The organism is Microcoleus sp. w2-18bC1, from assembly GCF_036700365.1.
Lineage (GTDB): Bacteria > Cyanobacteriota > Cyanobacteriia > Cyanobacteriales > Microcoleaceae > Microcoleus.
Map to the genome: position 1 here is coordinate 390341 of NZ_JAUBOS010000001.1, position 57671 is coordinate 448011.

A 57671-nucleotide genomic window follows, 5' to 3' on the forward strand; every position below is an offset into this window, starting at 1 on the left:
TCCGACACCAATTCCGACGCCAATTCCGACACCGACACCAATTCCAACACCAATTCCGACACCTGCGGAAACTCCAACTCCGACACCAATTCCGACACCAATTCCGACGCCAATTCCTGCGGAAACTCCGACACCAATTCCGACGCCAATTCCGACACCGACACCAATTCCAACACCAATTCCGACACCTGCGGAAACTCCAATTCCGACACCAATTCCGACGCCAATTCCGATATCTACGGAAACTCCGACACCAATTCCAACGCCAATTCCGACTGCGACACCAATTCCGACGGCTATACCTGGGGAAACGCCGATCGCCAATCAGAATTCGATCGCCCCAACCACATCTCCAACAAGCGAAACCCCCACACCTGCGCTAATTCCTGCTGCTTCGGAAGACTGTATGTGCGATCGAATCACTTTACCCGATCGCACTTCCATTCCCGGCCCGAATATCCCTGAAAATATCCTCAACGGTACAGACGGTAAAGATACTCTAACCGGCAGCGATATTAATGACATCATCAACGGTTTTAATAGCAGCGACTTGCTAAATGGCTTTCTCGGCAACGACAATATTTACGGTGGCCTTGCTAGCCCAGTTACTGTAGGCGCGGATGCAGACAGCGACACCATATTTGGCAACGAAAATAACGACTATATCGTCGGCCACGCTGGGAATGACATTATTTATGCGGGTAAAGATCATGATGTGGCGATCGCAGGCAAAGATAATGACGTAGTTTGGGGCGACAAAGGCAACGATACCCTACTTGGCGATGAAGGTAATGACAGTTTATTTGGTGGCACTTCTGATGCGTCTGACGGTGACTTGACAGGAAAAGATTTGCTTTTTGGCAATAACGGCAACGACGTTTTATACGGACAAGAAAGCGAAGATACTCTTGCTGGGGGCGAAGACAATGATACCTTACACGGTGGCAAAGATAACGATATAATTTGCGGCGATTCTGGCAATGATTTGCTGTTTGGAGATTTGGGAAATGACAGCATCTGCGGTGGCGATGGCGAGGATACAATTTTCGGAGATATTGACAATATCGCGACAGATGCTAGCAATCAAAAAGATTATTTGTGCGGTGGCAGCGGGAATGATTTAATTTGTGGTAATCAAGATGTCGATCAATTGTGTGGTGGTGACGGTAACGATACTCTGTACGGCGGCAAGGGTGATGATACTTTGATTGGGGGAATGGGCGACGACTGGTTGATGCGAGACTTCGGAAACGATACGCTGGAAGGGGGAAGCGGGCGCGATTACTTTTTCTTGACTGCGGGAGAAGGCCACGATGTAATTGCTGATTTTACGCAAGGTGAAGATTTATTAATTTTGACGGGAGGGTTAACGGTCGATCGACTCAGCATAGTTCAAGAAAACACTACAACTTTTATCAAAATTGCCAACACAGATCAAATCTTAGCTAGCCTCAAAGGCGTGCCAGCTAATCTCATCACTCAACAGGATTTTACAGTAATTGGGCTACCTGGTTTGTAGATAATATCAAATCCGGTTGTATCAGAATGATCCCTAATATCATGTCCGATCGATTAACGATAATATCCGGGTCGGGGCGGGTTTTTGAGATTGTCAATTATTTGCAGGTATTGTTGGTGAAGCCGCCCCTACAAAAATCGCGATCGCTCGACCGGACATGATATGAGACACTAATTAAATCTTTCGTATAGCGTCAGCAAATAGTCATATCGCATTGATTTATCCTCTCTAAAATTAATCCACCCTGCCTTCAGAAGGCAGGCTAGGGCGATCGCGAGGAGTATGGAGTCAAACACAATATTGGTAATAGACTTAGGGTTAAGTTGAAACTGTAGGGTGCGAAGTACGCACCCTACAGTCTCTCGTTTCCAGGCTCGGCTTTGTATTTAAACCGGAACCAGATTCGGTTCCAAAGTTGCCACTAATTTGAGATTGTACTCATATTCAAAACACGGCTTTTTATAATCCAAACTCCACATTTCTAGAGCGCAATTGTCTTCGCGATTGAGCGGTTGTAGGCGCAAGTGAAACTCTCTCACTTCTGGGCGATATTCGCACTTAAAATCAGAAATTGCGCCAATCTGTCGCCTGTCTAAAGCCACAGCTAACCGCATAAAAGGATGCAATTTACTGACGAGTTCCCGGTATTTTTTTGAAAGAACAATAAAATTTTCGTGCTTCTTTTTAGGAGGATTTTTCCGGTGATAGCGAGCTAAATTGGCAATGACTTCAATCTCTGTTTCAGTGTAGCCCAATAACTCACCATTGCGAATTAAATAGTAAGAATGCTTGTGGTGCGCTGAATGGCTGACGTATAAACCGCAGTTGTGTAGAATTGCCGCAGCCCACAGCAACTCGCGTTCTTCGCTTCCCCAGTGGTGTAGAATTCCTTGAGTTTGGTCGAAGAAATTGAGAGTAAATGCTGCGGTTCTTTCGCTTTGTTCTAAATTGACTTGATATTTGTTAGCCATGTGGAGAATGCTACGCTGGCGGATTGAACCTTGATAGCGTAAGCGGTTTTCAATTAAACCGTGCGCCAGCATCCAGTCAACAATTACGCCTTCTCTCAGAGACCGATCGCAAACAGTAAGAAATTCCATTCCTAATAATGTCATCGCTTCCTGCAAAATCAAAGCGCCTGCCAGAATAATTTCGGCCCGCTTGTCCGACATTCCCGGAATTGCCAACCTTTCGGCATAAGAAAGTTTGCGAAAGCGATTGACTAAATCGCGCAAATCTTTTAAACTTAACTGATATCCGGCTAGGGGACTCGGCACTGTTCCCAACTTTTCGCGAGCGTTAATTGTGGCCAGAGTTTCGATGGTTCCAGCAGTGCCAATCAAGCGCAAAGGTTCGCCAGCATGGAATTGGGAGCGCAATTCGTCGATCGGTCTTTCTAGCGAAATCCGAATATAAGCTTGCAAATAAGCAAACTCCTCCTTGCTAATTGGGTCAGTTTTGACAAATTGTCCTGTTAGGCGAACAGCACCAATTTTTGTACTGGTGAGACAGCGAGGTTCTGAACTATCTCCTAAAATCAACTCAGTAGAACCGCCTCCAATATCAATAATTACCTGGGACTGATTGTTAAACTCCATTCCCGAAAGTACGCCGAGATAAATTCTCCGCGCTTCTTCCTGACCGGAAATTAAACTTACATTCAGGTCTAATTCTTCAGCGACTTGTTGGAGAAAATCCCGCCCGTTAGGGGCTTCCCGAACCGCACTCGTAGCCACAGCAATAATTTGTTCGACATTGAAAGTTTTAGCAATATCTTGAAAACGGCGCAGAGTGGCAAGAGCCCTTTCCATAACCTCGGATTTCAAGCGCCCTGTCTTAACCTCACAATCGCCCAACCGAACCGTATCTTTTTCTCTAGCAATAATCGTAAACGCGGGAAATTTCGGATCGATCCGCGCCACCACCATGTGAAACGAGTTAGTACCCATATCAATAGCAGCAATAATGCGATTTGACTCCGCAGAAGCAAGTGAATTAACCATTGGAGTGTATCGGGGTTGACAGATATTTTTAATTATTCCATGAATTTACTGAGTCATCGGCTTAAAATATTAAAAATCTCCAATCTAAAATTAAAATGCTTACAGAGCCCGATCGCCAACCCGAATCCACATTGCTAACCGTCGTAAGGCTTTTGAGATGGGACAAACCAGCAGGAAGGCTCATTTTAATGATTCCAGCCCTCTGGGCCGTCTTTTTAGCAGCAGACGGGAGGCCGCCCGTAGCATTGGTGGGCGTGATTGTGTTGGGTACCTTAGCCACGAGTGCGGCTGGATGTGTCATCAACGACTTGTGGGATCGCGATATCGATCCCGAAGTAGAAAGGACGCGATCGCGCCCCCTAGCATCCCGCGCCCTCACCGTGCAAACTGGGATAGGAGTTGCATTAATTTCCTTTGCTTGCGCGGCGATTCTCGCTTTTTATCTCAATCCTTTAAGCTTCTGGCTGTGCGTGGCCGCCGTACCAGTAATTATCTGCTATCCCCTAGCAAAAAGATTCTTCCCAGTGCCACAATTAGTGTTATCAATTGCCTGGGGTTTTGCAGTTTTAATTAGTTGGAGCGCCGCCGTGGGAGAACTAGAATTAGCGACTTGGTTGCTGTGGGGTGCAGTCGTACTGTGGACGTTAGGATTTGATACAGTTTATGCGATGAGCGATCGGGAAGACGATTTGCGTTTGGGTGTGAATTCCAGCGCGATATTTTTCGGGAATAATGCTGCTAATGCTGTGGGTTTTTTCTTTGTTGGTACTGTCGGTTTGTTAGCAGCAATGGGAATTAATCTGCACTTGCACATTGGTTTTTGGATGGCAATTAGTGCGGCGGCAATTTTATGGTTTTTGCAGTACAGTCAACTGCAGAATGCGGATATTCCTAAGCTTGTTTACGGTCAAATTTTTCGCCAAAATGTTTGGGTGGGTTTTGTCATATTGGCGGGGATGATTGTTGGGGAGATTTTTTGATAAGTTCGCCAATATCAAGTGTAGGTTAGGTTGAACGCTCGCGAAACCAAATTTACACTTGATATGAATCGTGAAGCAGAGAGATAAAAAGCGCGAGGCAGAAACACCCAAGTGAATGCAAAGAAACAGTAGCAGTGAAGATTAAAGCGCTCAACGATCGCCACCAACTCAGTTTATTTACTTGACAAAATAACACTTACAAGCTATTGTGAAAGCACCTCTACATTTAAATTCTAATATAAAAATTTATTCATAATGTAGACCCTAGACTTTATGATTCAAAAAATCCGTGAAGCTATTGGATTGTTCGCCTCAAACTTTGTGCTGTTTAGTTTGATAGTGCTAACAGTATGGTTGCCGGGGTCAATTCTGTTGATATATTTGCGCCTGTACGTTTTTCCAGAAATGACTGGCGGAGACGAGTTGCGTATAACCATGCAAGAATTGCGAGTGTCGCAATTCATTGAAGGCTCTTTTGGTACGCTCTATGTGGGTGCATTACTTCATGCACTTGCTAAGTTGAAGCGGGGACTTAATCCAACTTATCGTGAGTCCATGACCCACGCAGGACGAAAGTGTTTCAAGATGTTCGGAACTCGTTTTGTCACTGGATTGATTGTGCTAGGTGGTTTAATTCTTTTCATCGTTCCAGGTGTCATTTTGGCATTGCGCTATGCACTAATTGATGCCGCTGTGGTGCTGGAAGGTGTAGAAGGATCGAAGGCTCAAAAAGTTAGTGCGAATTTGACTCAAGGGAAAAGAGATAAGATATTTTGGACGATAATTCTGACCTATCTTGGATTGTTTATTGCTTCGACGATCGTGTCTTTTATTTTGTATCTACCGCTATCATTGATTGGACAAGAAGAGAACTTTGGAGTCGCATTAATCTATGAGTGCGTTGCGAATATTCTTGCTGCATTGCCCATCATAGTTTTGTTTTTGTTCTACTGGGATGCAAAAAATCAGCAGCCAGTTGTCTAGGATGAAATAACTGCTTGCATCTGGCAATTTCCATGACCAACCCCATCCAGCAAGAAGCCCGCCAAATTCTCGACACTCTCGCCTTTACCGCCTTCGATCGGTGCCATCCCCTGGGCCACGACTTCGACACAATTCCTCCTAGAGTTGGTTTGTACGCCTTTCAACATCGCATTCAAGGATTACTCTACATCGGCAAAGCCAAGAACCTCCGCGATCGACTGCGAGGTAATCACAAAGCCTTCCTCTGGGGCTGGCTCTATCGCTACGATCCAGATGATGTAAGGATCGCTTTTGTTACCATCAACCTATGGCAAAAACCAGGGTTATTATAGGAATTATAAACCCTCATCCTTCAAGCTACAAATCCTCCCTACAACGTTAAAATCCCCAGAGAACAATGACTCAGATCCTCAATATCCAACACTTACCACCAGAAGCTATTCATTCGCTGATGACCCATTTGCCGGACTATGTGAAAGTCGCCCTGATGGAAAAAGCTACGCAGCTAGAATGTTCTCTGGAAGCTGCAATCGAAATGGCGATCGCTAGTTTTCTAGACTCAGAATCTTTCAGCTTTGAAGATTGCCTATTATCGCAACGTCTTAAGGAATCAGAATTGGTAGAATTTCCCCAAAAGAAATAGGGTGCGATCGCCCGTTTTACAATCAAAAGAGCGAGATCCCTTCTTGCATCCGCGTTAATCTGCGTCCATCTGCGGTTAAAAAAGAGCGAGATCCATTTTTCACCCATCTCCAGAGTAGATAGTGTGAAAACAAACTAGCAAGTATTAATAACACCATATTCACCCCAAAACTATGAAAAAAATTATCATTGGCATTATGGGCCCGGGCGATAGTGCCACATCAACCGACTTAGAAAACGCCTATCAACTGGGACAACTCATCGCGGAAGCAGGATGGATATTGCTAACTGGCGGCAGAAATGTCGGCGTCATGGATGCCGCCAACAAAGGAGCAAAATCAGCTAACGGTTTAACAGTCGGCATCCTTCCGGGAAATGACACTCGCGGCATTTCTGAAGCTGTAGATATTGCCATTGTCACCGATATGGGAAACGCCAGAAATAACATTAACGTTCTTTCTTCAGATGTAATAATTGCCTGCGGTATGGGCACGGGCACTGCTTCGGAAATTGCCCTCGCCCTCAAAGCTAACAAACAAGTTATATTGTTAAATTACAGCGCCGAAAGTCAACTTTTTTTTAAAGGTTTAGCACAATTTAACATCTTTGTGGTAAACAATGCTGTAGAGGCTATGAATCAAGCTCGCGAAATCCTAGTAAATCCAAGATGAAATCCAAGATGAGAGCAAGCAAATTCAACTTTTGTGCGATCGGCATTTTCCTGACTTTGGGGATTTTCGTCACTACCAAAGCAGACGGAAGAATTGCACAGTTCAGTTTCAGCAACAAATCTACTCAAAAATTAGCACAAACCCTCCCTCCTCCTCCCCCTGTCGCAAAGCCTGTTACTGAACAAGAAGCGCCACCTATTCGCAGTGAATCCGTGCCGGATCAAATCGCTTTAGCAACCCATTTGCAGACCATCAAAGCTAGAATGTACGGTGCTTACTGGTGTCCTCACTGTCACACCCAACAAGAACTTTTCGGCAAAGAAGCATTTACCGCAATTACTTACATTGAGTGCGATCCCAGAGGCAAAGATGCTCAACCGGATTTGTGCAAAGCTGCCAATATTAAAGCTTATCCCACTTGGGAAATTCGGGGAAAATATTACACGGGCAGGCAATCTTTGGAAAAACTGGCTATTTTATCCGGTTATAAAGGCAGCAGCAATTTTATGCCACCAGTTCCTTCTCCTTAAAAATATCTAAATTAGTTCGCACTCGCACTCGCCCACTAAGAAACCGGGTTTTTGAACCCAGATTAACGGTTTTCAGCAATTATTTTGGTTAAAAACCCGGTTTCTCGCCACCCCTGCGTCCAGGACTATAAATGTAAAGTGCTGATGGCGCACCTAAAATTATGATTTTTATGAATCCAACTTCTGAATAATATGAATTGACATGACAGTAAGCTGGTTATTTAATTGTAATTAGGCGGACAGATATATGTCAATTTCAGACTAGCAGTTATTCAGGAGACTGAAGCGATGCAGTTACAATTTAGCAATAAACAAATAATCTGGGCCAGTTTGCTATGCTTTTCGGCAATTGCATTTCCTCTAACAAGCCAAGCTATAACAGTACAAGAAGTACCGAATCCCCGTCAAGTAAATAACACTTGGGTAACGGACAAGGCAAACATTCTCAGCGACAGCACCGAAACTCAGCTAAATCAAATGATTTCGGATTTAGAGGCGAAAAACGGCTCAGAAATCGCTGTTGTGACAGTGCCTGATACTAAACCATCTGCGACACCAAAAGCATTTGCTACAGAATTATTTAACTTTTGGGGGATTGGCAAAAAAGGTAAAAATAACGGATTTTTATTGTTGATTTCGTCGGGGGAACGCCGCGTTCAAATTGAAACAGGTTCGGGCATTCAAAGCATTTTACCCGATGCGAAGGTAGTGGAAATTATTAAAACCGAAATTACGCCCCGATTTAAACAGCAGGACTTTGACGGGGGCACATTAGCGGGGACAAAGGCGTTAGTAAATGTTTTACAAACTCCGATGGTAAATGCTCAATATCAAACCACGCTGCCTTTGGTTCCAATCGTACCATCTCAAGGGGTGAAACCGTCACCAATACCTAGTCAACCGCCAGTTATTAGTAATAGTACATCCACAGGTGAAGATTCATCGAATTTAATTTATGGCTTACTTGGGTTGTTATTCACAGCGTTCATAGCATTTATACCTTGCTTCATTATCTTCAGGATATTTAGCAGCTTATTTTCTCGGATATCTCGTTACCGCCACCGCCGTTATCCGCGCAATTACAGCAGTAACAATCGCAATTACGGCAGTCACAGTCCCAATTACACCAGTAACAGTCCTAATTACAGCAATAACAATCGCAATTACAGCAGTAACAATCGCAATTACAGCAGTAACAGTCCTAATTACACCAGTAACAGCGTCGATTACAGTAGCACTAACAACAGTAGTAGCGATGATTGCGGTGGCTACTACAGCAGTAATAGCAGCGACTACAGTATTAGCAACAGCGACTGCGGAGGTAGCTTTGGCGGTGGAAACTCCAGCGGTGGCGGTGCGGGTGCCGATTACAGCAGCAGCATTAGCAGTAGCGACTACAGCATTAGCAGCAGTAGCGACTACAGCAGTAGCAGCAGTAGTGACTACAGCAGCAGTAGCAGTAGCGACTACAGCAGTAGCAGTAGCGACTATAGCAGTAGTGGGGGTGGCGGTGGGGATTGGTAATTTGGGAATGCAGGTAGAAACCGAGTTTTTTTAACAGGAATTAGTCCCCCTCTGCGGGGACTTCGTTTGTTTAGTTACGGTTTCCACCGTCCCACTCACGAGGGGTTAGCTAACTAAAATAGTCTTCAACAATTTTCAAAATTCGCGAAGCCGCCAAACCGTCACCAAAGGGATTAATTGCCATTGCCATTGCGTTGTATGCTTCGGAATTGCTGAGCAATTCTGCCGCTGCCGAGAAAATTGTATCAGAATTCGTACCTACAAGTTTAGCGGTTCCTGCGGAAATAGCTTCTGGTCTTTCTGTGGTTTCTCGTAATACTAAAACTGGCTTGCCCAAACTAGGTGCTTCTTCTTGCAAGCCCCCCGAATCTGTTAAAATTAAATGAGATCTTTGAATGGCTCCTACTAATTCTGCGTAATCTAAAGGTTCAGTTAAAAAGACTCTCGGATGGTCGCCCAAAAGAGCTTGCAAAGGTTCTCGAACAGTGGGGTTTCGGTGTAGTGGTAGCAGCAAGGCTGTGTCGGGAAATTTATCTAAGATTTGGAGAAATGCGTGAGCAATTCCTTGTAAGGGTTCTCCCCAATTTTCGCGGCGGTGAACTGTTGCTAAGATAGTGCGATATTTGCTCCAATCTAAGTTAGGAATGTTGCATTTTGGTTCGCGTTTGGCGACAGAAAGCAAAGCATCGATTACTGTGTTGCCTGTACGGTGAATTTCTCCCAAAACGCCCGATCGCACTAAATTCTCTTGGGCCAGCGCTGTCGGGGCAAAATGCAGCCTTGTGAGCTGAGATATCAACCGTCGGTTAGCCTCTTCGGGGTAAGGATTGAACACGTCGTCTGTCCGCAATCCGGCTTCTACGTGACCTACGGGTATTTTTTGGTAAAATGCAGCCAAAGCAGCGGCAAATGCTGTCGTTGTATCGCCCTGAACTAAGACGATGTGGGGCTGCAATTCTTTAAACAATGCTTCCAAACCCTGCAAACTCCGGGATGTAATATCTGTCAAGGTTTGCTGGTGCTGCATAATTGCTAAATCCCGATCGGCTTTTAGAGCGAACATTTGCATTACTTGTTCGACCATTTCTCGGTGCTGACCGGTTAAAATTACTTGGGTGTCAAAGGTTGGAGAACTTTTGAAGAGTTGAATGACTGGGGCTAGTTTAATCGCTTCCGGGCGAGTTCCTAAGACGATGCAAACGCGGTGTGTGGCTTCGGGCATGGTAAAATTGGGTAGTTGAGATTGGTGAGGGTTTTAAAGGCTCAATATTTATAGCAGGTTTGAATCGTTGGTTAATAAGATTTATTTTTTTGGGAACCGCAGAGGGCGCAGAGGAGGGAGAAAAGATAGAGAGGAAGGGGTTTATTGAGGGTGTTATATAGTTTTATCTCGCACTGTTGGTACATTTTTATTGTTTAATTGTCATGCCTTATCGCTACATTCTATTTTATAAACCCTACGATGTTTTAACTCAATTCACTGACAACTCCAGCGAAACTAAACGCAGCACTCTCAAAGACTATATTCCTATTCCTAACATTTATGCAGTAGGAAGGCTCGATCGCGATAGTGAAGGTTTGTTGCTGCTAACCGATGATGGACAAATGCAGCACCGCCTCAGTGACCCGAAATTCGCTCATCCCCGCACTTACTGGGTGCAAGTTGAACGAATTCCCGATGCAAGTGCGATCGCAGCTTTGCAGACAGGTGTCACAATTCAAGATTATCGGACTCGATCGGCAAAAGTGCAATTATTGTTAGAAGAACCACCTTTGCCACCCCGCGAACCGCCGATTAGATTTCGCAAAAACGTGCCGACAGCTTGGCTGGAAATGACTCTCACAGAAGGCCGCAACCGCCAAGTGCGCCGGATGACCGCAGCAGTAGGGTTTCCGACACTGCGGCTGGTCAGATGTGCGATCGGGCATTTGCGTCTGGAAGGCCTCAAACCCGGTGAATGGCGGGAACTAACTCAAGCCGATTTTAGATTTTAGATTTTGGATTTTGGATTGGAGAATTACAGTCAACCGTCTTGACATTTAGGACATTCTTGATAGCTGAAACTATTACTGCGGCTGCATTTCCCTTCTTCCTTCTTCCTGATATCCGTTACATCCGTTACACAATCCGTTGCCGAACTTCCTTCTGCCTTCTGCTTACTTTCGAGGGGGCAAAATAAAACTCTCCTTTCCATCCTGATCTTTTTGCACCTGAGCTCCCAACTTGACAAGAGCTTGTCTCGCCCTTTGACGCACCAACTTATCAGTTGTTTGAGCATAAACCGTGCTCCAAGCATTAAACCGCACCGGCACGCTATCGGGATCTCGGCGCAAATACTCAGCAGTGGCTCGAAACATCGGCGCCAATTTCGACCATTCCGGGCTTCCTTCCACCCAATCAGCGGCCATTTCGTGAGAGCGAATTGAGTCGGGAATATCCCCCAACAGCAGCAACTCATCAATACCTTTAGTTCGCCACACTATCCACGATTGGGAATGAAGTTGCGGCGAAACGGCAAGGGCTCTAGTACCACGCTCTATAAAGTTAACAGCGGTTTCAGGCTTTCCTTGATAAAAAGAAATAGCTGTGGAAAGAAACAGGTAGATGTCAGTCCACCGCGGGTCGCGCTGCGTAACTATGTCAAAATAATCTTGGCTGAGATTGTAGCCCGTCACCTCTCGCGCTTCGTCGTCGCCAAAATATTGCAAAAATTTGAGAAATGTCCAATCTGCAATTAAATTGTCAAACCCAAAACTAGGGATAGTTTTGAGCATTTTTAGCCGCAGGGCTTCTTGCTGCGCTTCTTGCTGTGCGGCTTGCTTGAAACTGGCAGCAGACATTGCAGACAGCGGCTTTTGCCCCTGAACGCCAACTGGGGACATTCCGCCTAACTCCCGGCTAGACTGCATGGCGACGACCCCCGCCAGCGCTGCTAGACCGATAGCTCCATTAACGAGCAGGCTCAACCACTTACGCGAAAATTGTTCGATTTTAGCTTCCACGGCACTTTATAAATCCAAGTTTTAAATTAAGTTTATTGAAAGAGAGTAATAATTGGTTGGCGATCGACTATGAATCTCGTTAAACTGTCCAAAGGGATGGTGGAGCCTCCGCACAATAGTTTAAGTAGTAGTGTGAGATTTTTTAGCAATATAAAATCTCAAATCAAAAATCTAAAATCGAATTGAGCCAAATTCAATGAATCAAGCCCGCAGACGCTTTTCTAAATTACAGGCAGCCCTGTTCAGTGGGGCAATGGCAACAACCGCTTCGATATCTTTGCTCGTTCCCGGCCTGAGTCAATCAGTCCGCGCTGAGCTTCAAGATAGCCCCAAAGCTGTCTTAGACGAAGCTTGGCAAATTGTGAACCGAGACTATGTTGATGGCAGCTTTAACAAGACTGACTGGCAAGTAACCCGCCAAGAACTGCTGAGCAAAAATTATACTTCTCGCGAAGCTGCCTACACCGCCCTCCGCAAAGCCCTAGAGAAATTAAACGACCCCTACACGCGCTTCATGGACCCGAAGCAGTACGAAGCGCTGACGAATCAAACGTCTGGGGAACTGACAGGGGTGGGGATGAGGCTGGAAGAAGACGAGAAAACAAAAGCGATTAGGGTAGTCGAGCCGATGGAAAATTCCCCGGCCCTGAAGGCAGGGATTCTAGCGGGCGATACGATTTTGGTGATTGACGGCAAAACTACCAAAGGCATGACTGTCTCGGATGCGGCTCAGGTAATTCGGGGCGACGAAGGTACGAAAGTAACGCTGCGGATTGCTCGTGAGGGCAAAAGCGAGTTTGATATCACTCTGACTCGGGCGAGAATAGAGGTAGCCGCGGTTCGCTACAGCCTCAAGAATGAAGGCGGTAAGAATGTGGGTTACATCCGTTTACAAGAGTTTAGCTCCCACGCGGGCGAACAAATGGAGGCGGCGATTAAAAAGCTCTCGGCTCAGAAAGCTGACGCTTTTGTGTTGGATTTGCGGGGGAATCCCGGCGGGTTGCTGCGAGTGAGCATTGATATCGCTCGGATGTGGATGGATACAGGGGCGATCGTCCGCACAGTCGATCGGGCGGGCGATTCTCAGGAAATGAAGGCAAATCGCACTGCGCTCACTGACAAGCCTTTGGTGGTGCTCGTGGACGACAACTCAGCCAGCGCCAGCGAGATTTTGGCCGGTGCTCTGAAGGACAACAAGCGCGCAACTGTGATGGGCGGCCAAACTTTTGGCAAAGCTTTGGTGCAGTCGGTGCATTCTTTGGCTGACGGTTCGGGATTGGCGGTGACGATCGCTCACTACTATACTCCTAACGGTACGGATATCAGCCACAAGGGGGTTACTCCTGATGTTAAGGTGGAAATCACCGACGAACAAAAGCTGAAATTAGCTAACAAACCGATGTTGGTTGCGACTAAGGATGATCCTTGCTACGCGCAGGCGATCGCACTTTTGAAAACTACTGCTTCCTCGGCGCGTCCCGTGGCCGCTAATGAGGTTCTTGTTCCTAAAAAGTAAGTAGTTGAAACAGTAATTTATTAACAATAAGCATGAATATAAAACCCGCTGGCGCGGGTTTTATTTTTATTGATTAGTTATTGGTAATTAAGTAAATCCCCTTAATCCAAACGAAAGATGCAGATGGCTAAAAAGTTGGCTATATGAGCATTCTTCCTGCTCCCTGTTTCCTTCTTTTTTCTATTTAGTTATTGGTTAATTGATATCCGGATTAAAGCAGATTAGTCGGATTGGAATTTTTTAACCGCAGATATCAACTTCGGAACACAGATGGAGGCTGATGGGATTTCTGAAGTGTTTCAACTCAGACTTAATTAGCTATTCATCCGTCGGATAAACTCTAAGGGCAAACCGTCTGTATCGGCAATAAAAGCTACTTCGTAAACATTTTGCCCGATCGCCTGTTGAGTCGGTTCTAACAAAACTTTCAAAGCTTGAAACTGATTGGGTTGCTCTTTAACTGCTTCCTCAAACCGTTCTTTCAGAGACTGCAACCAGCTAGGCAAGTCAGTTGTCGCCTCAGTTAAATCGAAAGATAAATGATAATATCCAACATAATGCTCGTCTCCGAAAGCATCCGGTGCGGGTTTTGGTTCCGGGATCTGAATTAGTTCGATGCGTCCGTTGAGACCTTCCATCCAACAGGCTAGGGTGTAACCTGTGGTAAAGCGATCGCTCACAGTAAATCCCAACTGTTCGTAAAAGGCGATCGCCCGGTGTATGTTAGCAGTGCGAATCGAGGCGTGGTGCATTCGATTTTAGATTTTAGATTTTAGATTTTAGATTGGGGAATTGGGAATTGGGAATTGGGAATTGGGAATTGGGAATTGGGCATTGGGAATTGGGCATTGGGCATTGGGCATTAGGCATTAGGAATAGGAACTAACTAATGACTAATAACTCATGACTAATAACTCATGACTAATGACTAATGACTAATGACTAATGACTAATGACTACTGACTACTGACTACTGACTAATAACTATTCAAACAACCGAAAATACGGATATCTAATCGGCTGTCCCGGCTCTTTTTCCAAATCAAAATTAATCACTTCCCAACAAGGGTCGTCTTGAGGATCGGGGCTAAAATCCACAGGCAAACCGTACAGTCTCGGTCGGGGCGATTCCGCTTGCCCGCGCCAAGGCGTGCTGCGTTCCAAATAAGCGCTGATTAAGTCGCGATAGCGTTGAGCAACGATCACGCGAGTTGCTCGGTAGCCTTGAGTATAAAGTCGATCGAGCGCTTCGTGAATTTCAAACCGAATCCCGTCGGGGTGTGTGTGCTGGCGATACCATTCATTCTCCCAGCGGCGCCAGTGCCGCCCAGACTGAAGGTGAACCAGTTCCCCCGTTTTTGGATCTGCCTCAAATGCCCCGTGACGCGGACACAAATAGGTATCCGTGAGCGTTAGAGCCGGAATTGTTTGGCGACAGTGGGGACACTGAATTTCCGGGCCAAACATCGGGTATTGCAAGGCAACTTCAATCATTTATTTGCGTCCCAGCATATTTTCTCTGCAAAAGTCCCAAATACTTTTATTATATCCCGTATCAACAACCAGCTAATCTGCTAGAAGTATAACGATCGACCTACAAATGAGCAATCTCAACGAATCTCTGTCTGCACTTCCTTCCTCTTGGCCCTTGCCCGATCTATCCCAAGCGGCTTTTATCGCTGAAGGCGCTATTGTCATCGGCAGGGTAGAGGTGGCAGCGGGCGCTAGTATCTGGTACGGGGCGGTGGTGCGGGCGGATATAGAGCGAATTGCGATCGGCTCAAGTACCAATATCCAAGATGGAGCAATTCTGCACGGCGATCCGGGAAAACCGACTGTTTTGGAAGATTTCGTGACCGTCGGACACCGAGCTGTGATTCACTCAGCTTACATTGAACGGGGCTGCCTGATCGGGATTGGGGCGATCGTCCTCGATGGAGTGAGGGTGGGCACAGGCTCTATCGTCGGTGCAGGGGCGGTTGTCACCAAAGATGTTCCCCCTCACACGCTAGTTGCGGGAGTGCCTGCCAAACGCCTGCGGGATGTCTCTGAGGAAGAAGCTGCGGAGTTGGTGGAACACGCTAAGCGTTACGAAAAGTTGGCTCTGGTTCACGCGGGGAAAGGTTCTGATTTGGGATTTGGTTAGTTGATAGAATAAGATTTTAAGCAAAAAACTATTAGTTTCCAATGGCTTACACCGCGCCAAAAATCTTAACTTTTGAAACATTCCTCGATCGATATTTTGACAACTTCCGCTACGAACTGGCTGACGGAGAATTAGTTGACAGGGAACCCACAGGCCCCCACGAAACCGTCAGCGGTAAACTAGCAACTCAAATCGGCATCGCCATCGCAGCCGAAAAACTACCTTGGTTCATTCCCCGCACTTGTTTGATCCGTCCATTTTCAGATGCAGCTACCGCCCGCCGTCCCGATATTGTCGTGTTAGATGAAACTGCTATTGTCAGCGAACCTCTTTGGGAAAGAGAACCTGTGATTACGCTGGGACGATCTATTAAATTGGTGGTAGAAGTCGTCAGCACTAACTGGGAAACAGATTACGCCCGAAAAGTTGAAGAATATGCTATTTTAGGGATTCCAGAGTATTGGATAGTTGATTATCGCGGATTGGGAGGCGTGGCTTTTATCGGTAAACCAAAACAACCTACTATCACCGTTTGCCAACTGATTGACCAAGATTACACGCAGCAACAATTTCGCCTCGGCGATCGGATTATTTCTCCTTTGTTAACCAGCTTGCAACTGCGGTTAGATGATGTTCTACCGCGTTAGGCGATCGACCAACAAATTTTAGATTTTAGATGTTAGATGGGAGAATTGATTAATCTGGCAGCCCTGAACCCAATTGCTTTAGGCCAAGAATCAACAGTCAACAGTCGTCGGAAATATCGGGATTTATTCGAGCGATAAAAGTTTAAAATTAAATAAAAAAATTGTCAAGCTCGATCGAGCGCTAAAATTGATGACATGAATAACGATCGCACCTCCAATCCAAACATCCCCCCGCACACATGGAAACGTCCCATCGGCCTCGGTTGGGAGAATCCCTATACAGTCCGCTACGCAAGCAATCTCGACGACGGGCCCTGGCACGGAATGCCTCTGGGCGGGTTCGGTGCCGGCTGCATCGGGCGATCGTCCCGCGGCGACTTCAACCTCTGGCACATTGACGGCGGCGAACACATTTTTCGCAGTTTGCCCGCTTGTCAGTTCAGCGTTTTTGAAGAAACTCAAGGCAAAAAACAAGCTTTTGCACTCTCCACTGAACCGCCTACAGATGGCAGTTTATCTAGTTGGAAATGGTATCCATCGGAAGGAAGTTCGGCAACGGATTCTGTAACGGATGTAACGGATGGAATTCTGAAGGCAGACGGAAGAAGGGAAGAGAAGGAAAAATTTCAATCTTCGGGGAGTTATCATGCTTTGTATCCGCGCAGTTGGTTTGTATACGAAAATGTGTTTCATGCTCAATTAAGCTGCGAGCAATTTTCGCCAATTTTGCCAAACAATTATCAGGAAAGCAGTTACCCAGTTGCCATGTTTGAATGGGTGGCGCACAATCCTACAGATGCGCCGATTACTCTCAGCATCATGCTGACTTGGGAGAATATTGTTGGTTGGTTTACTAATGCCAACAAGTCGCCGAAAGTGATGGTTCGAGATGATGGCAGTCCATTTTATGACTATCAACCCCGGTGGGGAGAAAGTGCCGGAAATTTGAATTTGTTGGTGGAAGATTTTCACCGGATCGGTTGCGTGATGACGCGGTTGACTGCTGAGGAGGAACCGCAAGAGGGGGATGGACAATGGGCGATCGCAACTATTACTAATCCGGCGGTAGAAGTATTCTATCAAACTCGCTGGAACCCGGCGGGTAATGGCGAGGATATTTGGCGCAACTTTTCTGCTGAAGGTTTCTTGTTGGATGACAGAGACGAGACAGCCGCAACAGCAGGAGAACAGTTGGCTTGTGCGATCGCAGTTCGCTTTACTATTCGACCGGGAAAAACTCGCAAAATCCCCTTTATTATAGCTTGGGATTTGCCCGTTACTGAGTTTGCATCGGGAGTTTGGTACTATCGCCGCTATACGGATTTTTTCGGCCGCAACGGCAAAAATGCTTGGCCGATTATTCGCACTGCAATGAAGCATTCGGATACTTGGCGCGAAAATATTGAAGCTTGGCAAAAACCCATTTTAGAACGGAAAGATTTGTCAGACAGTTTTAAAATGGCGCTGTTTAACGAGTTATACGCCCTGACAGATGGCGGTACTCTTTGGAGTGCGGCTGACGAACGCGATCCGAAGGGTCAATTTGCGGTTTTGGAGTGCATTGATTACCGCTGGTATGAAAGTTTAGACGTGCGGCTTTACGGTTCTTTTGCTTTGTTGATGCTGTGGCCGGATTTGGAAAAGTCGGTGGTTTTAGCCTTCGCTAGGGCAATTTCTGCAGGAGACGATACGCCGAGAATTATTGGCTGGAATCAAGCTTCGGCTATTAGAAAAGCTGTCGGTGCAACGCCCCACGATTTGGGTGCTCCTAACGAACATCCTTGGGAGAAAACGAATTATACTAGCTATCAAGATTGCAATTTATGGAAGGATTTGCCTTGCGATTTTGTGTTGCAGGTTTATCGGGATTTCCTGTTGACTAGCAGCACAGATTGTGATTTTCTGCAAGAGTGTTGGCCGGCAATTGTTGAGGCTTTGGCTTATCTGAAAACTTTTGATGAGGATGGGGACGGAATTCCTGAGAATTCGGGAGCACCGGATCAGACGTTTGATGACTGGCAAATGCGGGGGATAAGTGCGTATTGCGGGGGTTTGTGGTTGGCGGCGCTGGAGGCTGCGATCGCGATCGGTGAAATCTTGGAAGATGCAGCACCGGAGATAATTCCTAACCCTCAAGCAAAAATAGCATTATATCACAGTTGGCTGCTACAAGCAAGACCGAGCTATCAAGAAAAATTGTGGAACGGTCAATATTACCGTTTGGACAGCGAGAGTAATTCCGAAGTGGTGATGACAGACCAACTCTGCGGTCAATTTTACGCGAAACTGTTAGGATTGCCGGATATTGTACCGCCCGAATGTGCAGTCAGTGCTTTAGAAACTGTGTACGATTCTTGCTTTTTGAAGTTCAACGATGGGGAGTTCGGTGCGGCGAATGGGGTAATGCTGAATGGTTCGCCGGAAAATCCGAATGCGACTCATCCTTTGGAAGTTTGGACAGGGATTAATTTTGGGTTGGCTGCTTTTTTGGTACAGATGGGGATGGAGGAGAAAGCTTTTAAATTGACGGATGCTGTGGTGAAGCAGATTTATGAAAATGGGTTGCAGTTTCGGACGCCGGAAGCGATTACGGCGGGGGGAACTTTTCGGGCGAGTCACTATTTGCGGGCGATGGCGATTTGGGCGATTTACGGGGTGTTGACCAGTTTTAAAGAGGGGATTGGTATATTAGCTGGTGAATCTGACTAAAATTCAAGCCTTAAAATCGCTTTTTAGCAAGGAAAACGGTTAATTCAACTATCAATAAAATTGACCGTAAAAACTTTTTCTCTTCGAGGAAGACATTAATTTTTCATGCTCAAACTTCAGCTTGGCTAAAATTTGAGCATGAAAAAGCCCGGAGATGTGAGGGGATCGAACTCGGCTATAAACGAGAGAGAAAAAGGGTCTGAGGCAATTGTTGACACCAATGCAGTCCGCACCTTACTTGTATATAATTTGGAGCGATCGCCAATTTCAAGATAAAATAGAAAAATGTCAAATCCTTTGCTTTCCCTCAACTACGAACCAGCCCTCGAATCCCTCGGCGGCGACTATTTTGATGAAGTTCCCGCAGCCGACTTTCCGCAGCATATTCTCCGCTTCCGCAATGACCAATTATTGCTAACATTGGGTTTAGATCCCGCGCAAGTAACCGACCAACATTTCATCGAAGCGTTCGGCAAATTTCACTGCGTCCGTCCCTTTCTCGCACTCCGCTATCACGGCTATCAATTCAACGCATATAACCCCAATTTAGGTGACGGTAGAGGCTTCTTATACGGCCAAGTTCGCGGCACTGATGGCAGACTTTACGACTTCGGCACTAAAGGTTCCGGCCGCACTCCGTACTCGCGGGGCGGTGACGGTAGACTTACTCTCAAAGGGGGAATTCGCGAAGTTTTAGCCGCCGAAGCTTTGCACCGATTGGGAGTGCGGACATCTCGCTGTTTTAGTTTAGTTGAAACTGGGGATGCTTTGTGGCGGGGCGACGAACCATCTCCGACACGATCGTCCGTAATGGTGCGTTTCAGTCATTCTCACATTCGGTTTGGAACTTTTGAAAGGTTGCACTATATCCGCCGCCCGGATTTAACTAAAAAACTTTTAGATTTTGTTATTGAATATTACTATCCAGAACTGCATTTAGAAGCAAGCAAAGCTAGTTTTTCTGCCCCGGACAAATATGCGCTATTTTATGCAGATTTAGTCCAGCGAGTAGCTGAATTAGTTGCTCAGTGGATGGCAGCAGGATTTTGCCACGCCGTGCTAAATACTGATAATATGTCGATTACGGGAGAAAGTTTCGATTACGGGCCTTTCGCTTTTATTCCAACTTACAAGCCGCAATTTACAGCAGCTTATTTTGACTATTCGGGTCTTTATTGTTACGGCAATCAACCGTTGATTTGTAGGGACAATTTAGAGAAACTCCAGGAACCGCTAGCAGCGGCGATTCCTCAAGCTGATATGGATGCGGGTTTGGCAAAGTTTGGCGATTATTATAATGCAGCATATCGGCGGTTGATGCTCAATAGATTGGGATTTGAGGATTTGCCAGAAGCTGATGGAGATGAGTTGTTGAAGGTGACAATTAAAATGCTGGCGGAGTCTCAAGTTGAGTATCACGATTTCTTTTTTGAATTGCGAAGACAGTTCGATCGCACTTGGCGAGATGATGCTAGTCTAATTTTTGCTGAGGCGGAACCGGCGGACTTGATAGCACCTTGGCGGCAGTTTTATTATCACGTTTTGCAAAGTTTGTCTACGGATGATATGGATCAAATGGCGGACAGGTTGCGGAAGCACAATCCCGAACAATCGCTCTTGAGACCGACAATTGAGGCTGTTTGGGAGCCCATTGCTATTGAGGATAATTGGGAACCGTTTTATGAGTTGGTGAAGAGACTTCAAAACTCTTAAAGGGAATTGGGCAGGGGGCATTGTTGACTGTTAACTGTTGACTGTTAACTGTTAACTGTTGACTAACAACTAACAACTAACAACTGACTACTTGAGCTTTTCAATCTCAAATTGTGTATCTTTGTAACCCCCAGTAAGTCCTTGATCGAGAAACATTTTGCCGGCTTTTTCTAAATCGCTAATTGCTCCTGCTTTGTCTCCCAATGAGCGGCGAACCATGCCTCTACCGTAGTAAGCAGCAGCATAATTCGGACTGATCCGAATAGCTTGCACGTAATCTGCGATCGCACTATTGTAATTCTTTAACTCGTGATAAATCTTAGCCCGATTGGCGTAAGCTTCCGCATTGTTGGGATTGAAGCCGATTGCTGCTGTAAAATCTGCGATCGCCCCCTGGGCGTCACCCCCGGCACTGCGAGCTAAACCACGATTGTTAAAAGCATTAAAATCATTCGGATTTACTGTTAGCGCTTGAGTGCAATCGGCAATTGCTTTCGGATAATCCTTCAAATTTAAATAAGCAATGCAGCGATTGTTGTAAGGAACCCCATCCTCCTCACTCAGCGAAATTGCCTGAGTGCAATCGTCAATTGCCGCTTGATGTGCTCCCAAATTCAACTGCGTGCTGCAACGATTAGCGTAAGCATCTTCACTCTTGGGATCGATCGCAATTACCTGAGAATAATCCGCCAAAGCTCCCTGATAATCTCCTAGGTGAAAGCGAGCTCTCCCGCGACTGTAAAAAGCATCAACATTCTTAGGATCAAGTTTAATTGCCTCAGTATAATCTCCAATTCCCCCCTGCAAATCGCCACTCCCAGCACGAGCCAACCCCCGCGAATGATAAGCTTTAACAAGGTTCGGCTGCAGCCGAATTACTCCGGTAAAATCCTGAATAGCGGCCTTGTAATCTTGCAGTTCTAAATAAGCAACTCCTCTTTCGTAATATGTATCAACATCGTTTGGCTGGAGATTCAAAGCTTGAGTGTAATCCTCAATCGCTCCCCGTGTATCGTTAAAATCGTGACGGGCTAGGCCGCGGTTAAAATAAGCCTGAACATATTTAGGATTGAGAGCGATCGCCTGAGAATAATCCGCAATTGCTTCTTGATACTTTTTTAAATCATAATTAGCATTACCGCGCTGGTAAAAACTCTCAGCATTTTTAGGATTCAATTGAATTGACTTATTAAAAGCCTGCAAAGCTGCATCCGCATCTTGATTGCGAGACTTTTCCACTCCCTGTTCGTAATATTCCTTAGCTTTAATCGGATTCGGCCGGCTCCAATAACTAAACAGAAATATCAGAACTATCGCTGCCCCGACGCCCGCCAAAATCAGCAACCAAAATCGACTTCCCAAACGTGAATAAAAACTATCAGAAGACACTAAGCTGGGAGCAATACTTTTCTTGTTAGCCGTATTCACAGGCTCTTGGCGGTGTCTCAACTTGCTGAGAGCTACCAAAACTTCCTCCGCAGATTGATAGCGCTTGGCAAATTGGTGACAGACCATTTTGTCAATTATATTGGCTAATCCCACAGAACATTGAGATCGGTTTCGCCAAACAATTTCCCCCGTATGAGAAGGACTCGGATCTTGCAATTTGGGCAAATCCGTACCGGGTAAACCAGTGATAGCTTGGACTGCCATCATCCCGACTGCATAGAGGTCGCTGCTAAATTGCGGGTTGCCTTGAAATTGTTCGATCGGCATATAAGCCGGAGTTCCAGTAGCAATGGTGCGCGGAAACTCTGTATCGTGATCGCTGACGTGACTCGCAACTTCTTTAACCGAACCAAAGTCAATTAAAACTAATTTGCCGTCGGGTTTGCGGCGGATTAAGTTGGAGGGATTAACATCGCGGTGAATCACTCCTTGAGAGTGTACGAAGGCGAGAACTTGTAACACTTCTTGCAACAGATCCAGCACTCGTTCTTCTCGCCAAGGTTGACCGGCCACAATTTCCCTATTTAGGGCGTGTCCGGGCACAAACTCTTCGACGAGGTAGAATTGATTTGCTTCTTCAAAATAAGCTAGTAAAAATGGAATTTGATCGTGTTTTCCCAGCTTTTCTAATATTTCTGCTTCTTGTTTAAATAAGCGATAAGCTGTTTTGAGAACTGTGGAAGTGTTGCTGGGAGGGCGCAGTTGTTTGACTACACATTGAGGATGGCCCGGCCGGCGAGTATCGACAGCTAAATAAGTTTGTCCAAAAGCTCCTGAACTGAGGATTTGCACTACGCGATAACGCCTGTCTAAAAGTTGACCAACCATGTTCATATCTATAATTGAGAATTGGTAACGGGGAGTTGGTAATTGGGAATTTGTAAGGGGGAGTTGGTAAGGGGGAGTTGGTAAGGGGAAGTTGGTAATTTGAGCTTCTTCCTTTTTCCTTCTTCCTTCTTCCTTCTTCCTTTTTTCTGGTTTTTTTAACATCTGAATGGAAACTAAGAGTTTATTTAGGGTCGTTGATTTGTGATTGTGCGTTTTGGAAACCATCGGCTCTTCCTTGTTCTAGAAACAAGGTTGCAGCTTTCTGAAAATCTTCGATCGCCCCAGCACGGTCTTTGAGTTGGCGGCGGACGAGGCCTCGGCTATAAAAAGCGCTAGCATTGTTGGGGTTGAGCCGCAGCGAGTGAGCGAAATCCTCAACCGCTAAAGGGTAATTTTTTAGTTCTGAGTAAATAGTACCGCGATTGCTGTAAGCTACTGCATCGCTGGGATTGAGCCGAATTGCTTGAGTAAAATCTTCTAAAGCTCCCTGCTTGTCTCCCGAAGCCGATCGAGCTAATCCTCGATTGCTGTATGCTTTGGGATTGTTGCCGTTGAGTCCGATCGTCAAACTGCAATCTTCGCTGGCCTTTTGATATTGTTTTAAATTCAGATAAGCAATGCAGCGGTTGTTGTAAGCTGCTTCATCTTTTGGATCGAGGCGCATTCCTTCGGTGCAATCTGCAATCGCTTTATCGTAGGTGGCCAAATTCAAGTAAGCGCTGCACCGATTGGTATAAGCATCAGCGAGATCTGGTTGCAATTCGATCGCCTTAGTATAATCTTCCATCGCTCCTTGATAATCTGCCAGATTAAACCGCGATCGACCACGACTGTAGTATACGCCAGCTTGTTTGGGACTAATTTGAAGGGCTTGAGTAAAATCTGCCATTGCTCCTGTTTTGTCGCCTGCAGCCGATCGAGCTAAGCCCCGATTGCTGTAAGCTGTAGCATCGTTGGGACTGAGCCGAATTGCTTGAGTGTAGTCTTCAATTGCCTGGGCGTAGTCGCCCAACTCGTAGTAAGCTAAACCCCGCTGCGAGTATGCCTCACCGTCGCTGGGATTCAGTCGCACGACTTGGGTGAAATCTTCCACGGCCCCCCGCTTGTCCCCGATGTCGAGGCGGGCCATACCTCGATTGTAGAGAGCTTTGGTGTGGCTAGGATTGACTTTAATTGCTTGCGTGTAATCCTGTATTGCTTGCTCGGTTGCCCCCATGTCGTAGCGAGCGTTTGCCCGCTTGTAGTAAGTTTCCGCATCGGTGGCATTCATGGCGATCGCTTGAGTATAATCGGCGATCGCGCCTGTTGTGTCACCTTGCTGCGCCTTGGCCACGCCGCGGGCTAACAATTCTTTTGATCTCGCCGGACTTTGACTCTGCCAAAAGTAAGTTATCAGTGCCGTCAAGATTAAAGCTGCCGCTGTTGCAGCCAACAGCAGCAGTTTGGTTGGGCTTTGTCTTCGCGGTTGACTCATAGCGTGCGTGATGATTGTGGCTGGCGGCGGCTCAACCTCCAATTTTACGGCGATTTGTTTGAGGTCTGCTAAAACTTCGGCGGCCTCCTGATAGCGCTCCTCGCAGTCGGGGCGCACCATTTGCTCGATAATATCTGCTAGGGCTGCCGAACAAGTTGCTCGGTTTCGCCAGGGAATTTCGTTGTTGTTGTTTTTTAAGGCACTCAGTTCGTTGGGTGAGAGTCCCGTGACGGCAAGCTGGGCGATCGTACCTAGAGCGTAAATGTCGCTATTGTAACGGGGGTTGCCGCTCAATTGCTCGATCGGCACGTATAACTCCTGAGCCGCCAAATCCTGTTTTTTTGCCTCATGCCGTTTAACAGAGTTCGGGGAGGTTTGCGACAACAAATGACAGTTAGCAAGTTCCGGGTTAATTTCTTTGTCTAAGCTAAAGTCTACCAATACAAATTTGCCGTCAGACTCGCGCCGGATCGCTCTGTCTGGTTGAATTCTGCGGTGAATAAAACCCTTCTCGTGTATGAACACCAAAATTTCTAATATTTCTGATAGCAGACCAATTACTTGATCTTCATCCCAAGGTTGACCGGGTATTAGTTCTTGACTTAAAGGTGAACCGGCAATAAATTCTTCAATTAAGTATAAACTTTGATTTTCCTCAAAATACGCCAATAATTCCGGGATTTTGTCGTGTTTTCCCAACTTTTCAATTATTTCGGCGTTTCGTTGAAATATAACTTTGACTAATTCTGGAGTTTGTGAACTTGTGCCGGGGAGTCGCATTTCTCTAACCGTGCATTGCGGATACCCAGGACGGTGAGTATCTGCTGCTAGATAAGTTTTTCCCACTTCACTTGAGTCTGTGACTTTAATGATGCGGTAACGTCTGTCTAGAAGTTGACCAATCATACTTTGCCCTCTACCCTGTCAATCGATTTTAGATTTTAGATTTTAGATTGAAGCATTGACCCAGCCCAAAAACGGATACGCTGCCACGTACAGGAGTCGTGGAAAGATAAAAATTTTCGACCCTAGTTCAAGCTCCCAGATTTATCTGTGGGGTAAATCGAGAATCGAAAATCGAAAATCGAAAATCGACTGACCCCACAGATAAATTCGGGGGGCAAGTTTCATCGGATACAGGTTTTTTATTTCTGGACGGATGAATCACGTGGCGGGTATCCTGGATGCTTGATTGTCAATTTTCCATTATCGCATGAAATCAGAATAGCCAAAATATGTGGCTGAGTAATTTAAGTTCGATCGAGCCGTGACTCCTACCCAAAAACGGATAGTTGCTTTCCCACAGGAGTCGTTAGCCTCCCAAAATTTTAGACCCTAGTTGAAGCTACCCGATTCTTTTGTGGAGTCAATCTAAAATCTAAAATCTAAAATCGACTGACTGGACAAACGGGCGATCGGATTGGCTCGCCAAGTCCCTCGCTGTTGCCACGCTCTTCTAATATTTTAGAAAAAAGATGCTGAAATTGTTTATCCTGTCAATGAGATATGTATAATTTAACAACCAAGCCGGAGGTCAGTCAAATGAACGTACAACTGGTTGAATCCCTAATTCAAGTTATCTGGTCTCTCGCAGCCGACGAGCAATTAGCGACTCTAGGGAAAATATTACCAAATATCTCCTACGCTTCGACCCGGAAACTGGTGCATTTTGCCCTAAAGGGCGGCTATTTTAATTTTTTGAATGACAAACTAGAGATTTATACTCTCAAATATCGACAAGCAATTGCCTGATACTCAAAAACAGGATATTGAAAGAACTTTTGAATGTGTGAATAATAAAAATGTCTGAATCATTAACCAAAGGAGGAACGATCGCAGCGATCGCCACTGCCATAGTTCCCCAACAAGGCAGCGTCGGCATTGTGCGAGTTTCCGGTTCCGCAGCCTTAAAAATTGCCGAAACTCTGTTTCGCACCCCAGGACGGCAAATCTGGGAGTCTCACCGCATTCTTTACGGTCATATCCGTCGCCCCAAAACTCAAGAATTAGTCGATGAAGCTTTATTGTTAATCATGAAAGCGCCGCGTTCTTTTACTCGCGAAGATGTGGTGGAATTTCACTGTCACGGTGGCATTATGGCTGTGCAGCAAGTCTTGCAGTTATGTTTGGAAAATGGGGCGAGATTAGCGCAGCCAGGAGAGTTTTCGCTGCGGGCTTTTTTGAACGGGAGGCTGGATTTAACTCAAGCTGAAAGTATCTCAGATTTGGTGGGAGCAAAATCGCCCGCTGCTGCACAAAGTGCTTTGGCCGGTTTGCAAGGAAAATTAGCGCAGCCAATTCGCAAATTGAGAACAACTTGTTTGGACGTACTGGCAGAAATTGAGGCAAGAATTGATTTTGAGGAAGATTTGCCGCCTTTAGATGAAGCTAAAACTTCTTTGGAAATAAATCATGTTTTGGAGGAATTGTCAACAATTTTGGCGACTGCCGATCGCGGAGAATTGTTGAGAACAGGTTTAAAAGTAGCGATTGTTGGGCGGCCGAATGTGGGAAAATCGAGTTTGTTGAATGCGTGGAGTAAGAGCGATCGCGCGATCGTCACGGATTTGCCCGGTACGACGCGGGATGTCGTAGAATCGCAGCTAGTTGTGGGCGGCATTCCGGTGCAGGTGCTCGATACTGCGGGCATTCGAGAAACCGAAGACAAGGTAGAAAAAATTGGCGTTGAGCGATCGCGCGCAGCAGCAAAACAAGCCGATTTAGTGTTGTTGACAATTGACGCAGAATCTGGTTGGACAGAGGAAGATTCGGAAATTTACGAACAAGTAAAGCACCGCCAGCTAATTATAATTATCAACAAAATAGACTTAGTAAAAACAATCCCCCAATTACCTTTTTCCTCAGAAATTCACCCAATAGTTACCGCAGCAGCAGCCCTGGATCGAGGCATAGAAGACTTAGAAACAGCAATTTTAGATGCTGTCAGCGGGGGAAATTTGCAAGCAGCAAACTCAGATTTAGCAATCAACCAGCGACAAGCAGCGGCGTTAACCAGAGCTAAAATTTCTCTGGAACAGTGCACAGATACTATGAGCAATAAATTGCCTTTAGATTTCTGGACAATAGATTTGCGCGGGGCTATTCAAGCATTGGGGGAAGTTACGGGCGAAGAAGTGACAGAATCAGTGCTCGATAGAATATTTAGCAGATTTTGCATTGGCAAATAGCAATGGTAGGACTTACGTAAAACCTCTCTATTACAGGTTTGCAATCCTCACTTTACCGCTATCACTTGAAAATTCAGAAGATTGACTGACTCGCTTGTTTCATTGTTGGCAGATTGAGTAGTTCATACCATAAATCAGCAACGCCAATTCTTCAATCTAAAATCTAAAATCTAAAATCTAAAATCGATTGACTTATTCTTACGATCGAGGTCTTCCAAGACTTGTAATATAAAGCACAGCCTCACCCGCAGGAATACCGAGAACGTCATTGACGCGATCGTCAAAAAAGCCCCCGATACCGCTGACACCCAAACGCAGTTGCATAGCTGCTAAATTCAACCGCTGGCCCAAATGACCCGCGTCCATGTGCAAATAGCGGTAAACTCGATCGCCATATTTTGCTACAGCCCTGTTCAAATCCGCCGTGTGAAACAACAGCGCCCCCGCATCTCTGCCCAAGTCTTGCCCCAAACACAAAAAATGCAGTTCCCTGCGGAAATTTTTAAACCGAATTTGTCGCAATTCTTGAGCTTTCGGAGCGTAATAGTAACAGCCTTCTTCTAACCCATTTACTCCCGAAACAGCAATAAAAGTCTCGATCAAACTTAGATCGAAATAGTCGGGATAACCGTCTAATCCTTGGTCGATATAGTGCTGGGGCTGGTAAGTAAAATCCAGCATAGCTAGCAGTTCGCCCAAGCTCAAAGAAGCACCTGTATAAGCACGGGTCGAACGCCTTTTGAGCATAGTGTTTTCTAAATTTTCCAGGTTCACTCCCCAAGGAATCGAAGGAGTGACAGTCGAAACTTTACTACAAAATGGAAAGTTGTATTTATCCTCTAATTCCCCTTCACTTTCATCAATTTTCCAGCCATCAGCTCCGGTAGGGTCTGATTCTAAATGCGTCGCTTTGTGAAGGTATTTTAACAGTTGACCTTCGGAAATTTTCGGGTAATCAGTGGTGGTGTTTCCGGGCAAAGCTGTTTTAAATTTAGGCAAGTTTTGGTCAATATCTAGCAAGTCGGCTAAAGCAACTATACAAATCGCTCCTTCTTGCTCCGAGTCAATGTAAAGTAATTCATTGACAGCTTCGTCGGCGAATCCTCCAATCAGGTGAGGTCGGTAATCGTTGACGGCGCAAGCTAACTCAATATTACTCAATAAATGCCCAGTGTCTAGAAAAATTCGCCGATAAGCTCGGTCTTCATAACGCCAAGAAGAACGGAAAAAAACAGTGGTAATGGCGATCGCCAATTGGGTATTTTCTAGCGCTGGCGACTGGAAACAAGCTGCTTGCAATGCCGGCCAAACTTGACTGTCCCAAAAATGAACAAGTGAATGAGTTCTGCACTGATAGTTGTAGAGTCCGGCCGGCAACTGGGCAGTGCCACGGGAGATTAAATAAACCTCTGCTGGGTAGAGTCCACCCGCCGACGGTGCAGAGCGCAAATACAGGTAGCTATCGTCTACCGTCTGCACTTTCGCCGTCAACCCGTAGCTGCACAGCAACAAGCTAGATAACCGATGCCACCAAGCGGCATCGGGATCAGCATCAACATCCTCCGAGGGGTCTTTTAGATAAGGCTTGAGGTCAAAATACGCTCCAATTTTATATTCTTTGAAAGGCACAGGTTGCTCTGTCCAATCTAGCTGTTTGCTTTTAGCAGCAATGGTTTCAGGGTCGTATTTGGTGCGTTCGTGGTAGTGCTCAGCAATGGAGAGAGGATGTTCTGGCATATTTCAGTAGAGGATTGGCTTTGGTTTCTCGATCGATCTTGACATTACTAACCGCTTACTGGTCGAGTAAGGCAGAAATTTACAAATATAAAAAAAATCTTAGAAAAAATGCGACTGTTGTTACACAAGCTTAACATAAGAATATGCCTAAGTATAAATACGCAGAATAATAACCATTAATTACTGTTATGGATTGGCTGCAGTAGCTGTCGTCATGAGGAGTGAAAATGCAAAAGCTAAGCGCTGAGGAATTGCTTGCTCAGTATGCTGAGGGCCAGCGAAACTTTAACGCCGTTGACTTAAGTGAAAATAACTTGTTTCAAGCAGATTTGACAGAAATAAATCTTTCTGGTAGCGTTCTGAGGCGAGCTTATCTGCCCTACGGAAATTTGACGCAAGCTAATCTTTATAAAACTGATTTGCAAGAGGCTGAATTGGGCGACATTCAACTTTATCAAGCTAACTTGTCGGAAGCAAGTTTATCAAGAGCAAACTTATCAAGAGCAAATTTGCGTCACGCCAATTTGCAAGGTGCTAATTTGCAGAAAGCTAATTTGCAAGGTGCGGATTTGTACAATGCAGATTTGACGAATGCCGATTTGAGATATGCGGATTTGAGTCGAGCTAATTTGGAGAAAGCAAAGTTAAGCAAAGCTCAATTAGCGGGCTGCAACTTATTTCGATCGCGCTTGGGTGATTTGTCGGAAGCCGAGTGCGATCGCACTACTATCGGGCCCGAAGGCTATTGATGATTTGCAGCGGCTAGTCTAGGGCCTAGGGCGATCGGCTTAATTAGTCGTGAAGCGTAGCTATCCCGTAGGGAATCGCTCTTTTTAAAATTTCTTAACATTTCTCGACACGTGGGAAAATGTGAGTTACAGTCGTAGAGAACTTATGGCTCCGCAACATTGACAATAAATAACACATTTTTCCAGCGGAAAACAGGCTAAAATTTATGAATTCTCCAGACAACAAATCCCGAGAACTCCGGCGTAAAGAACAAGAACTGCGGAAGCGAGAACAAGAAATTCGGCTCCGCGAACTAGAAGCCGAAATCGACCGCTCAGTGCCCGAACATCTAACAAGCAAGTACCAAGAACCAGACAGCCAAGTTAACGGCAAACTCAAACAGTGGCGCCGAAAAATTATAGCAGCCGCTCAATTTACAGGCATTGTCATTGCTGTTATCGTTGCAGTTCGCATAGCATCTTGGCTGGCAGCCGCGCTGATAGTGGGAGGCATTGCTTTCATAGCTTACAAAATGTTTATTGAAGAAGACAGAAGTTGAAAGCTCAAGCAGGAAACTATCAGGAAACAGCCATGAATCTTAAAGTAGAAACTAGCAACTTTCTCAACGATTTAGAGCGCGTAGCCGCCGTCCGCCGAGAAATTGCCGATCGCCTCAGCAACATCGCCACAGCCATCAACCAATCAGAATTAGCAGCAGGAGAAGCATCGGGAAAACTCGGTTTAGAAACAGACAACGCTGACATTGATGTCGCCAGTAAAAACTTGCGCCAAGGAGTCTTTCGCCTGTTAGTGCTAGGTGATATGAAACGCGGAAAAAGCACTTTTCTCAATGCGTTAATCGGCGAAAACTTACTGCCCAGCGATGTAAATCCCTGTACAGCTTTGTTGACGATTTTGCGCTACGGTTCAGAAAAAAAAGTTACCGTTTATTTCAATGACGGCAAAAGCCCCAAACAGCTAGATTTTAAAAGTTTTAAACAGAACTACACAATTGACCCCGCTGAGGCAAAACGTTTAGAAGAAGAAAAGAAACCAGCATTTCCCGATATCGATTGTGCCGTAGTAGAATATCCCTTACCTTTGCTGGAAAAAGGCATAGAAATAGTAGACAGTCCCGGACTGAACGATACAGAAGCCCGCAATGAATTATCTCTGGGTTACATCAACAACTGCCACGCTATTTTGTTTGTGCTCAGAGCAACTCAGCCTTGCACAATGGGTGAAAGACGTTATTTAGAAAATTACATCAAAAATCGCGGATTAAGCATTTTCTTTTTGATCAATGCTTGGGATCAGGTGCGGGAAAGTTTGATTGACCCGGATGATCCTGAAGAATTAGCAGAAGCAGAAGGGAAACTGCGGCGGGTTTTTCAAGCTAATTTGGCTGAATATTGTTTAACAGAAGGACACGATATTTACGACGAGCGAGTGTTTGCAATTACCTCAATTAAGGCGCTCAGGCTGCGGATGAAAAACCCGGAGGCGGATTTGACAGGAACTGGTTTTCCCGAGTTTATGGCGGCACTGAATACGTTTTTGACCCAGGAAAGGGCGATTTCGGAATTGCGCCCGGCGAGGACTTTGGCGCGTCAAATTTCTGCTCGTGTCCGCGAAGCTGTTGGGCGCAGATTACCATTACTCGATCGCGATGTCAATGAGTTGAAGGAAAAAATTAATTCAGTTGAGCCGGAGTTTAAGAAGCTGACTCAAATTCGGGATGAGTTTCAACAAGAAATTATCGAAGTTAGAGATAGTAAATCGCGGGCGATCGCAGATTCTTTCCGCGCCTACGTTCTCAACTTAGAAAATACCTTTGAAACAGACTTTTTGCGGTATCAACCGGATCTAAAATTTCTGGATTTCTTCAGCCAAGGCAAGCGAGAAGCCTTTGAAGCATCGCTCAAACGAGCATTAGAGCAGTACATCAATGACAAACTAGCAGCTTGGACTCTCACCGCAGAACAAGAGATGAATTCAGCATTTTCGCAGCTATCGAAAAGTGCGGCAAATTACGGAGCATCTTACACGAAAGTGACTGAAAAAATCACCGAAAAACTGACCGGGCAAAAAATACCAGCAGCAGTCAGCAACTCGAACGAAGATAACTCGCCAGCTTGGGCAAAATGGGCGATGGGATTGTTCTCGTTAACGACCGGAAATCTGGCGGGCGTAGCAATGGCAGGAGCTGGTTTTGACTGGAAAAATATCCTGCTTAATTTAATCACTGTGTTGAGCGTCAGTACAATTTTTGCTAGTTTGACCGGGGTTGTTTTGGGGCCGCTATATTTAGCTTTGTTGGGGATTGGTGTTGGCGTTTTGCAAGCAGACGGAGCTAACAAACAGTTGGTTAAAGCGGCAAAAAAAGAGTTGGTGAAATATCTGCCGCAGGTGGCTCAAGAGCAGTGGCAGCCGATTCACGATGCTGTGAAAGAGTGTTTTGATGTTTACGGGCGAGAAGTGGGCGATCGGATGAATGCGGATATTAATTCTCGGAAAGCTGAGTTAGATAATTTGCTGGAACAAAAGGAATCTCGCGAGATTAATTGTCAGGCTGAATCGCAGCGGTTGAAAAAATTGGAGGCTGATGTTTCTGCCGAGTCGCAGAGTATTGAATCGCTATATCAAGGTTTCCTAGCATCCGCTTAAAATAAAACAACAATATGCAACAACCCGCAATTTATCAAGACCTGACAGACTATCTCAAATCAGCACTCGGTATTCTCGAACTTGATAAAAACTCCCAACTGTATCGAGATACCACCTCAATTTGCGACTATCTCGCCAAACCAACTTTTCAAATTGCTGTCTTTGGCCCGTTTAATTACGGCAAGTCAACTTTGCTCAATGCAATGCTTGGAAATCGTGCTTTGCCGATCGACCTTGTGCCCACTACAGGTGCTGCCATTTATGTCAACTACGGCGAGGAATTGCGCGCAAAAATTACCCTGAAAGACGGTACGGAAGTTAGCGAACCGGGGACTGATGTTTTGAAACGTTACGCCATCCTTGACGACGCCAGACAAATGCGGGATGATGTGGCGGCCGTGAATGTTTATTGTCCCCATCCATTCCTGCAAACCGGTGTGGAATTGCTGGATTTGCCGGGAACCAACGATCGGGAACAACAGGATAATTTGGTTCGGGATAAATTGCTAACGGCTGATTTAGTTGTGCAGGTTTTAGATGCTCGCAAATTGATGACTTTAGGCGAACGGGAGAACTTGAGAGATTGGTTGAGCGATCGCAACATCAACACAGTCGTCTTTGTTGCCAATTTTCTCAATCTACTCGAACCAGACGACCAAAAACAAGTATACAATCGGTTGTTGTTTGTTGCCGAAAGTTTTCGCTCGAACTTGCCGAACAATATCAGCAATATCTACCGCGTCGATGCTTTGCCGGCTTTGAGGGCTAGGCTAAAAGGAGATGTGGCCGCAGCCCAAACTACAGGAATTGCTACGTTTGAATCGGCTTTGCAAAGTATTGTGGCAGCTCAACAGGAACAACTAGCAGTTAAGTTGCCTAGAATTGAAGCTATAGCTACTAAAATTTGCCAATCTCTCCGAGCCAAAGCTGAAACTGTCACCGCAGAAATAGCCGCAGCTCAAAAGAAGCATAAAGACAAAATTGAAATTAAACAAAAAGCCGAAAAATTGATATCAAAAGGCTTTCAAGCCAGCGTTTCCGATTTCGAGATTTGGCTTTACCAGCCCACACTTTTGCAGCGGTATCAATCGGAAATGGCGCTGTCGCTCCAGGAAGGAAGTTTTGATGCGTGGAAGCTAAAATTTCAGCGAGAGGTTTTACATCAGCAGCAAACCATCGCAGAATGGGTAAATAAAGCTTGCGAATTCTTTGAGAAAGAACAGCCGATCGCACTTTTGATTTCCTTTCCTCCATCCCCGCAAGTCAGTTTACCGGAGCCGCCACCACCTCCAGCTCAAAAGTCGATCGAGGGCGAAGTGGCTCCAGTGGCGATCGCCACAGGCTTAGGTTGGCTATTGGGCGGGCCTGTGGGAGCTGCAGTAGTCGGCGGTGCTAGCTATATTTTGAATAAAAGAACTGGGTATGAGAAGCCGCCTGAATCGTCAGAAGCTTATCTAAATCAAGTAAAGGAAATTTGCAGTGAGGCTGCTAAAAACTATCTCGCTCGCTTCAGTACCGATACTTTTTCCATGCTGCAACACTACAAGGAAATCGCCGGAAAAGTTATCTGTTTTCAAGACAGCAAAGAGCCGCTACAGACTAATATTCAGCAATACCAGATACAGTTAATCAATAATTTGTTAGAAAATATCGAATCTTGGCTTCAAAGGACCAAATCTGTAATTAACGGCAAATGATCCGAACCGACATTGCGGCCAGTACGAATCTTCAAAACACCAATTTCTTTGCTGACTAGAAAGTGATCGATCGGAATATAAGCCAGCGGCATAAAAGTCGGCCAAGTCGGTAAAATGCCAAAGCCCGATCGCGCATTTCGCAGGTTTCCGGTTTTGACCATATTTTTATAGAAAGGCGACCACATTGTGGTATTGAAATCGCCAAGCACAATCACCGGATTTTTGACTTGGGCTGCATACTCGCCGATGCCTGCTAGCTGTCGATTGCGCTCGATAAAACTCTGCTGTTTGATCGGCACAGTGGGGTGAACAAGAATCAAAGAAATGATTTTACCTTGAAATTTCACATCCGCAGACAAGCTCTTTCTTCGCTTTGAAAAGGCTTTAATAGAAGCATTTTCTAAAGGCAGCTTGCTGTATATTGCACTGCCAAATCTATCAGATTCTTGCAGGTTGGAAGAGTAAGGAAAAATATCGCTTAAGACGGCTAACTCCTTCGCCCAAACTGTGCTGACTTCGACAAAAACCGCGATATCTGGTTGTTCTGCTTTTACCAGCGATATCACCTCAGAATAGCGTCGGTTATTCGTTAAAACATTTGAATGCAAAATCCGCAGGTTTTGTCCAGGAGTTGCTCCGGCAAAGGCGGCCGCTGGAAAATACCAAGGAACAATTTCCGCCAAATTAATGATAATGCAAAATGCGCTCACCAGCCACCATATTTTTTTTGAGCGCACGAGAGCGAAGAATATAAAAGTAGAGAAACCAACCAGCAGATATTGTAGTTTAAAATGAGAAGTCAATTCAAAAAAAATGTTGAATTCTCCCAAATAACCGACTATTGACAATACGGCATTTACAGTGGCTGCGATAATAAACCATTTTAAAATTAGGTGCTTCAAGCTAATGCTTTTGTTGGTCATGCTGTGCATCACCGCCCATTTTAGCTTGATTTTGAGGTCGTTGGTAATCAGCAATTTATCAATTTCTGCTACCAGTTGTTCTGGCTGTTCCAACTCTCGCCGCTTTTGATAAAATCTCACCAGCAAGCTATCTACCACAAAATAACTAAAATAATTGGCAACAAATCCTGCAAATACCAACACACCTAAACCAATCAGCATACCAAAGGAACCGCCGACTTTAACCAAACCCGACCAAACGGCTGCGTCACCTGTTTTACCTGTAGCTGCTATGGCTATAAATAGCATTAAAGCAGGCAATCCGACCGTGATTGTGTTTCTGATGATATAGTCCATTATACAATTTTAGATTTTAGATTTTAGATTTTAGATTGGGAAGTAATCATGCAGTTTTTAGGGCAATGCACACCCCACCTATTGATTTAAGAGCGACTTTACAAAATCGGGATACTCCTTAAATTTCATAGATTTCTAAGGGTAAGTTGTCGGGATCTCGGAAAAAGGTAAACCGTTTTTCTGTAATCTCGTCAAGGCGAATTTTTTCTACTTCTACTTGTTGGGATTTTAAGTAAGCAACTGATGCTTCTATGTCCTCAACTGCAAAAGCTAAATGTCTCAAACCGCAAGCTTCAGGATTGTTAATTCTTTCAGGAGGATGGGTAAATGAGAAAAGCTCGATGGTGTCGCCGTTTCCGACTCGCAAATCTAGTTTGTAAGAATTCCTCTCGGTTCGGAAAGTTTCTTTGATAATGGAACATCCCAATACTTCTACATAAAATTTTTTCGAGGCTTCGTAATCCGAGCAAATAATAGCCACATGATGTATTGCTTTTATTTTCATCTGAAAAAAGTTAGTTAGTTGCGTTTTTCTGAGATGTTGCACCATTCTCAATAAGCTTTTTATGAACAGGCTTTTCGGCCTGTTCCACAACAAAATTCACTCTTTGTGGAACAGGCCGAAAAGCCTGTTCTTGAGAATGGCGCAAGATGTGAGGTTGTCCAAATGCACAGCACGCTATTGACAATTATATTTGACGATCGCAGACTCTGCCAGAAACCCTGCTAAATTCAGCGCGATCGCCGTTTATTTTCCCCCGTCCAAATCTTAATTTAAAAATTTCTGCAAAAAAAGTACCCTACTTTGATAAAATGAGAGTTTTGCAGTCAATCACCCAATTTGCATCTCAGGAGACAAGGATTATGGCCCGTATGTATTACGACACCGACGCGAACCTAGACCTCTTAGCTAACAAAACGATTGCTATCATCGGCTACGGTTCCCAAGGACACGCCCACGCGCTTAACCTCAAAGACAGTGGCATGAATGTCGTTGTCGGTTTGTATCCCGGTAGCAAATCTGCAGCCAAAGCAACCAACGCGGGTTTAACAGTTCACCCGGTAGACAAAGCAGCCGCCGCCGCTGACTTCATCATGATTTTATTGCCCGATGAAGTTCAAAAAACTATTTACAAAGAACAAATCGAACCGAACCTTTCTGAAGGAAATGTTTTAGCATTTGCTCACGGTTTTAACATTCACTTCGGCCAAGTTGTTCCCCCTGCCAATGTAGACGTAGTAATGGTTGCCCCCAAAGGCCCCGGACACTTGGTGCGACGGACTTACGAACAAGGGGAAGGTGTTCCGAGTTTGTTTGCAGTATATCAAGATGCTTCCGGTCAAGCGCGCGATCGGGCAATGGCCTATGCTAAAGGTATCGGTGGCACCAGAGCAGGCATCCTGGAAACAACTTTCCGCGAAGAAACAGAAACCGATCTTTTTGGCGAACAAGTAGTTTTGTGCGGCGGTTTGAGCGCCTTAATTAAAGCTGGATTTGAAACTTTAGTTGACGCCGGATACCAACCGGAATTAGCTTATTTTGAATGTTTGCACGAAGTTAAACTTATCGTTGACTTAATAGTAGAAGGAGGCCTCGCCAAAATGCGCGACAGCATCTCCAATACCGCAGAATACGGCGATTTAACTCGCGGCCCCCGCATCGTCACGGATCAAACCCGCGCCGAAATGCGTAAAATTCTCAGCGAAATTCAATCCGGCCAATTTGCCCGCGAATTCGTTCTGGAAAACCAAGCTGGCAAACCAGGTTTTACCTCCATGCGCCGTCAGGAAGCAGAACATCCTATTGAAGAAGTTGGTAAAGATTTGCGAGCTATGTTTAGCTGGTTGAAAAAGCAAGCCTAATCAATTTTAGATTTTAGATTTTAGATTTTAGATGGGAAGACCAATCTAAAACAGCCCTAGAGGCATAACCTCTATGTGTAGGGTGTGCAATGCACACCTTACCGCTGGGAGGAAAATCTAAAATCTTAAGTTTAATCGATTACAGATTAGAGAGTGGATAAAAAATCTCTAATCTACAATCCAAAATCTAAAATCGTACTGTTGGGTTTCGCTTCGCTTAACCCAACCTACAATACTACAAGAAAATGGCTAGGTATTATTAGAGAAACCGGGTTTATCCCTGGTAGCTCAAAACTATCGACTCGGGCTAGGGCTTTTTTGCAATTTATCAATATCCTGTTGCCTTTGCTCGTTGAAATCTCTCGGCCTCAACCAATTTGGCCACAACCCGACGAAGAACTTTCGGCTTGCTACGCTAGTATCTCTTACAGGTTTGGGGAGAAAAGTTAAAGTGTCACCGTAAAGGGTAAACAGGGCTGCCAACAGAAGCAATAGCGGGATAAGATTTTTTTTAGGCATTGCAGTTTGGGAGTAGAGTTTGTGGAAGCAGTTTGTTATATTTTGCCCTTGCACGGACAAAATATATCAGAAACAGCTTAAGAAAAAAATACACCCTTCGGGGCTAAGCGGCAGCCCATACAAAAGGAAAAGCTGCTAGTCGTAATATCGTTTCCGCTGACATCGGAATCATAATTTTCCCAATGCAGTGGTAGCTTCCCGTGTGGCTCCGTGCTCTCAGGAGCGACCGAGAAGACGCACTCAAGTATAATTTTCATGTCACCTTATTTGATATTGCTACAAGTCTTAATAATTAGTTATTAGCTAATGACCAATTATTAATTACTAATCACTACTTATTCCCTTGAAGAAAAGTTTGCACTACTGCATTAGTTTCCGGGGAAATTTCTGTTACTAGCCGCACCGGGATTGCCGATGTGGAAGCAAATTGCGCGTATTCTGGTGTTAGAAAAACTGCATATTTATCAGCTTCAGCAGTTAGTTGCGCGGCGGTAGCCAAACTTACAGCTTTAATATAATTGCGTATGCTAACAGCTTGGTCGCCGACAACTTCATCGCCGGTAATTACTGTGCTCGGCCGACGAACTTGGTTTAAAGTTGTACTCGGATCTTTGACACTTAAGTGGGTTCCTCCTACCAAACCAACTAGCCATTTAGGAGATGGAATTTTCGGAAAGCCGGCAATTTGTTCGGCTAAGGCGGGAGTTGTTTTGTCGGCAGAAGATGCTACTATTAAGGTGGGAATTTGAATGGCACTTAAACCCGTTTCTCCAAATAATAATGATGTGATCGGATTCATGGCGATCGCCCTTTTAATCCTCCCATCCCGCAATTGATACCGTTCTTCGGGTAATCCGGCCGCCGCGCACTGAATGCCTTCGCCTAAGCTGAACCCAATCAAATCCCCCTGACACCTTTGTTTGAGTGCGCTCAATTGCAGTTCGGCGCCGGCCAAGGACAAGGCTGTAGCGCCGCCAAATGAATAGCCAATTATTACCCATCGGTTGATCGCAATTTTCCCCTGCAAATTATCATCAGTTTGGTTCAATTTTGTCAGTTCGTCGAGTACAAAACTGATGTCTTTGGGACGCTCTAAAAACTCTTGAGGAGCTAGCAAGGGACACTGCCCCGCCATCGCAGCATTGGTATTCGTCTCGTTGCTGCCGGGATGTTCTAAAGCTGCTACCACATAGCCGTGAGACGCCAAATGCTCAGCTAAGTAGCGCAAATCGGTGCGGACGGAACCCAACCCGTGAGAAAAGACGATCGTCGGTTTGTCGGCTGTCGCAGCTTCCGACCAATACACATCAACTGGAATAAGTCGATTGCGGGCACTATCGTTCAAATCTAGCGCCCGTACCTGCACCAAATTAGCGCCGGGCTGGGTTGGATCGAAAGGCAGCTTAAACGCGGGTTTAACCGCTGCTAACTGAGGTGCGATCGCCGCCATAAAGCGCTGAGTTTGCCAAAAACTGGCGTTCATATTTCCCAAAACTGTGAAAGCTCGATCGAGATCCACCACTACTCGCGAGCTCGGATAAGATTCAATGAAAGTCAATACCGATAAGCCTTCCGGCGCGTTTGCTCCCTGCACCAAAGCGGCTCGCAGGGCTTCCACACCCCCACCGCCACGCCTAGGTATGACTGTAGTCAAATCCGTCAGGATGGCAGTGCCGATGCCCGTGTTTAGCAAGTTACTCAGGCCGACTACATTTAGGGGAATTTTCGCTTGCAGCGCCCGAAAAATTTTACTCCGCTGTTCCTCAGACAGGAGATTTGCATAAGCTTGAAGTTTGGCGGGGACTTTTCCTGTTTCTGCGAGTTCGCGCAAATCCTCAACCGATATTGACGATTCTAAAATACCTTTGCGAACAACAACCGTTTCTGCAGCTTTTGCAGAGGATGTCGCGCCGCTGAAAGGATTAATCGAAATCGAACCCAAAATACTCGCCACCGAAGAAAACCATCTGAAATTTGGTCTGATGCTCATTTTTACCTTATTGAACTAGAGGGGGTAGATCACCATATTCTCAAAATTCTCCCAGATACCGAGAAATTGTCCTAGATGCCGAGAAATTGTCTCCATCGGGGTGTGATCGTCAAGGTCTCTACGCATATTTACTTGCCGAGCGCACATTCCGTACCTAAGTGCACTTCTTGTGCGGGTGCTAATGATGACGAGTTAAATGATGTTTTAATCGATCGCCCAAAAAATACAACCTTCACGAGTGAAAAGAGCGATCTAGTGTATTTACGAACCGCACAAAGGTGCGGAAATTTTGCTAGTAATTCCGTTGGGTTAGGATTAAATATAAGACTTACACAATTGTCACAAATAGGACTTAAATTTTAGGTATGTAGTTGCGATTGTGCGCTCTTAGTTAGGAAAGAGCGCACAATCGCAACTATAGCCGTTCTCAAGCGTTGTGAGGTATGGGGGCGAGCCCGATGCCCGATGCCCGATGCCCGATGCCCGATGCCCGATGCCCGATGCCCTATTCCCGATGATTACCTCATGTTACTGAGAAAGGCTATACATACCTTTGTTTAATTTGCCAGTTGGCTTTAGTCCTAAAATCTTAACCGCAGATGAATGCAGATTCATAACGTAATCTGCGGTTAAAATATTCCTCAAGATACAGGAAAATAAACAACAAGCATCGAAATATTTTGGTGAGTCCGGGCGATGGCTTCCGGTTCTTTGAGAGTTCCCGGTTTTTCCCACAATTTCTGTTGCTGAGAAAGTGTTGTTAAAATCAGCAAATCGTGTTCTAACAAATTCTGCGAAACTAGCTTGATAAAATTTCCCCGCACCCGATTTACTGGTATCTCAGAAAGAATTTCCACCTCCGCCGCACTTTTGTTGCTTTTTTCCCGTTGTGTCGCCACTAACAACACTTGCAAAGTCGCTTTGAGTTCGTCGGCTAAACTCTTAGCAATATCCACGGTTTCCTGAAATCCAAACCGAGTCAACTCGCTGTCAGTTATGGCCAAAATAACTCTGGCTGTATTCTGAAGAGGATCGGGAAATCGAGCAATCAGTACGGGTACGGGCGATCGCCTTACCACATTGTCAATGATGCTGCCAAAAAAATTGTCGCGCGTCGTAGAAAATCCCTTCCAACCGCAAACAATTAAACTAGCCTCGCGTTCGGTTGCACTTCGCAGAATTCCGCGATCGATCGCATCATCTATCCTCGCGATCGGTTCAACCGCACAAGCAGCCGCGTTAGCCACAGTTTCCGCAGCCGTCAAAAGTTGAGTTTGTTGCATTTTATCTGCCGGAGAAATTGCTTCCCCGCGATCGGACAAAATATGCAGCGGTAGCAAAGTTCCCTGAGATGTTTTGGCTAAAATCAAAGCCAAACGCAGCAAATTATCTTCCGTATTCGGATTAGCAACAGGGACTAAAACTCGCTCTCCCCATGAATGCTTTCCCGAAGTAGCAGTCGGCAAACTAGACCCCGGCGGCTGCATTTCTTGACCCCACCGAGATACAATCCAAGGAGAAGCGACACAAGTTACTAAAATCATGGCAATGATGCCGTTCACCGTTTCAGTATCGACCAATTTAATGTCAAAAGCAACCGTAATCGCAGCCAAAGTAGAAGCAGCTTGAGCAACAGAAAGACCGAACATTACCATAATGTTGGGAAACTCAAAACGAAATAATTTCCCCGGTAGCCAAGCTGCCAAAAACTTGCTCACCACCTCTGCTAAAATCATCACTGCTGCCACCAACAAAGACTGCGGCTGCTTCACCAAAATTAGCGGGTCAATTAACATCCCCACAGAAATCAGAAAAAACGGCACAAACAGCGTATTGCCAATAAACTCAATCCGATTCATCAGGGGACTCATTTTGGGAATAATTTGAGTTATGGCAATTCCCGATAAAAATGCACCAATAATTGCCTCAATTTCAATTAGTTCTGCTGCGTAAGAAACTAGAAATAGGGTGGCCAATACAAATATAAATTCGGCATTTTCGTCATGTCCAAATTTCTTAAAAAACCAGCGACCGATTTTGGGTACTCCCCACAAAGTAGCAAAAGTGTAGATAGCAAGAGATGGAATGAGAAACAGCCAAAATTCGAGAGTTAGATTTCCTTTGAAAGCTTTAACAACAATTGCCAGCACCAACAGTCCCAACACATTCGTAATTAAAGTCCCGCCCAAAGTAGTAGTAATAGTCTGAGTTCGCATCAATCCCAATTTGGTGAGAATTGGCAGCGCTAAAAGCGTGTGCGTAGCAAAACAAGAAGCGACTAAAATTGCAGCCAGCCAGCTATATCCCAACAGCAGCATTGCTCCTGTCCCCAATATCATCGGTAGCGAAAAAGTAGCCAGCCCAAATATGACAGCTTTGTCCGCATTGAGTTTGAGGTCGTCGAGGCTAGTTTCCAATCCCGCTAGGAACATTAAAAACAGCAATCCTACAGTACCTAACAAAACAATAGTAGCGTCTCGTTGCAGCAAATTTAGACCGTTGGGCCCGACAATTACGCCAGCAATAATTAAACCGACTATTCCCGGTAGTCGCAAGCGCTCAAATACCAGCGGGGCGATTAGCATGATTGCTAAAAGAACTAGAAAAACGGGAACGGGAGCGGTAATCGGGCCGGAAGTTAACATAAATTTCACCCTAAATATTGGCAGCGAACTGCTACCATTTTTAAAACAAAATAAGCACAATATCTATCAATCTAAAGAAGGATTCTCAATAAAATACAGCATTATTGGTAATAAGTATGACTGGGCGACCAACTCGGTTTATTGGTCAAATATGGGATGGCTGACTAGAAAATTCTGCAATAAACCGGATTTTTTGTTCGCCGCGCACAAGTCCTGATTCGGCATACCCATAAAAAAGGGAAACGTGCTTTTATTTCTTGCTCTTCCCTATTTAAAATCTAAAACCGGGAAAGGTTTCGCCGCTTCCATCTGCGCCGCTAAAGCAATTAAAGTGGCTTCCGCCGCCGGCCGCCCAATAATTTGAATTCCCACAGGTAAACCGTTGTTATCTAAAATGGCAGGAAGTGCGATCGCAGGCAAACCACTAGCATTAAACGGCGGACAAGGAGCAACCCAATTAATAATTCGCTGCAAAGTTTCTTCAAAACTCAAATCTGCCCACTCCCCAACCCGGATTGGCGAGTGCATATAAGTCGGCAAAACTAACACATCAAATTTTTCAAAGAATCCCACAATCCGCCGTGAAATCACCTGCATTTGATTCACCGCCCGCAAATATTCCCCAGCGGAAATAGTTCTTTCTAACAGCCAGCGATTCATCGGTTCCAAAGCAGGGCCTGGAATACCGCTTGCCGCCGCCCCAGACTGCCAAATTGCGATAAACGGTTCGATTAAACCCGTAAAATCAGGGCATCCCGGTTCGACATCGTGACCCAAATCAGTCAGTAACTTGACGGTTTCGAGTACCGCTTGCTGACAGATAGCCGAAGCCTCGCCCACAGGGGAAATACTGGTAGAAAAAGCAATTCGTAGCTTGCCTAACTCTTGAGTGGAAGCTTCTAAAAACGTCGGATTTGAATCGGGTAGCCAGTACGGATCGCCTGTTGTGTAGCCTGACATCACATCTAAAAGTGCGGCGGCGTCAGCTACAGTGCGCGCCAGGGGGCCGTTGGCAGAAATGCCGCTGAGGTAATCTCCGACGGGGGCCCAGGAAACTCGCCCCCGCGATGGTTTAATGCCCACTAAACCGCAGCAGGAAGCTGGGCCTCGGATCGAACCGCCGCCGTCTGAACCTTGGGCGATCGCGCATAAACCCGCCGCTACAGCCGCCGCTGAGCCGCCGCTGGAACCTCCGGGCGTATACTCTAAATTCCAGGGATTGCGCGCCCGCAGGAAACCTGGGGGTTCGGTGTAAGGCAATGAACCAATTTGAGAGGTTGCTGTTTTGCCCAGAATGTTAAATCCCGCTGCTTCGATCCGCCATACCACTGATTCGCTGTAGTTAGATATGTTATTCACCAAAGCTTGAGTGCCATAGGTACAGGGAACGCCGGCAACTGGTGTCAAGTCTTTAATCGCAATTGGTACTCCGAAAAAAGGTGGCAATTCCTGTGGCTTGTTTAAGCCGGCTAGTTGCTCGGTTTGAGATTTAGCCAGGGCGATCGCCCGATCGGCCGTTACTGTAAAATAACTGCCAAGCTGAGGGTTTAATCGATCGATCCGTTCCAAGTAAAGATTGACAATTTCTAAAGGCGACACTTCCAGGGCGCGAATCGACTTCGCCAACTCCAAAGCAGGAGTAAAAGCCCAATCGACAGAATTCATCCGTTTAACTCCTTAATAGTTGGACAAAGTATAATTTAATACTGTTGAGTTGCTGCAAACTCTTTTCCTTAAGAAATTTATCCAAAAAAGTCAAAAATTCATATTTGATCATATATCGAGAGTGATGGCATCCTCCAATTGGCAGAATATTTCCTTAGTAGTGCAGCATTACGACCCTATCTTGGGATAGACTGAGAACAACAGTTAAGCTTTTGTGCAAGAGACGCACAATGGCGATCGGCATTGTTCAACTCCCACAAATCATCTGTTCGAGTCAGCCTTCTCACCAACTTAAGGTAGCGCATATGACACAACAGCATCCGCCAGCTCCTCGCCCGCCCGTACCCGGAGCTCCCCCACCGCCAGGAATGCCCCGCCCTCCAGCTCCAGGGATGCCCCCCAGAGCAGCAGGAATGCCGCCAGCACCGCCGCCTGCCGCACCCGCACCAGCAGCGCCACCGGCACCAGCGCCGCAATCCTTCGCCACACCTAAAAGCCAGAGTTCTAGCAGCGGCGGAGTTCCGAGTTTGAAAGAGCTAGTAATCCGAGCCAAAGATGAAGGAGTATCCGACCTTCACCTGGGAGTAAACGAAGTTCCCCGCTTCCGCACCCGGGGCGAGATTGCCGACATCGGCTATCCACCGACCGATTTAGATACGTTTTTTGGCTGGTTGCGGGAGTGCATGAGCGATGAAGAAATTGAAATTTTCCAAAAAACCCTAGACTTTGACGGCGCTTTCGACTTCGGCTTCGTCCGCATTCGGATCAGTTGCATGGACTCCTTGGCCGGCCCGGCAATGGTGCTGCGGCTAATTCCTGCCAAAATAATGACACTGGAGGAATTGAAACTGCCGGAGGTATTTAGGAAAATATGTGGCTACCACAAAGGGCTGATTTTGGTGACAGGCCCGACAGGTTCGGGTAAGTCTACCACGTTAGCCGCGATGATCGACTACATCAATAAGAATAAAGCCTACAATATCATCACGATCGAAGACCCCGTAGAATTCGTACACGAAAGCAAAAAATCCTTGATTAAGCACCGGGAAGTCGGCAGGCACACCCTCAAGTTTATGAGCGCTCTCAAAGGCGCTCTGCGACAAGACCCGGATATGCTGCTAGTAGGAGAAATTCGGGACAGAGAGACGGTGGAAATCGCCCTCAAAGCCTCTCAAACGGGTCACTTAGTTGCAGGAACCCTGCACACCAACAGTGCGGTTAAGACCCTGAACCGGATTCTGGATATGTTCGGGGCGGAAGAACAGGATGCCATACGGGTCTCAATTTCCGAATCCCTAGTGGCGATTATTGCTCAACTGCTGTGTAAAACCACCGACGGAAAGCGGGCTGCTTTCCACGACGTTATGATCAATACCGACGTGGTTAAGGAATACATTCTGAAGGGCCAGAATGAGGAAATCAATCAAATCATGATCAAAGATACTTATGAAGGCATGACGACGATGAATAAGTCGCTCTACGGCCTTTATCAAGAAGGTCGGATTACTGAAGAACTTTGTGTAGAGAACTCGCCGTTTCCGAACGAAATGGCTCAGATGCTGCGAGGTCGAGTCTAAATAGTTGACAGTTGACAGTTGACAGTTGACAGTTGACAGTTGAAAACGAGGTTTTTAGGATGGGGATTTAAACAGTTGACAATTATCAAATATCAATTATCAAATGTTAAACCCGCTCATAAAGGTCAAATGTCAATTATTAACTGGTAAAAATCGAGTGTTAACTGTTAACTGCTAACTGTTATTGGTGTACTGAATTGAAAGTCGATCGCCCTATTTTGCCGGAATTTTTCAAAGGCATTGCGCTGTTTACACCAGGGGGAGACTTAATCTATTGCATAGACCCCCGCAAGCAAACTCGGTGGCATTTGCAGTTGTGCGTAGCTCTACAGGAGATCCTCGGTTTGTCAGAACCGCCGCATTTTCTGATACCTTGCTACACGGCAACCGTTGACTCCTGGCTCGATCCAGGCGATAGGCAGGTGCGGGTTGCTGCCGAGGCCTACCCCCCCGTGCTGCGACATCAAACACTGTTGAACGCCATTTTTGGGACTGGCGACTTAGTGTGGCATCCCCGTAGCGAAGAAATGTGCGAACCGATGGCGATTGCTACTTATCACGAACAATTCCCCGAACTTTGGGAAAATCACGACTTAGTTATACAGTATGCCAGCCCCGAAGCTCGATCGGACTGGAGCAGTTCCATAGTAACTCCCTTGGGCTTTCCGCAAGCGCAGCAAACTCGGCTTCCCAAACCAACAGAACTCACCCCACCGCCACAAACTCAAGGGTACGTTTTGCGTCTGTTTGTTTCCGGCAGCAACCCCAGCACCGAACGCACCCTAGAAACTTTACACCAGTTTTTAGAGCAATGCCTCGATCGTCCCTACACTTTAAAAGTAATTGATGTTTTGAAACATCCAGACCAAGCTGAGGCAGATCAGATTTCAGCAACTCCTACTTTGATTAAAATCTGGCCCAAACCCGTGCGACGAATTGTCGGGGAATTGAACGATGATGAAAAAATAGTGCGGCTGCTGAGTTATTCGGAATTTTAGATGGGGGCGAGGATTTTTGCGATTATTTAATAGGGGCGATCGCGGTTTTAGTAGCGATGGAATTAACAACATTTAGTAATTCAGTCATACGCAAAAAGTGGTTTGACGTTCTACTTTATCGGTCAGGTATTCTTGGGCCGTACACCCAAAATATAGAGGTTCTACATCCAGGAATGAACTGCGGGTGAGGCACTGCACTCACCGCGAATAATTAGGGTAACTTACTTGGCTTGAAAATTGTGGTAAGGTGCGCCGAAGAGCACCCTACTTGACCACAATCAATCGGGCAATCAGGAGAATTGAGAACCCTGGCTAATAGGAAAAAGGTCGATCGACTTAATCAGGAACACAAACCTCCGGAGCGCACAAACTGGGGAAATCCAAAGTTGTGACTTCCAGCGTATCCAACTCAACTTTCCGAATTACATGATTGTTCGTATCAGCAACAAACAAATGAGGCCCGATCGCACTCAACCCTGAAGGCTCAAAAAATCGAGCCTTGAGACCTTTAGCATCAACCAAACCTGCTGTACCATCTCCAATCATTGTTCTGCACGTACCGCCCCGGTGGTCTATCCGCTTAATTTTGTGATTATAAGTATCAGCCACCCAGAGGTAATTTTGAGCGTATTCAACACCCAAACAGTGCTGCAACCTTACCTCCTCAGCGCGACCATCTTTATCCCCAAAACCAAACAATTCACCGCTACCGCAAACAGTGCGAACCTTCGGGTCTTCATCTATACCCACAGCACGAATCGAACTAATTTCGCTGTCGGCAACAAACAACTCCGATCGATCCGTAGACAGGCCACTGGGCTGAGAAAAAGCAGATTCTGCAAGATTCCCGTCCACACAGGATTCTCGGCCAATACCCGCATAAGTGCCGATCGTGCCAGTGTCTAACTGCATTTCCCAAATTTGGTGGGAACCCGCCATTGCAATAAAAAGTCTATTTCCAACTCTTTCTAAATCCCAAGGCGAATTCAATTGCGTTTCTAAACCCTTGCCGCTGCGGGGTGAAATTTCGTGACTTTGTTCGCCCGTACCAGCAATTGTTTCTACCCATTGAGTCGTAAAATCAATCTTTCTGAGAGCATGATTTTCCGTATCAGCAACATATAGAATTTGACTTTCTGCATCAAAAGCCATACCTTGAGGTGCAAAAAACTCAGCCTCTTCAAAGTCCCCATCAGTTAAACCCGCCTTGCCGCTACCGATGACGTGCAGCACCTCACCTTCGAGGGTGCTGACAACAATCCTATTGTGGCCGGAATCGGCAATAAATAAGCAAGAACCGACTAAGTTTTGTATAACTGAATTAGCAGGCCCTGGCAATACAGTTTCATCTACAGATTCATTTTCCTGACTCATTTCGCCCAAAAGTGCAACCTGTTGGTGAAGATGTTTTGCCTCCGTTGCAGCGATCGCAAATGCCAGCACTTTTCCGGGAAAAGCCAATGGTGTTGATACAGGTTTGCGCTGTTTTTCTAAGCTAAAACGCAGTTCTTTAAAATTAAGCGCATTTTTATCTTTGTATTCAGCAATTAACTTGCCAACTAACTCGTCAAGTGCTTCTCTATTGCCTTCACCCGAAACAAAGCCAACGACATAACTTTCAGGATCGATCACCATTAAAGTTGGCCAAGCGCGAACGGCATAGCTTTGCCAAACTTTCATGCCGCTGTCAACGATTACAGGATGTTCGATATCGTAGCGGAGGATAGCTTGGCGGATGTTTTCTACTTCTTTTTCGTTTTCAAATTTAGCCGAGTGAACGCCGATAACCGTGAGGGAATCTTTATATTTTTGTTCGAGGTATTTTAAGTCGGGCAGGACGTGCAAGCAGTTGATGCAGCAGTATGTCCAGAAGTCGAGGAGGACGACGCGCCCTTTTAAGGATTCAATGGATAAAGGTTTTTCGGTGTTCAGCCAGGGGTAGTTTCCGGGGAATTCTGGTGCTCTGACGCGAGGCATGGCATCTCCTGGTAGGGGGTGAATGATTTTTTTACTTCTTTAATTTAGCGGGAAGTTTGGCAGGATGGGAAGGAAGCTGATTAAAGCAGGGTTTTTGGAGACAGCGAAGATGGCTGTGTCACAAGACGGGGGTCAGGGAGGATGTTAAAACAGACACGGAGTCAAAACGGTTTTTGCTTTTATAAATTACATAACCAACGACAAATAGATGCAACTTGATTCTCCTCATTCAGATTGGCAGCATTAGTGAGAGTCGGGTTTTCCAGTTGATGCCAAATTTCACCCGCCATCCTTGTCGCCACCGCTGAACCCACAAAGAAAGTCAGAGGTGAATGTCCAACCCGGAAAAAAGCTTCGCGTATGCGATTTAGTGCCGCTTGTGCCGTTTTCCAATGCTCATCTGCACCTGCAGGATCGATTCCGCCTTTAAGTTCGCCCAATGCAATAACATAAGGTGCCACCATAGATGGGTCAATTGCGCTGGATTGACTGGCTACCAACTCCGTCGGGGCAAGATTAAATAAACATAAATCCACATTGCTCCTGACTAGCGGAACAGTTAGGTTATAAATCAATGTGCGATTACCCAGCTCGCTCTCCCAACTTATCCCACGTAAAGACAACTCAATTTCTGTGTCATCATTTGTCATGGCTATCCACTTTTTTGTCTTTGAGTGTTGCCAGTAATATCTCTTACCAGCAATGGTGAGAGTCGAGAGGATAGCACGAGTTAGTTTTCTTTGTGCTAATGCTCCGCCAACATTACGCATTGAGCCACCAAGCGTGTCACCACGAGTCAGTAGAAATCTAAAGACCAATTCCTCCACAAAACTTGTGCCTGCTGGCTCAAGAAAATTCCTGATTAGACCATTGATAGCTTCAATTTTATCATTTGGCATCAAATGAGCAAGAGACTTGTCAGATAATCCTGCCGCAGTCAACAATCCCATTTCAATGCCCTTAACATTTAACAAATCAGCAGGACTCTCAGCTTGACCAGCAGCTTCTTGAAGTGCTCTTGCTTGGGCGACGTAAGGTGTAGCGCGTCGATTTTTTTCAAGGGCAAGTGCAACAAAACCCGCACGAGTGTCTTCATAGGTTGTGACAAGATCGTCACTGGATTGAAGATGGTTACGATAAACACGCATAGGTTTCGAGTTATTGTTTTTTCCATACATAAACGCACTTCCTCAAAGGAGCACGTCCATAATTTCCCATCTGTTGACTACTATTCCCCTTATCACCTGGTAAGACGAGAATATTTTCAGTAATAAAGCCTAGTTTTTCAGCAAAATCAGAAAGAATCATGTCCACTGAAATGCTTATACCTGCGTAGCGCACATTGTCATTAACCATAAACAAAAATGCCCCAGGTTTAAGGATACGAAAGCTTTCTTGTATTACGCAAGCCATTTCATAGAAATATCCTCTTACCATTCTTGGTATACCATTGTTATTCAATACGCCCTGTGACTTTTGGCTGTCCAAATATCTTAAGATAGCCTGCAACAGAGTTTGCGAATTAGCAATACTTAAAGCGACTTCCCAAGCCGGATTGATAGCCAATAAATCTTTGGGGTGATTTTCAACCGTACAACTTAGCATTTCCTGACGCAGATTAATTAATTCCTTTTCAGAAGTTCCTAGTAAAGCTAGCTCTAGTGCATAAGTACGAGTATAGTCATATCGATTGCAGTAGGGTGGAGATGTGATGATTGCATCGTATGTAGAGTCCGGCAAATCGGGCATTATCTTCAGACAAGAACCTTGATGCAAATTAATTTTGCCTTGATTATTCTGAGTTTGAAAAAGCTCAAGTTGTTGTGTAGGAGGTTCTAAGTCGTTAACAAGATCATTAAATTTTTGGGTAATAGCTTTACTGAACTCAAGAACCTCACCTTTATTGAAGGACTTCTTTGACTGGCCATGACCCGAACGGTAATCCCAACGAAGATACTGTCCATCTTTGCGTGTATAGCTTACGGATTCTAAAACACACAGTAAAGTCAAGACTAAAACTGATTGAAGCTTGGTATTTTCTTGATAACAAGCTCCAAGATATTGCTCAATTTCTATTTTATTTTGTTCGGAGTAAGCCCCTTTAGTGATCCTCAATTCTGGCAGAGTGACTGGGTTTTCAAATTGTTTCCATATTTGCAAATTAAACCATGTCTTTAGCCGCTGAAAATCATCAAGAGTAAAGGCAGTGTCTAAAAGGATTTTGGTATTAATTATTTGTTGCCCAATAGGTAATAATTCAATCCCCTCACCATCTATTCCCAAGTCGCTAGCAGCAAATAAAGCAGTTCCACTACCTGTAAAGGGATCTAAAATCTTGCCTTGAATGACTTGATATTTTTGGAATAAAAACTCTACCAGAGAAGCCGAGAAAGCTTCCTTATACTTGTACCACCTATAAATGGGTCTAGTTTTGTTAGCCTGAAAACTAACCAAAAGTCGCGTAAGCGAGGGCTGGACTACAAACTTGTCTTGAAAGCGATCGTGTAATTGCCTGTCAAGGTTATCAATCTCTCCCAGAAAGTCACTTTCCACTTCAGAGGCGATGTTGGAGATGCTTGACATATTTACCATGACTACAAATTATTAAATAACTAACTGTCGATCGTAGTATACCAGTATCTCGAATCCAAAAATGGGCTGATGTCGCCACCCTTGTAAATTTTCTTTGATAAACCAGAGAAATAACAGCTTCAGTCATTGGTTCCTCTTGCTTATCCCAAATTTTATCGTTGCTTTTCCCTGCAATTATTTTCCAGCATCACCAATACACCGTTAATTTTTTTGTGGCCGATCGCACTTGCGATCGGCCACAAAAAATCTAACAGCAACCGCCGCCGTTATAATGCCAAGTCGAATCAGTAATCAAAACCTTATCCGGCATTAATCCCCCCAACTTCCCAGCAGTTTTATCGCACACCGCCGCCGGAACTCCCCGCTGCAAAACGTGGCCTGCCCCGTCATCAAACAGCTCCTCAGACCCCGTATAAATCGCCGTCTTGCCAGTAAAAATGCAAGCTCCGTCATCCGGTACATCCACTTTGAAAGACACCGAATCAAGGCTTTCTAACAGCAAATCCGCATCCAATTGATAATTGTGTTTGTCCAGCAATCGGTAAGGACGGCGCGCCCGCACTTCGACTTGCCCAAAACCAACGTCTACAAGGTGTTGAACGTATTCTCCGTATGTCAAAGCGCCGGACAAACACAGGGCCCGCAAGCGTTGGTCTTCCTTCAAATGCTGCGGAATGGGGCGAGTTGCGATCGGATCGCTCATCAACAATCTGCCACCCGGTTTTAACACTCGATAAGTCTCTTTTAATGCTTTAGCTAAATCCGCAGGTTCAAAGATATTAAACAAGCAGTTTTGGGCCACAACATCTACAGAAGCATCCGGCACCGGCAACGCAAAAGCATCGCCTTCACAAATTTCTACAAAACTTGGATCAAACCAATCATTTTCGTGGGCGGCTATTTGCAAGTTTCGTGCAGCCGCCTCTCGCATTGCTGGAACCGGATCGACGGCAATAACCGCTCCTTTGTGTCTAGAAAAATATGCAAATTGTAGTGCTTCCAAGCCACCGCCTACACCTACATAAAGCACGAAAGGATTGCCGACGAGTTCGGCGGCGTGAACGGTTGTTCCGCAGCCGTAATTCATTTCTTGCATTTGTTGGGGAATTTTTAATCCTGGCAATTGCAAGGGGCTGCTTTGGACGCAGCAAAGCCCGATTTGGGGTGTTTCGGCAACATCGCTGTAGAATTTGGCGGCTGTTTCGAGGTAGGTCATTTTTTAGTGTCCTAATTTTTGATTTTTGACCGCAGATGGATCACGGGCGGGACGCCTATGCCACGAAGCCCAGAAAGTTTTTGTTAGGTGGCAAATTCGACTTTTTGTTCGGATTTTGGCTGATTTTCTGGTTGGGAAACTGTTGTTTCGGAAGGGTCTAATTCGCTGGTTGGCTGGCTAGCAGTTTCAGCGGCAACTGGTGGCGTTGGCGGTACAAGATTGGGAGATTGTTCTGGTATCGCGGGAGCGACTACTTTTGGTACTGGAGCTTTTTCTGTTATTTCTGGCAGGGCTGGTGGCTCTGAAGGATTAGCAGGTTGGGGTTCTTGATGCAGGAAGTTGCGGAACCGATTGTAGTATCCTTTATATTCCTGTTTTTTTGTTTGGGGAGATTCTGTTGGGGTCGGTTCTATTATTTGAACTGGTTCTACAATTTTAGGGGTTTCTAACTGTGGAGTTGCTGTCGGTGTCGGTTCTATTACTGGAATTGGTTCTACAATTTTCGGCGCTTCTAACTGTGGAGTTGCTGTTGGTGTCGGTTCTATTGCTTGAATGGGAGCAACTTCGGGAGCGACTGTTGGCTCTAAGTTCGGTTGGGTAACAGGGGTTTCTGGAAGCGTGGGTGAGGGTTGGACAACTGGTGTTTTTTCTAATGCAGGTGTCGGTGTCGGTTCGGGGGTTGGGGTTGGTGTGGGTGCGGGGGCTTGGTAGCTACGATCGACTATACCGCGAGTTTCTGCTGCTGTTAGTTCGCCCCGCACTAATTTTGAAAGAGGCTCTTGGCCGAGCGGTTGGAAATTTATCAGTCTGACTGTATTATTAAAGGCGTTTTTGACGATATTTCCCCGTTCGTCAATTAATTCTAGCTTTACCCAGTTTTTCCCTGGTTTGAATCCTTTAAGATATATAGGTTGCCACTGGTCGATCGCAAAGCTTTGGCCGTTGACTGTGGCTCGAATTTTCCAATCGAGTATTTCATCTTGGGAATTTTCTTGCGCCACTTCGTGCGGAGGGGCATTTGTCAAGTAAAAGTCGAGCAGGATGGGTTCTGCCCCGTAGCTGCCTTGGGGGCTGTTGTACGTTAATAGGGGTAATGTTTGATCGGGATTATTGTCGTCTGTTTTGGTAAAAACGTGAAAGGTGGTTTGAGCCGCGGCACCTTCGTTTTTAAAGCTTTCTTCCCAAGGGCGGGCGGCGAACACCTGCAGGGTATGGGTTCCGGGTTCTAAGTCGGAGAGCGTTAAAGGTTGGTTGATATCGTAAACTGCTGCATAAGGTTGGTTGTCTAATAAAACTTGCAGATGGGGGCCCAAACCCAAGTTTGCATCTTTGAAAATGGGCAAGTCCTTCACTTGGAACTCAACAGATACATTTATATCCTGAAGCACTTCGTCAGGTTTTGGATTCAAAATACTAATTTGAGGCTGGTAGATTTCTAGAGCCTGACGCAGTTGTTGAATGGCTTCTGGGGGAGAAACCTCTGAGATTCTGTTTACTGGGGCGGTAGCTGAGCCGCTCTTGTTCCCTGATTTGGGCAATTCGGGATGGCCCGCGCCACAACTTGCTAAACCCAAAATTAATACTGCTACTGCGAACAATGCCAGCAGCCTGCCCGCAACCGTTCTGTGCCAATTGATCCCAATCACGCAACCATACTCCTAGAAGCCTTCTCATAGGGAACTATAGCCCAAAAATGAATTTAGTATTGGGGAATTGCCGACTTCGGAATTCCAAAGCCGCGTAGGAACCCGGATTGAGGCAGCAGCGGGCAACCCATCGTCTCCTACTCTTAATTGCTGCAGCCTTTTTCCAAAACAAACATATATCTACAAATGAGTATTCCTAAATTACCTTATCTTTGAGTTTTGTAAAGTTAATGGCAGTACCCCTTGACTTTTTAGAGCGACTGTGGGATTTAAAGGCGTTATTACATCAAGAATAGAGGCTTTTTTAAGTATTGTTAACAAGCGATTAATACTCCTCTAGCAAGCTTATAATTCATAAAACTCCCTCAAAAGGAGCAGCCGTATCAAGTCTGAATCAAGGAGGCGATCGGCGACTCCAGATAGCGAGAAGAGTTAGCAGTACCCAGTCACATTGTTAGCGACACTGGGAAACTGGCTTCTTCACAGAAGCAAAATGCTTGGGGAAACGATGCACCTGCGTCTAGCTCTGCAAAGAGTAAAGTGCAGTGAAGTGTCGGCTTTTTCGAGAATCCCCCGCCTAATCAAGCGTGGGGAGTGTCCGGTACAGTGTTCAGTTCTCGTTCCTTGTCTTACCGAGAGGAGAGTCTTCATGACCATTAGTCCTCCAGAGCGAGAGGTAAAAGCTAGGGTAGTAGTCGATAAAAATCCGGTTCCAACTTCTTTCGAGAAGTGGTCAAAACCCGGTCATTTTGATCGCACTCTAGCTAAGGGGCCAAAAACCACCACTTGGATTTGGAACCTCCACGCTAACGCTCACGACTTTGACAGTCATACAAGTGACTTAGAAGACGTTTCGCGCAAAATCTTTAGCGCTCACTTCGGCCACTTGGCAGTAATCTTCGTATGGTTGAGTGGCGCATATTTCCACGGCGCTAAATTTTCCAATTACGAAGCTTGGCTGACAAATCCTACAGCCATCAAGCCCAGCGCTCAAGTGGTCTGGCCGATTTTTGGTCAAGAAATTTTAAATGCAGATGTAGGCGGCGGCTTTCACGGGATTCAGATCACCTCTGGTCTATTCCAATTGTGGCGCGCCAACGGCATCACTAACTCATACCAGCTATATTGCACTGCGATCGGCGCCCTGGTAATGGCAGCTTTGATGCTGTTTGCCGGTTGGTTCCACTATCACGTCCGCGCTCCGAAACTGGAATGGTTCCAGAACGTGGAATCGATGATGAACCACCACTTGGCAGTTTTGTTAGGCTGCGGGTGCTTGGGCTTCGCAGGACAACAAATTCACGTTGCTCTGCCGATCAATGCTTGCATGGACGCGATCGATGCAGGTGCACCGCTGACAGTCGGCGGTAAGCTGATCAAAACAGTTGCCGACATCCCCCTGCCGCACGAGTGGATTTTGACACCCGGCTTGATGGCTGACATCTACCCGAGTTTCGCTAAAGGTTTAACCCCCTTCTTCACCCTCAACTGGGGCGCATATACAGACTTCCTGACCTTCAAAGGCGGTCTGAACCCCACCACAGGCGGTTTGTGGCTGACTGATACAGCACACCACCACTTAGCTTTGGCAGTGCTATTCATCGTCGCTGGTCATATGTACCGGACGAACTGGGGCATCGGCCACAGCATGAAAGAAATCCTAGAGAACCACAAAGGCCCCTTCACTGGTGAAGGTCACAAAGGTCTCTACGAAATCCTGACTAATTCTTGGCACGCGCAACTGTCGATTAACTTGGCACTGATGGGCTCTTTGAGCATCATCGTCGCCCAACATATGTACGCGATGCCTCCCTATCCGTACATCGCGACCGACTACCCGACTCAGCTATCCCTGTTCACCCACCACATGTGGATTGGCGGATTCCTGATTGTTGGAGCAGCCGCTCACGGAGCAATCTTCATGGTTCGGGATTACGATCCCGCTGGAAATGTCAACAACTTGTTGGATCGCGTGATCCGTCATAGAGATGCGATCATTTCCCACCTGAACTGGGTTTGTATATTCTTGGGCTTCCACAGCTTCGGTTTGTACGTTCACAACGACACGATGCGCGCTTTCGGTCGTCCTCAAGATTTGTTCTCGGATACCGGGATTCAGTTGCGTCCGATATTTGCCCAGTGGGTGCAAAACATCCACGCTTTGGCTCCGGGCACAACAGCGCCTAATGCTACGGAAATCGTTAGCCACGCTTTTGGCGGCGGTGCAGTAGTAATAGCCGGCAAAGTAGCGATGATGCCGATCGAGTTGGGTACGGCGGATTTCATGATCCACCACATCCACGCTTTCACCATTCACGTTACAGTCCTGATTCTTTTGAAAGGCGTGTTGTTTGCACGCAGTTCTCGCTTGGTTCCTGACAAAGGCAACTTGGGCTTCCGGTTCCCTTGCGACGGCCCCGGCCGTGGCGGCACCTGCCAAGTTTCTGGTTGGGATCACGTGTTCCTAGGCTTGTTCTGGATGTACAACTGCATCTCGATCGTGATTTTCCACTTTAGCTGGAAAATGCAGTCGGACGTGTGGGGAACAGTATCGCCAGACGGCACAATTTCTCACATTACCGGTGGCAACTTCGCACAAAGTGCGATCACGATTAACGGCTGGCTGCGGGACTTCCTTTGGGCGCAAGCTTCTCAGGTAATTCAGTCCTACGGTTCGGCACTGTCGGCCTACGGTTTGATGTTCCTAGCTGGACACTTCGTCTTCGCCTTCAGCTTGATGTTCCTGTTCAGCGGCCGCGGCTACTGGCAAGAACTTATTGAGTCGATTGTTTGGGCTCACAACAAGCTCAAGGTAGCTCCGTCGATTCAGCCTCGCGCTCTGAGCATTATTCAGGGTCGGGCTGTGGGTGTAGCTCACTACCTCCTAGGAGGAATTGTCACTACGTGGGCATTTTTCCTAGCGCGAATCATTTCGGTAGGGTAAACTACCCCTAGGTTTTGGATTCTCGATTTGGGAGGAATCTCAAATCGAGAATCCAAACTCCGAACCGAATCCCTTCAATTTTGTTCAGGATTCAGGATTAATCAAGGCTTATGGCAACGAAATTTCCAAAATTTAGCCAAGACCTTGCCCAAGACCCGACCACACGGCGGATCTGGTACGGGATTGCCACAGCACACGACTTTGAAAGCCACGATGGCATGACCGAAGAAAATCTTTACCAAAAGATTTTTGCTTCTCACTTCGGCCACCTAGCAATCATTTTCTTGTGGACATCGGGCAGCCTGTTCCACGTAGCATGGCAAGGTAACTTTGAACAGTGGATTAAAGACCCTCTAAACGTCCGCCCGATCGCTCACGCGATTTGGGACCCGCAATTCGGCGCTCCTGCAGTAGAAGCTTTCAC

The 57671-nt window shown here is 45.9% G+C and carries 43 protein-coding genes (1 of these 43 cut by a window edge); 25 read left to right on the plus strand and 18 right to left on the minus strand.

Annotation, left to right across the window (positions count from 1 at the left end; all coding sequences use genetic code 11):
- A partial coding sequence (locus tag QT979_RS01610) for a calcium-binding protein (protein ID WP_333216135.1) occupies nt 1-1519 on the plus strand: 1519 nt, incomplete at its 5' end.
- A 386-nt stretch (nt 1520-1905) separates the two neighbouring features.
- Here QT979_RS01610 and QT979_RS01615 read toward each other — a convergent pair.
- Nucleotides 1906-3522: a Ppx/GppA phosphatase family protein gene (locus tag QT979_RS01615; RefSeq protein ID WP_333216133.1), complete on the minus strand. Its 1617-nt coding sequence runs from the start codon at nt 3520-3522 to the stop codon at nt 1906-1908.
- A 95-nt stretch (nt 3523-3617) separates the two neighbouring features.
- Here QT979_RS01615 and QT979_RS01620 point away from each other — a divergent pair, with 95 nt between their 5' ends.
- From QT979_RS01620 to QT979_RS01650, 7 genes are all read left to right on the plus strand, one after another.
- The gene (locus tag QT979_RS01620; protein WP_333307795.1) at nt 3618-4502 is read left to right on the plus strand and encodes a 4-hydroxybenzoate solanesyltransferase; all 885 of its coding nucleotides are present in this window, start codon (nt 3618-3620) and stop codon (nt 4500-4502) included.
- A 273-nt stretch (nt 4503-4775) separates the two neighbouring features.
- Nucleotides 4776-5486, plus strand: a complete 711-nt coding sequence (locus QT979_RS01625; RefSeq protein WP_333216129.1) for a hypothetical protein — start codon at nt 4776-4778, stop codon at nt 5484-5486.
- Nucleotides 5487-5518: 32 nt separating this feature from the next.
- Complete coding sequence (locus tag QT979_RS01630) at nt 5519-5818, plus strand: GIY-YIG nuclease family protein (RefSeq protein WP_333216127.1); 300 nt, start codon at nt 5519-5521, stop codon at nt 5816-5818.
- 65 nt (nt 5819-5883) lie between these two features.
- The gene (locus QT979_RS01635) at nt 5884-6129 is read left to right on the plus strand and encodes a hypothetical protein (protein WP_333216126.1); all 246 of its coding nucleotides are present in this window, start codon (nt 5884-5886) and stop codon (nt 6127-6129) included.
- Between the two features lie 172 nt (nt 6130-6301).
- Nucleotides 6302-6799 (plus strand): TIGR00725 family protein, encoded by a 498-nt coding sequence (locus QT979_RS01640; RefSeq protein ID WP_333216124.1) that lies wholly within the window; start codon nt 6302-6304, stop codon nt 6797-6799.
- Between the two features lie 8 nt (nt 6800-6807).
- Entirely contained in the window at nt 6808-7329 is a 522-nt protein-coding gene (locus tag QT979_RS01645) for a hypothetical protein (protein ID WP_333307797.1), read from the plus strand.
- Between the two features lie 288 nt (nt 7330-7617).
- A complete protein-coding gene (locus QT979_RS01650; RefSeq protein ID WP_333307799.1) occupies nt 7618-8853 on the plus strand; it encodes a TPM domain-containing protein in 1236 nt (411 codons plus the stop codon).
- A gap of 109 nt (nt 8854-8962) precedes the next feature.
- Here the strand turns inward: QT979_RS01650 and wecB are convergent, their stop codons facing one another.
- On the minus strand, nt 8963-10075 hold the full coding sequence (gene wecB, locus QT979_RS01655; protein WP_333307801.1) for a non-hydrolyzing UDP-N-acetylglucosamine 2-epimerase: 1113 nt from the start codon (nt 10073-10075) through the stop codon (nt 8963-8965).
- A gap of 203 nt (nt 10076-10278) precedes the next feature.
- Here wecB and QT979_RS01660 point away from each other — a divergent pair, with 203 nt between their 5' ends.
- Nucleotides 10279-10848 carry a pseudouridine synthase gene (locus QT979_RS01660; protein ID WP_006631347.1) on the plus strand — a complete coding sequence of 190 codons (570 nt, stop codon included), beginning with the start codon at nt 10279-10281 and terminating at the stop codon, nt 10846-10848.
- Between the two features lie 162 nt (nt 10849-11010).
- Here the strand turns inward: QT979_RS01660 and QT979_RS01665 are convergent, their stop codons facing one another.
- On the minus strand, nt 11011-11856 hold the full coding sequence (locus QT979_RS01665; RefSeq protein WP_333307803.1) for a hypothetical protein: 846 nt from the start codon (nt 11854-11856) through the stop codon (nt 11011-11013).
- Between the two features lie 196 nt (nt 11857-12052).
- Between QT979_RS01665 and ctpB the strand changes: the two genes are divergently transcribed.
- Nucleotides 12053-13372, plus strand: a complete 1320-nt coding sequence (gene ctpB / locus QT979_RS01670; protein WP_333211505.1) for a carboxyl-terminal processing protease CtpB — start codon at nt 12053-12055, stop codon at nt 13370-13372.
- A gap of 314 nt (nt 13373-13686) precedes the next feature.
- On the opposite strand, the gene QT979_RS01675 is transcribed toward ctpB, so the two are convergent.
- Together QT979_RS01675 and QT979_RS01680 are read right to left on the minus strand one after the other, a co-directional pair.
- Entirely contained in the window at nt 13687-14124 is a 438-nt protein-coding gene (locus tag QT979_RS01675) for a VOC family protein (RefSeq protein ID WP_333211504.1), read from the minus strand.
- A 232-nt stretch (nt 14125-14356) separates the two neighbouring features.
- On the minus strand, nt 14357-14866 hold the full coding sequence (locus QT979_RS01680) for a TIGR02652 family protein (protein ID WP_333211502.1): 510 nt from the start codon (nt 14864-14866) through the stop codon (nt 14357-14359).
- 106 nt (nt 14867-14972) lie between these two features.
- On the opposite strand from QT979_RS01680, the gene QT979_RS01685 reads away from it, so the two are divergent.
- The 4 genes from QT979_RS01685 to QT979_RS01700 all read left to right on the plus strand — a co-directional run bounded on the left by QT979_RS01685 (nt 14973) and on the right by QT979_RS01700 (nt 20587).
- Nucleotides 14973-15518: a gamma carbonic anhydrase family protein gene (locus tag QT979_RS01685; RefSeq protein WP_333307806.1), complete on the plus strand. Its 546-nt coding sequence runs from the start codon at nt 14973-14975 to the stop codon at nt 15516-15518.
- A gap of 41 nt (nt 15519-15559) precedes the next feature.
- Nucleotides 15560-16165 carry a Uma2 family endonuclease gene (locus QT979_RS01690; RefSeq protein ID WP_333307808.1) on the plus strand — a complete coding sequence of 202 codons (606 nt, stop codon included), beginning with the start codon at nt 15560-15562 and terminating at the stop codon, nt 16163-16165.
- A gap of 195 nt (nt 16166-16360) precedes the next feature.
- Complete coding sequence (locus tag QT979_RS01695) at nt 16361-18874, plus strand: GH116 family glycosyl hydrolase (RefSeq protein WP_333307809.1); 2514 nt, start codon at nt 16361-16363, stop codon at nt 18872-18874.
- Between the two features lie 285 nt (nt 18875-19159).
- Nucleotides 19160-20587 (plus strand): protein adenylyltransferase SelO family protein, encoded by a 1428-nt coding sequence (locus QT979_RS01700; protein ID WP_333307811.1) that lies wholly within the window; start codon nt 19160-19162, stop codon nt 20585-20587.
- Between the two features lie 87 nt (nt 20588-20674).
- On the opposite strand, the gene QT979_RS01705 is transcribed toward QT979_RS01700, so the two are convergent.
- Nucleotides 20675-23089 carry a tetratricopeptide repeat protein gene (locus QT979_RS01705; protein ID WP_333307813.1) on the minus strand — a complete coding sequence of 805 codons (2415 nt, stop codon included), beginning with the start codon at nt 23087-23089 and terminating at the stop codon, nt 20675-20677.
- Nucleotides 23046-25244, minus strand: a complete 2199-nt coding sequence (locus tag QT979_RS01710) for a tetratricopeptide repeat protein (protein ID WP_333307815.1) — start codon at nt 25242-25244, stop codon at nt 23046-23048. The genes QT979_RS01705 and QT979_RS01710 overlap by 44 nt, the downstream gene beginning before the upstream one ends.
- Nucleotides 25245-25880: 636 nt before the next feature.
- On the opposite strand from QT979_RS01710, the gene QT979_RS01715 reads away from it, so the two are divergent.
- Nucleotides 25881-26090: a hypothetical protein gene (locus QT979_RS01715; protein WP_333211493.1), complete on the plus strand. Its 210-nt coding sequence runs from the start codon at nt 25881-25883 to the stop codon at nt 26088-26090.
- Nucleotides 26091-26140: 50 nt separating this feature from the next.
- Nucleotides 26141-27526, plus strand: coding sequence for a tRNA uridine-5-carboxymethylaminomethyl(34) synthesis GTPase MnmE (gene mnmE / locus QT979_RS01720; RefSeq protein WP_333307817.1), 1386 nt, complete (start codon nt 26141-26143; stop codon nt 27524-27526).
- Between the two features lie 198 nt (nt 27527-27724).
- Here mnmE and QT979_RS01725 read toward each other — a convergent pair whose 3' ends face one another.
- Entirely contained in the window at nt 27725-29263 is a 1539-nt protein-coding gene (locus QT979_RS01725) for a SagB/ThcOx family dehydrogenase (protein WP_333307819.1), read from the minus strand.
- 227 nt (nt 29264-29490) lie between these two features.
- On the opposite strand from QT979_RS01725, the gene QT979_RS01730 reads away from it, so the two are divergent.
- The 4 genes from QT979_RS01730 (at nt 29491) to QT979_RS01745 (ending at nt 34356) form a co-directional block, all read left to right on the plus strand.
- On the plus strand, nt 29491-30012 hold the full coding sequence (locus tag QT979_RS01730; RefSeq protein ID WP_333211488.1) for a pentapeptide repeat-containing protein: 522 nt from the start codon (nt 29491-29493) through the stop codon (nt 30010-30012).
- Nucleotides 30013-30218: 206 nt separating this feature from the next.
- A complete protein-coding gene (locus QT979_RS01735; RefSeq protein WP_333211487.1) occupies nt 30219-30551 on the plus strand; it encodes a hypothetical protein in 333 nt (110 codons plus the stop codon).
- A complete protein-coding gene (locus QT979_RS01740; RefSeq protein ID WP_333307821.1) occupies nt 30548-32659 on the plus strand; it encodes a dynamin family protein in 2112 nt (703 codons plus the stop codon). The genes QT979_RS01735 and QT979_RS01740 overlap by 4 nt, the downstream gene beginning before the upstream one ends.
- A 14-nt stretch (nt 32660-32673) precedes the next feature.
- Nucleotides 32674-34356 (plus strand): dynamin family protein, encoded by a 1683-nt coding sequence (locus QT979_RS01745; protein ID WP_333307823.1) that lies wholly within the window; start codon nt 32674-32676, stop codon nt 34354-34356.
- Here QT979_RS01745 and QT979_RS01750 read toward each other — a convergent pair.
- Nucleotides 34323-35615, minus strand: a complete 1293-nt coding sequence (locus QT979_RS01750) for an endonuclease/exonuclease/phosphatase family protein (protein ID WP_333307825.1) — start codon at nt 35613-35615, stop codon at nt 34323-34325. The genes QT979_RS01745 and QT979_RS01750 overlap by 34 nt on opposite strands.
- A gap of 118 nt (nt 35616-35733) precedes the next feature.
- Nucleotides 35734-36120, minus strand: a complete 387-nt coding sequence (gene gloA2, locus QT979_RS01755) for an SMU1112c/YaeR family gloxylase I-like metalloprotein (RefSeq protein ID WP_333211480.1) — start codon at nt 36118-36120, stop codon at nt 35734-35736.
- Between the two features lie 308 nt (nt 36121-36428).
- Between gloA2 and ilvC the strand changes: the two genes are divergently transcribed.
- Entirely contained in the window at nt 36429-37478 is a 1050-nt protein-coding gene (gene ilvC, locus QT979_RS01760) for a ketol-acid reductoisomerase (RefSeq protein WP_333211478.1), read from the plus strand.
- A gap of 850 nt (nt 37479-38328) precedes the next feature.
- Here the strand turns inward: ilvC and QT979_RS01765 are convergent.
- The 3 genes from QT979_RS01765 to QT979_RS01775 form a co-directional block, all read right to left on the minus strand.
- Nucleotides 38329-39987 (minus strand): alpha/beta hydrolase, encoded by a 1659-nt coding sequence (locus QT979_RS01765; RefSeq protein ID WP_333211477.1) that lies wholly within the window; start codon nt 39985-39987, stop codon nt 38329-38331.
- Between the two features lie 641 nt (nt 39988-40628).
- Nucleotides 40629-42632, minus strand: a complete 2004-nt coding sequence (locus QT979_RS01770) for a cation:proton antiporter domain-containing protein (RefSeq protein ID WP_333307828.1) — start codon at nt 42630-42632, stop codon at nt 40629-40631.
- Nucleotides 42633-42899: 267 nt separating this feature from the next.
- A complete protein-coding gene (locus QT979_RS01775) occupies nt 42900-44297 on the minus strand; it encodes an amidase (protein ID WP_333307830.1) in 1398 nt (465 codons plus the stop codon).
- A 305-nt stretch (nt 44298-44602) separates the two neighbouring features.
- Between QT979_RS01775 and QT979_RS01780 the strand changes: the two genes are divergently transcribed.
- Both QT979_RS01780 and QT979_RS01785 read left to right on the plus strand, forming a co-directional pair.
- The gene (locus QT979_RS01780) at nt 44603-45874 is read left to right on the plus strand and encodes a type IV pilus twitching motility protein PilT (RefSeq protein WP_333211472.1); all 1272 of its coding nucleotides are present in this window, start codon (nt 44603-44605) and stop codon (nt 45872-45874) included.
- Between the two features lie 197 nt (nt 45875-46071).
- Nucleotides 46072-46872 carry a circadian clock KaiB family protein gene (locus QT979_RS01785; protein ID WP_333211470.1) on the plus strand — a complete coding sequence of 267 codons (801 nt, stop codon included), beginning with the start codon at nt 46072-46074 and terminating at the stop codon, nt 46870-46872.
- Between the two features lie 336 nt (nt 46873-47208).
- Here QT979_RS01785 and QT979_RS01790 read toward each other — a convergent pair whose 3' ends face one another.
- The 5 genes from QT979_RS01790 to QT979_RS01810 form a co-directional block, all read right to left on the minus strand.
- Entirely contained in the window at nt 47209-48849 is a 1641-nt protein-coding gene (locus tag QT979_RS01790) for a thioredoxin-like domain-containing protein (RefSeq protein ID WP_333307832.1), read from the minus strand.
- A gap of 179 nt (nt 48850-49028) precedes the next feature.
- On the minus strand, nt 49029-50027 hold the full coding sequence (locus tag QT979_RS01795) for a type II restriction endonuclease (protein ID WP_333307834.1): 999 nt from the start codon (nt 50025-50027) through the stop codon (nt 49029-49031).
- Complete coding sequence (locus tag QT979_RS01800; RefSeq protein WP_333307835.1) at nt 50008-51432, minus strand: site-specific DNA-methyltransferase; 1425 nt, start codon at nt 51430-51432, stop codon at nt 50008-50010. The genes QT979_RS01795 and QT979_RS01800 overlap by 20 nt, the downstream gene beginning before the upstream one ends.
- A gap of 256 nt (nt 51433-51688) precedes the next feature.
- Nucleotides 51689-52657: an arsenosugar biosynthesis arsenite methyltransferase ArsM gene (gene arsM / locus QT979_RS01805; protein WP_333307837.1), complete on the minus strand. Its 969-nt coding sequence runs from the start codon at nt 52655-52657 to the stop codon at nt 51689-51691.
- Between the two features lie 83 nt (nt 52658-52740).
- Nucleotides 52741-54303 (minus strand): hypothetical protein, encoded by a 1563-nt coding sequence (locus QT979_RS01810; protein WP_333307839.1) that lies wholly within the window; start codon nt 54301-54303, stop codon nt 52741-52743.
- 649 nt (nt 54304-54952) lie between these two features.
- Here QT979_RS01810 and psaA point away from each other — a divergent pair.
- Together psaA and psaB are read left to right on the plus strand one after the other, a co-directional pair.
- Nucleotides 54953-57247, plus strand: a complete 2295-nt coding sequence (gene psaA, locus QT979_RS01815; RefSeq protein ID WP_333307841.1) for a photosystem I core protein PsaA — start codon at nt 54953-54955, stop codon at nt 57245-57247.
- Between the two features lie 110 nt (nt 57248-57357).
- Nucleotides 57358-57671, plus strand: the beginning of a protein-coding gene (gene psaB, locus QT979_RS01820; RefSeq protein WP_333307843.1) for a photosystem I core protein PsaB. The gene runs 1915 nt beyond the window's last position; only the first 314 of its 2229 coding nucleotides appear in the window; it begins with the start codon at nt 57358-57360; its stop codon lies off the right edge, out of view.

What these genes read in the sequence shown, in the direction of transcription:
- mnmE (WP_333307817.1), top strand. Translation starts at nt 26,141, where the DNA reads ATGTCTGAATCATTAACCAAAGGAGGAACGATCGCAGCGATCGCCACT.
- QT979_RS01630 (WP_333216127.1), top strand. Translation starts at nt 5,519, where the DNA reads ATGACCAACCCCATCCAGCAAGAAGCCCGCCAAATTCTCGACACTCTC.
- QT979_RS01620 (WP_333307795.1), top strand. Translation starts at nt 3,618, where the DNA reads ATGCTTACAGAGCCCGATCGCCAACCCGAATCCACATTGCTAACCGTC.
- QT979_RS01625 (WP_333216129.1), top strand. Translation starts at nt 4,776, where the DNA reads ATGATTCAAAAAATCCGTGAAGCTATTGGATTGTTCGCCTCAAACTTT.
- QT979_RS01675 (WP_333211504.1), bottom strand. Translation starts at nt 14,124, where the DNA reads ATGCACCACGCCTCGATTCGCACTGCTAACATACACCGGGCGATCGCC.
- QT979_RS01635 (WP_333216126.1), top strand. Translation starts at nt 5,884, where the DNA reads ATGACTCAGATCCTCAATATCCAACACTTACCACCAGAAGCTATTCAT.
- QT979_RS01735 (WP_333211487.1), top strand. Translation starts at nt 30,219, where the DNA reads ATGAATTCTCCAGACAACAAATCCCGAGAACTCCGGCGTAAAGAACAA.
- ilvC (WP_333211478.1), top strand. Translation starts at nt 36,429, where the DNA reads ATGAGAGTTTTGCAGTCAATCACCCAATTTGCATCTCAGGAGACAAGG.
- QT979_RS01775 (WP_333307830.1), bottom strand. Translation starts at nt 44,297, where the DNA reads ATGAATTCTGTCGATTGGGCTTTTACTCCTGCTTTGGAGTTGGCGAAG.
- QT979_RS01695 (WP_333307809.1), top strand. Translation starts at nt 16,361, where the DNA reads ATGAATAACGATCGCACCTCCAATCCAAACATCCCCCCGCACACATGG.
- QT979_RS01800 (WP_333307835.1), bottom strand. Translation starts at nt 51,432, where the DNA reads ATGTCAAGCATCTCCAACATCGCCTCTGAAGTGGAAAGTGACTTTCTG.
- QT979_RS01660 (WP_006631347.1), top strand. Translation starts at nt 10,279, where the DNA reads ATGCCTTATCGCTACATTCTATTTTATAAACCCTACGATGTTTTAACT.
- QT979_RS01680 (WP_333211502.1), bottom strand. Translation starts at nt 14,866, where the DNA reads ATGATTGAAGTTGCCTTGCAATACCCGATGTTTGGCCCGGAAATTCAG.
- QT979_RS01710 (WP_333307815.1), bottom strand. Translation starts at nt 25,244, where the DNA reads ATGATTGGTCAACTTCTAGACAGACGTTACCGCATCATTAAAGTCACA.
- QT979_RS01615 (WP_333216133.1), bottom strand. Translation starts at nt 3,522, where the DNA reads ATGGTTAATTCACTTGCTTCTGCGGAGTCAAATCGCATTATTGCTGCT.
- QT979_RS01725 (WP_333307819.1), bottom strand. Translation starts at nt 29,263, where the DNA reads ATGCCAGAACATCCTCTCTCCATTGCTGAGCACTACCACGAACGCACC.
- QT979_RS01650 (WP_333307799.1), top strand. Translation starts at nt 7,618, where the DNA reads ATGCAGTTACAATTTAGCAATAAACAAATAATCTGGGCCAGTTTGCTA.
- QT979_RS01765 (WP_333211477.1), bottom strand. Translation starts at nt 39,987, where the DNA reads ATGAGCATCAGACCAAATTTCAGATGGTTTTCTTCGGTGGCGAGTATT.
- QT979_RS01705 (WP_333307813.1), bottom strand. Translation starts at nt 23,089, where the DNA reads ATGGTTTCCAAAACGCACAATCACAAATCAACGACCCTAAATAAACTC.
- QT979_RS01780 (WP_333211472.1), top strand. Translation starts at nt 44,603, where the DNA reads ATGACACAACAGCATCCGCCAGCTCCTCGCCCGCCCGTACCCGGAGCT.
- QT979_RS01640 (WP_333216124.1), top strand. Translation starts at nt 6,302, where the DNA reads ATGAAAAAAATTATCATTGGCATTATGGGCCCGGGCGATAGTGCCACA.
- QT979_RS01685 (WP_333307806.1), top strand. Translation starts at nt 14,973, where the DNA reads ATGAGCAATCTCAACGAATCTCTGTCTGCACTTCCTTCCTCTTGGCCC.
- QT979_RS01730 (WP_333211488.1), top strand. Translation starts at nt 29,491, where the DNA reads ATGCAAAAGCTAAGCGCTGAGGAATTGCTTGCTCAGTATGCTGAGGGC.
- arsM (WP_333307837.1), bottom strand. Translation starts at nt 52,657, where the DNA reads ATGACCTACCTCGAAACAGCCGCCAAATTCTACAGCGATGTTGCCGAA.
- QT979_RS01795 (WP_333307834.1), bottom strand. Translation starts at nt 50,027, where the DNA reads ATGTATGGAAAAAACAATAACTCGAAACCTATGCGTGTTTATCGTAAC.
- QT979_RS01770 (WP_333307828.1), bottom strand. Translation starts at nt 42,632, where the DNA reads ATGTTAACTTCCGGCCCGATTACCGCTCCCGTTCCCGTTTTTCTAGTT.
- QT979_RS01690 (WP_333307808.1), top strand. Translation starts at nt 15,560, where the DNA reads ATGGCTTACACCGCGCCAAAAATCTTAACTTTTGAAACATTCCTCGAT.
- QT979_RS01715 (WP_333211493.1), top strand. Translation starts at nt 25,881, where the DNA reads ATGAACGTACAACTGGTTGAATCCCTAATTCAAGTTATCTGGTCTCTC.
- QT979_RS01790 (WP_333307832.1), bottom strand. Translation starts at nt 48,849, where the DNA reads ATGCCTCGCGTCAGAGCACCAGAATTCCCCGGAAACTACCCCTGGCTG.
- QT979_RS01700 (WP_333307811.1), top strand. Translation starts at nt 19,160, where the DNA reads ATGTCAAATCCTTTGCTTTCCCTCAACTACGAACCAGCCCTCGAATCC.
- ctpB (WP_333211505.1), top strand. Translation starts at nt 12,053, where the DNA reads ATGAATCAAGCCCGCAGACGCTTTTCTAAATTACAGGCAGCCCTGTTC.
- QT979_RS01645 (WP_333307797.1), top strand. Translation starts at nt 6,808, where the DNA reads ATGAGAGCAAGCAAATTCAACTTTTGTGCGATCGGCATTTTCCTGACT.
- psaA (WP_333307841.1), top strand. Translation starts at nt 54,953, where the DNA reads ATGACCATTAGTCCTCCAGAGCGAGAGGTAAAAGCTAGGGTAGTAGTC.
- QT979_RS01745 (WP_333307823.1), top strand. Translation starts at nt 32,674, where the DNA reads ATGCAACAACCCGCAATTTATCAAGACCTGACAGACTATCTCAAATCA.
- wecB (WP_333307801.1), bottom strand. Translation starts at nt 10,075, where the DNA reads ATGCCCGAAGCCACACACCGCGTTTGCATCGTCTTAGGAACTCGCCCG.
- gloA2 (WP_333211480.1), bottom strand. Translation starts at nt 36,120, where the DNA reads ATGAAAATAAAAGCAATACATCATGTGGCTATTATTTGCTCGGATTAC.
- QT979_RS01750 (WP_333307825.1), bottom strand. Translation starts at nt 35,615, where the DNA reads ATGGACTATATCATCAGAAACACAATCACGGTCGGATTGCCTGCTTTA.